This window comes from Paraburkholderia sp. PREW-6R (assembly GCF_039621805.1).
Taxonomy (GTDB): domain Bacteria; phylum Pseudomonadota; class Gammaproteobacteria; order Burkholderiales; family Burkholderiaceae; genus Paraburkholderia.
The window spans coordinates 573234-630904 of record NZ_CP155075.1 but is presented as its reverse complement, the minus strand read 5'-3'; the positions used below and the strand labels follow the sequence as shown (position 1 = coordinate 630904).

Here is a 57671-nt window from a genome sequence, read left to right as displayed (position 1 = left end):
ATTCGGCAGCGTAATCTGCATCGGCGAGCATGGGATTGTGGAACCGCGCACCGTTGGCCGAGGAGCCTCTGACGATTTTGGCGGTCCGCTCCATTCTTAGCGCTTCATAGGTCTCAAGCGCGACGGTCGGTTTGCGAGCACTGGCCTCAAGACAACGCGCCAGGACAACGCCGTCCTCGATCGCCATGACCGCGCCCTGCGCAAGGAAAGGCAATGTGGGATGGCAGGCGTCGCCGAGTAGCGTGACGCGTCCCTGGGTCCACTTACGCATTGGCGCTCGGGAAAGCAAGGCCCATTTGAACGGTTCCTTTATGCCCCGGATGAGCGTCTCGACGTCGGCGTTCCAACCTTTGAAATCGTTCAGGCACTCCTCAGTGGTGCCGCGGGCTGTCCACGACTCTACTTGCCAGTCGTCTCTCTCGACGATGCCGACGAAATTTACGAGCGTGCCCTGGCGCAAGGGGTAGTGAATGACGTGAGCGCCAGGACCGATCCAGTTAGTCGCGGTGCTCGCCCGCAGATGTTCCGGAAGCGCTTCGCTCGGGACGAGCCCGCGCCAAGCCATGCAACCGGTGAATTCCGCCGTACCTTCTCCGAACAGCAGGCGACGCACGGCAGAATGAATTCCGTCCGAGCCGATGAGAATATCGCCGCTAGCGATGGCGCCATTTTCGAGATGGAGGTGGACGGAAGTCTCGTTCTGCGCGAACGCGCTGACCTTCGACCCGCAATGAATCGCGTCGGGCTTTAATGCACGAATGCTCCGCGCGAGCAGGCCGTGCAGGTCAGCGCGGTACATCAGGTAATAAGGGAAACCGTACTTGGCAACGGAGGTCGCCCCGAGATCGAAGAGAGGCCATGTCTGGCCGGAATTCCAAAGCCGAACTTCCTTCCTTTCGGCCTCAGTGGCAAGTTCTCGCAGTTCAGCCTCAAGGCCGAGATCGAACAGGCAGCGCGTGCCGTTCGCGCTCAGTTGAAATCCGGCACCGACCTCCCCCAATTGAGGAGCCTGTTCGTACACGTCGACGTCAAAGCCGCGTCGTAGCAGAGCTAGAGCACAGGTGAGGCCGCCAATACCCCCTCCCGCAATCAGTACATGTGGCTTACCCGCGTCCAATTGATTCTCCCGGAATGTGTTCAGCAGCACGACTGCCATGTCACTTATTGAACACTGGGCCGGCCCATTTTGGAATTGAATATATCAAATCAATTCATTGGAAATGGAAACCAATCGTCTCGTGTGCCTTGCCTAGTCGTGAGTCATCGTTTGAGAGACGGCGTCAGCAAACACAGCGACGAGATCCGAGGGCTCCCGTCCCTTTTTTGTGACCATAAAGAAGTCGATTGGCGCGACGGGGCTGCCGAGCGTTTGGCATGTCACTTCAAACCGTTCGCACATAGGTAGGACGAATGAGGGGACGATTGCAGATCCGTACCCGGCTTCAACGAGTGCGATCGCCGTAAGGAGGTTGTTGCATATATCCCTTTGCTCAATGGGGCGTCCGACGTCCTTTAGACATCCATCGATGACCTGCTGTATGGGATTGTCGGAAGGGAGGCAAATTAGCGGCTCGTCGGGGAGCATCGCCCATGGGATCTCGCTGGGCTTGGCTTCTTCCGCTCCTTTGTGTCCACCGGTGGACGTCGCCGTCAGATAAATAAGGCGGAATCGACCGATGCGCCTCCGGGCTATCCCGGAGGCCGGCTTGAAGAACGCGCCGAGTCCGAGGTCTGCTTCGCCTGACTCGACAAGGGACAGAATTTCCTTGCGACCAACGTCTCTCACGTGCAGACGTACATAGGGATGCTCATTTGAAAAGTCCCTGCAAACCCCTGGGAGGATGCTCGCAGCCATAACGGGCGTCGCGGCTATCGTAAGCTCCCGTCGCGCCTGGTCAGACATCCGGTCAATGCTCGCAACTACTGACTCCAGTTCGGAGATCATACGTTGCGCGACTGGAAGGAGCTTTGCCCCCGCTTCGGTGATGTGAACGGACCGCGTGGTCCTGTCGAAAAGGCGCGCCCCGATCTGCCCCTCCAGCTCTTTGACCATCAAGCTAAAACCCGACTGTGTAACGGCGACCTCCTCTGCCGCTCGGGTAAAACTGCCAAGCCTTGCTGCTGTCAGGAACGCCCTAAGTTGCCTAGCTGTGACATTCATTTTGATCCCGAATTAATTCATTTTACAAAGCAATTTTACAAATGAGCGTCTTAGGAGTCTACTTCGCTTGACTCGGTATGTGTAAGCACCGCTGCACGAAAGAATGGGATGCCAACCCTAGACAAGCCCTAGTCAAAACCTGCTGCTCGCTCCATGTATCGAACCCTAAGCGTCATCCATAGAACAGACATTTCGGGCTACCGCGCCGTTTCGCATGACACAGTACTTGTCGGGCGCCAGGCATTACGAGCGATGGCTTTCTGACCATGTTTCTTTGGCTGGGTAGTTGCGCGGCGCAGGATGACTCAAATGAAACTCAACTTAATCAACATCCAACGTTAGATCGGAGTGACCATGTCCGAAAGCCGCCACGGCTTGACGCTTGCAGCTGGCTTGCCGTATCAGTCCGGCTTTGGCAATGAATTCGCGACTGAAGCGTTGCCCAACGTCCTGCCGGTTGGCCGGAACTCGCCGCAGAAAGTCAAAAGGGGCTTATACGCGGAACAACTGTCAGGCACGGCATTTACTGCGCCGCGCGCACACAACCGGAGGTCGTGGCTCTATCGGGTGCGACCTGCGGCCGTCCATCGTCCGTTTGAGCCTATCGAAAACAACCGGCTCGTCGGCGATTTCTCGACGGTCCCCAAAACTCCTCCGAACCAGCTTCGTTGGGACCCGCCGCCATTTGGCATAGAGCCGGTCGACTTCGTCGATTCGCTGGTGACGATGGCCGGTAACGGCTCCTCCGATTCGATGTCGGGCTGTGCGATTCATCTGTATGCCGCGACGCAATCGATGAAGGATCGTTTCTTCTATTCGGCCGACGGCGAATTGCTGATCGTGCCACAAGAGGGTCGCCTGACGCTTGCGACCGAACTTGGCGTGCTCGACGTGGAACCGTTCGAGATCGCCGTGGTGCCGCGCGGCGTACGTTTCGCGGTTACGCTGCCGGATGGGTCGGCTCGCGGTTACGTCTGCGAAAACTTCGGCGCGCTGCTCGATCTGCCGGAACTTGGCCCGATTGGGTCGAACGGCCTGGCCAATCCGCGGGATTTCCTGACGCCGGTCGCCGCGTTCGAAGATCGCGAAGGCGATTTTGAACTGGTCGCCAAGTTTGGTGGACACTTATGGCGTGCCGATATAGATCATTCCGCGCTTGACGTCGTCGCCTGGCACGGTAACTACGCGCCTTACAAGTACGACTTGCGTCACTTCAACACCATTGGATCGATTAGCTTCGACCATCCTGACCCCTCGATCTTTCTCGTGCTGCAATCGCCAAGTGACACGGAAGGCGTGCATTCGCTCGACTTCGTGATTTTTCCGCCGCGCTGGCTCGTGGCCGAGGACACGTTCCGGCCGCCCTGGTTTCATCGCAATGTCGCGAGCGAATTTATGGGCCTGATTCACGGAACATACGACGCAAAGGAAGAAGGCTTCGTCCCGGGAGGGGCGAGCCTGCATAACTGTATGTCCGGTCACGGTCCAGACGCAGAGACGTTCGAAAAGGCCTCGAACAGCGATACGACGAAACCGCACAAGGTGGACGACACGATGGCCTTCATGTTCGAGACGCCGCGTGTCATTCGACCGACAGAATTCGCGCTCAAGACATCGCAGTTACAAGCTGAATACTTTGAGTGCTGGCAAGGGCTTAAAAACAATTTCGCAAAGGAGAAGACCGCATGAACGCGGCGCAAGGTGGCAACTGGCAGGTGGCCAACGATCCGAAGCTGAGGAGCTGGCTCGAGTCGGCCAACGCCCCGGATTGCGATTTCCCGATTCAGAACCTGCCGTTCGGTGTTTTCAGCGATCGCGCAAACGTGTCGGCGCGGGTCGGCGTAGCGATTGGGGATTCGATTGTCGATCTGGCAGTGCTTACAAAAGAAGGCCTGCTTCCGCACGACGCGGCCCTGTTCGATCGTGCGTCACTGAATGCTTTCATTGCGACGGGGAGAGCACAATGGCGAGCTCTGCGCACGAGACTGTCCGCTTTGCTGCAGCCGGACAACGCGGAATTGCGCGACGACGCGGCGTTGCGCAAGCGTGCATTGATCGCGCAAGCTGACGCGCGGCTGCACCTTCCGGTGGAAATCCCCGGCTACACCGATTTCTATTCGTCGCGAGAGCACGCGACGAACGTTGGATCGATGTTCCGCGATCCAAAGAACGCGCTCCTGCCGAACTGGCTCGAAATCCCGATCGGTTACAACGGACGTGCCTCATCGGTCGTCGTGAGCGGCACGCCGGTCATGCGACCCAACGGGCAGATCAAGCTGCCGGACAGCGAGCGGCCCGTCTTCGCTCCCTGCCGAAAGCTCGACATCGAACTCGAGATGGGTTTTATCGTTGGTGTCGGCAGCACGCTAGGGGATGCGGTCCCTTGCGAAAGCGCGGAAGACTGTATCTTCGGAATGGTGTTGCTTAATGACTGGAGCGCACGCGACATACAGCAATGGGAGTATGTTCCGCTGGGACCGTTCAATTCGAAGGGATTCGCGACAACCATTTCGCCGTGGATTGTGACGCTGGACGCCCTCGAGCCGTTCCGGTGTCAGCAGCCGGAGCAGAATCCGCAGCCGATTTCCTATCTGCGTCACTCGGGCGAGCATGCGTTCGACATCCATCTCGAAGTCGATCTGCGCGCGAGCGGTGATGCGCAAGCGCAGACGGTCTCCCGCACCAACTTCCGCTACATGTACTGGTCGATGGCGCAGCAGCTCGCGCATCACACCAGCGGCGGCTGTAATGTACGCATCGGCGACCTCATGGGCTCCGGCACCATCAGCGGACCGACGCCCGACTCCTGCGGCTCGCTTCTCGAATCGACCTGGAATGGCGAACGCCCGTTGCAATTGGCGTCCGGAAAAACCCGATCATTCATCGAAGATGGCGACGAACTGACCTTTCGGGGCTGGTGCCAGGGCGACGGCTATCGCATCGGTTTTGGCTCATGCACAGGACGGGTACTCCCCGCGCGGGAGGTGGCATGAGTGAGCTGACACTGCACAGCTACTTTCGCAGCTCGGCGTCGTTTCGTGTGCGCATTGCACTCAATCTCAAAGGCTTACCGTGCGTTCAGACGCCGGTGCATTTAGTGCGCGACGGTGGCGAGCAATTGAAGCCCGCATACCGTGCGGTCAACCCGGATGGGCTCGTTCCTTCCCTCACGATCGAAGACGGACCGGCAAGCACGGTGCTCACGCAGTCGCTCGCGATAATCGAGTATCTCGACGAACTCCATCCCACACCCGCGTTGTTGCCCGCATCCGCACCTGACCGTGCTTTCGTGCGCTCCGTTGCACTGCAGATCGCGTGCGACATCCATCCGATCGTTAATCTGCGCGTCCTCAAGTACCTCACGAGCGAAATCGGGGCATCGGAGACTAGGAAACAAGCGTGGTATCGACAGTGGATCGATCTTGGCTTCGCTTCGCTCGAACAGCGCCTATCCTCGGATTCGCGCGTCGGAAGCTTCGTATTTGGAGACGCGCCGACCCTGGCTGACGTATGCCTCGCTCCGCAAGTCTGGAACGCGCGGCGCTTCGATATTCCGCTCGACGGTTACCCGACAATTGTTCGACTTGCCGACTTTGCGATGACCCTACCAGCGTTCGCTTCTGCTGACCCCGTCAGACAGCCGGACGCCAGCGCATAAGTCACGTTTAGGGAAAACCGGAGAAAAAAAACGGAACGCCATGCAGCACTTTGATACGTACGATATACAACGTCAACTGGTTAGGATACCTAACTTCATTTCGTTTTTCGGATCCGAACCGCCGAAAGAACCTACCCATCCCCAGCTCACTCGAGAGGAATTCCCGAAAGATAAATATCAGTTAGATCGAAACTTAAGAAATTTTGGATAACGCGATGATCGTTGGTCGCGGAAAAAATTTTCAATAATATGCGGAGACTTTCAATGAAGAAGATGGTTGCAGTCGCGGCGTGTGGTCTTTTTTCGCAGCTCGCAGCAGCACAAAGCAGCGTAACGCTTTACGGTATCCTCTCGGAGGGTGTCCAATATCTCAGCAACAGCGGCGGCCATTCCCTCGTCCGCCTGGCTTCAGGTACTAATCAGAACACGCGCTGGGGTCTGCGTGGCACTGAAGACCTGGGCGGCGGTCTGTCGGCTATCTTCACCCTCGAAAACGGATTCGATCTCACGTCGGGTGCTTTGCAGCAAGGCGGTCGCCTCTTCGGTCGCCAAGCCTTTGTCGGTCTCCAATCGACGACCTATGGTACTTTCACGATGGGTCGTCAATACGACTTCTTCTGGGACAATCTGCTCCAGTTCCAACAAGCAGCAGTTCTGGGAGACTACGGTGTCCACATCGGCGACAACGACAACATGTTCGGCGGCTTCCGTTACAACAACACGGTCAAGTACGTCAGTCCGACGTGGAACGGCCTTACGCTGGCCGGTATGTACGGCTTCAGCAACAACTCCGATTTTTCGTTCAACCGCATGATGGCGGCCGGGGTTACCTATAACAATGGGAACTTCCGTTTCGGCGCGGCATTCACGAATATCGACCGTCCGGGTACGGCGGCTACGACATCGGCGGTTAATCCGTCGGGCGCGAGCGCAGACGATTACAATGCCTTGCCGTTCATCCCCTTCCACAAGGGTCCGAATAGTATGGGTACCACGGTTATTGGTGTCGATCGTCAACGTAATTTCGGTGCCGGCGCAGCCTATAATTTCGGCGCTCTGACGTGGAGCGGCGTGGTGACGGATGTGCGATACACTTACATCGATCAGACATCGCTGCACCTCGATAACTTTGATACGTCGCTGCGCTATAGAATTAGCCCGGCTTTGTTCGTCGGTGCCGGTTACGTTTACACGACCGGCAACTACGGCGGTGTGAGCAGCAATCGATCAATGCACTGGAATATGGTGGGGGTCAATACCGACTACTTCCTGTCGAAGCGTACCGACGTCTATGTATTCGCCGACGTGGTGACTGCTTCGGGCCCGCGTGCACAGGCGATTACATGGACGGCTTCGCCCTCTACCTCCCGTTCGCAGATCGACGTGACGGCTGGTATTCGTCACAAGTTCTAATCTGAGTTGAGTCCAAATCCAATAAGATCAAGCCGGGTCTACAATTAATAGAGCCCCGGCTTCCAGTTATTTAGGAATATCACTTGTCACGGCAATGAAAAGTCGACATTTGAAACCGCTCAGATGTTCGCGAGGTATGGCCGATGGGAATACCAGTATTGCCCCGTTGACAAGGCCGGCGAAGCTATCGGCCGCCTCGTGCGAAAATCCATCAAGCTTGGGGCTTGGTCAGAGTCGAGTGTGACATCCATCCGATCGCCAATCTGCGCGTTCTCAGATCCAACATTTCAAGTAACTTGAAGATAAGCTGGGCAGATTGAACAGGAGCTTCCACGTAAGCTCGCCTACCAACGAGATCGGACAACGCCTGTTGAGCACCCCCGTGGGTCGGCCCGGTCACCGCAACGGCGTTGGCCGCAGAGATCGGCCACCAAACGCAGTACGGATGCAGACGCGATTTTGCGGCATCGGTTGGGCTCGTTCCCCAGCAAGTCATTACGGGGGCACTAATATTTTTCGAATCAACCGCCGCGCCGAAAAATGTCAACGGTTGCTCGTCCTGGGCGCCCGATCACACATGCAAGCGCGCGAAAAATGAATGGGCCGCCTGGCAGACTTGGGCGGTGCAATGCTCGCTCAACGACCTCACCACGTGCGATGTGTGCGCTCGCCAACAAGCTGGTCCGAACGGCTCGCGCGATTGTTGCGCGCCGCACCACTGTCGACGCCCCCTACACAACTTGCCCAATCTGAACATACACAGCTTCGTCTGTCCTTAACACGAACACCAAACTGTTTTGCGACGACAGCAAATTGATATCGAGAACGGCTCAGCGGCCTGCCTCAGAATCTGATTGGCAAAGAGACTTCGCGAAGCCGATCTACTGATAAGGATCGTCAGGCGCGATCGCATCGTGGCGCGACGAGCGAACCCCAAGTGACGTCGAGAGGTTTTAGCAAGCCCACTCGCCACCGAAGATCAGAGTTGCAAAAGCGGCGGACCATGGAATCCGGCACATTGATGCCACGCAGGTGGACGCGTACTTCCATCAGTCTCGACGATTAATCCGGGCTCAGATCGGGACGTCCCTTTCTTATCATCGATTTGCACCCCGGCCGTCCGGACTGGTTCGAGCAGCTAATCCATGTCCAGGTCCGGACGAATTTCAAGGGGCTGATTTAAAGGCGTTGACGCCAAGTTATTGGCACGAAAAACTGGCCGCGTCCTCGATGCTGCCGCTTCCTTTGTACCTGGCGACCTTGGGATACGGGCATAGTGGACGTGTACGGCCAGGCCATGGTGTACCTGCAGGTGCCGTCGCAAGCACGCTGTCCGGAGCCTGTCCCTTCTCCACCCAATTTTCCAGGGCTTGCAGCATGTCAAAACTCGTCGTGCCGTTTCCGCCCCCGCAATGCCCCATGTTCGGAACTGCGAAAAGCCGCATGAACTGGGATGCCGTACCGCCCGCCATCGAATCCACGTCACGCAGATAAGCGATGGTCTGATCAATTGTGAAGGCGCCATCGCTTTGGCCCTGAAACACAACGATCTTGCCGCCCCGACTGCGGAATGCAGAAAGGTCCGGGTTCGTTGCATATGTTAGGTTCCAAACGGATTCCGGGAAATCGTCGGTTGCGGTAAAAACGCTGAATACGTCCTTGGACAGGTCGAAGTTCAGCATCGAACGGAAGGGCTCCGACCCGTTGTTCGCCACCATATCGATTGCGGGTGGCGGCGTCGTATACGAAGTTACGAACGCCGAGTTGCCCATAGTGGCATTATTCTGCGTTGCGCCGGAGGGTCCGATCCACCAGCTGCGCAATTGGCCGGGAACCATGCCAATGTCCCAATACCACCGCACATCGCCGGGGATACCTGCCATCTGCGTTTTCAGCGCAGTGACTTGGTCCGGCGTCAGACAACCGGATGTTTGGCCGGCAGCGCATTGCAGTTTCGCCGGATCGAACGCGGCGGTACAAGCCTGGAAATCGCTTGAAATGCCGTCGACCGCCCCATCGAGCGCATCACATGCTGCGGTGATTCCCTTGGTGAGTACGGCGAGGTCTGCATCCGTGAAAGTGTTATTGAGGAATGGCAGGCCGTTGCGGTCGTAGTTGCCCTGCTTCTTCGCCAGAGTGGCGTACGTTTGGAGGATGTGCGCAGGGCGCACCAACGACGCAAATGGCGCGGCCAGTTGCGGCGCACCGGCGACCACGCCGTCGAAGTATGTCGGAAAACGTTGCGTCACCATAAGTGCTTCGCGTCCACCTTCGGAGCAGCCTGCGAAGTAGGAATGTTCAGGCGACTGGCCATATGCAGATTTGATAATCTGCTTCGCCACTACGGTTGCGCGGTCATAGGAACGATAGCCATTGTCCACTCGAGCCTGGAAGTCGAAGCCAAAAGTGCGCGTACCGCTCTTTGCTGGCAAATTATCTACTGTGTTGTCGTGCCCAGAGTCCTGGGTGAGGATGGCATAGCCGCGGGAAAGCGGAGATGTGGAAACGCCTTGTGCGCTCAACCCGTCTCCCACTACACCGTTCGAGCCACCACCGCCGATGAACAGGAATTTTTTATTCCAGTCGTTGCCGAGGGGGGCAAGGATCTGGAACTTGATGGCGTACGGCAGGTTGTCCACACCCACACGTTGATCAATAGCTCCGGTAATCTTGCAGTGCGCCGGCAATGCCGGGCTCGTGGCAGAGGATGCCGTAGCGTTGATCACACTGGCACCGGTAATCTGAACACCGGCAATCACCAGCGAGCTCTTCAATGCAGCGCAGCTATCCGCTGAAAGAGCAGCTACTGGCGCCTGAGCGGGTGGCGCAGTCAGGCTGTCATTATTACCGCCGCCACAGGCGGACAGCAGTGCAAAGGCGGCGGTGGTCGTGGGCCAAACCACGGCTTGCCGAAAGCGGGAGCTGGAAGCAGCAGAGTTCACGCAAAGTCTCCTGATAGTGGGTAATTTTCAGTGCTTCGACACACTTCTAACTGAAATTAGACCGCAAATTTTTCAAAACATAATCAGAAATATTTTTTGAACCAATTAGTAAACCTCATGAGTTCCTCTAAACAGCTATCGTAGCTTTTCAGGATTCACTGACTTGATCATTTTCATGCGCACTATTCGCCGACAACTCATGTCTAACGATTCGCATTGTCGGGCGCGTGCAATGGACGCAGAACGAGATTCGCAGCGTGGGCGCCATTCGCTGATAGCTGTGATCGTCGGTATTCTGCTTGTTCACGACCGCCAGCGGAAACCACTAAAGCGAATCTCTTTCGTTGAACTGTGAGCTCAAAAGCTGGATGGAAGCTAGCCTCTTAGACACATCGCCGATTGCGCCGTCGCCTAGGACCACCCTTTGAGCCGAACTGTCGAACGCACAAGTCGCTGCTCCTCCCGCTCGATCTTCGAAAAGCCGTTCCGAACGCTGAGTATATGGTGGCTTGCTGCGCGCCTCGCCTGTTCCGGCAACCACCCCGTAACCGCGTCGTAGAGCCGGGCATGCTGCCCGTTGATCATCCGTGTATGCGGTTCGCGGTTGGGTCAACGGACAGCCCGCAATCCAGTCGAAGAACGCTACATTCCCCTGAGCGGTAACCCGTGTCCCGGTCTGGCGAGTTAATTTCGTAAACAGCCGTCGCTGAAAGCTCGACCCCTTCTGACGGGAAGTATGTGGTGCTGATGTTGGGCTTGAACCCGTATGAATGGGGGCGCTTGAGAAAACGGAAAATAAAGCACGTTAGCGGCGGACGAACGTCGCCAGACGACCCGTTTCCGCTGTTGACGAGCTCCCGCCTCAAACGGCCTGATTAAGGTGTACGTCGGATACACCGAGTGGTATGGAGCAACACGTCTACTTTCCTCACCTTTCCATCTTGGCGATCTGCGCTTCTCGTGCAACCTTCGCCTGTCGCCGGGACTTCTGGTTAAGAATCTGATGATGCCGGTGGTCCGTCATCTTCTTCCAGCCCCGGATCTCTTCGGCCCTTACGGGGCAGACGTCATTGCGCCAACCACGGGAGAATTTCCGCGGCGAACGCGTCATCCGGATGACCTTTTTCCGGGCCTGTTCGCTATCTCGTTGACTGACCAGCACATCCCAGAACGTCACGCCATCAGAACGTCACCACCGTCCGCAGTCCGGCCACGGCCTCGTTGCCGATGCGTGCGCCGTTGTTATTCGGATCGGGGATGCCACCACCCGGATGGAAGATGTACTGGAGTTCGCCCTGCAGTAGCCACCACGGTGTGACCTGATATTGGTACGTCGCCTCGATCACCGTCTCCGCCGAACGTACGGGATAGCCTGGAGTCTTGAAGGTTCCGATGTCACGATCGAGCGCACTCGCACTTGAGCTGACGTTCGCGTAGCTGAGCGCGAGCCCGGCCGAGTCGTTGTCACGGCCCTTGAAGGGAGCTTTGACTACGACCCCCGCATTGATATTGAAGTCGAGCAGGTTGCGATCGCCTGGCGCACCCATCACGCGGGTGAACACGCCGACCGACTGTGGGCTGTCGGCACTCGCTCGCCACACTATCTGGTCGGCGACAGCATAAACACTGAAGTTGCCGCGATGCTCAGCGGGCACGCCATTCGATGCAGAGCTCGCGAGCGAGATGCCGTTTGTGTCGAGGTGCTGGTCCGCGAATCGATTGTTGTTGTACCAGAAGCCCAGCTTGTAGGTCCCCGGGAGCCCGGCCGGCGATGTCGCACCGGAACCGCTTGCCGGCGGCTGATTGATCGCGTACTGGACCTCGCCGATGATCATGGCGCCGTTGTGCAGGTTGAACTGCGTGCCGCTGGCGTTGAGTTGCTGAGGGTCGCCGTTGCCAGGAGCAGGGTTGCCGTCGAAGATGCCGCCGAGAATCGTCATCGAATCAGTTGGCTTGAACCGCAGGCGCACGCCAAGCGATGACAACGGATAGGCGGGACCGCCCGCTGGCAGGTCGGTGGCAGCGAGGACGGGCCAGCCGAACGTCGCGTTTGCGAAAGTGCTGGCGTACTGGCTGATGATAAATTCCTGATCGAGGCTCTGCTGGCCGACCTTGACGTCGAACTTGTCGCTGAATGCCTGCTGGTACCAGAGCTCCCACAAGCGTGTCGATGCTTCGGCCTCGACGCCGCTCACGGCCTGCAGCGAATTCAGGCGTGCCGCCGTGATGCCGTGTCCGTGGATCTGCAAGGCATCGACGAAGAAGGTGCCGCCCTTCAGGCCGAACGCCTTGTCGGTATCGACGCTGAGGCCGAACTGCGTGGCGCCGTTATACGAAGCGCCCTTCGAGAGACCGCCGGAAAAGTTACCGTAGAGTTCGCTCGTCTCCTGAGCGCTGAACGTGACACCGTGGTCGCCCAGCAGCGTGCGCAGCCCGCCCATGTCACCAAGCAGATTCGAGCGCTCCCAGAAGCCGGTCGGCGCGGCCGGGGCCTCGCTGGGTGCGGGTATTGCGTCGGCGTTCCAGGCAGGCGCGGCGTTCTGGTTGTCAGTTGTTGTGGTCGTAGACCCGGACTGTGCGTACGCCGGAGTGGCCGCACTGGCAGCCAGGGCAATCATCAGCGCTGCAGCGGCGCAGGCGGGTTTCAGGCGCGAGGCCGGAGTGGGGAGGCATCGCATGTCAATGCCGTTTTCGTTTTTTCTGCGCGTGCCAAAGGAGATCATTCTGGTTTCTTCTGGTTATCGAATTGATGAATGAGCGATGTCGATGAAGGAAGGCCGTTCGGTGCCAGTTCGCTGCTGTACCGCAGTTTGAGAAAGTCGCGCGCTCAAGGCGAGAGCCAGCTCAGGCGGGCCATGACGAACCCGGAACGTTGCTCCGTGATGTCGTCCAGAGGGACGCGACTGAGGTGCCGCGTTTCGCTGAGTGGCATGCGCGGGCGCTTGTGTACGACCAGAGCTGGCCATGCCCGGGTTCAAGGCGAGGTACGACGGCCGGCGACGCACGCAGATAAGCGCGCGAGACGCGCAGAAAGCGTTCGATATGCATGATTCAACTCCCGTCAAGCCCGGACAGGCCGGGCAACGTTCGATAAGCGACGCGCGTGCAGGCAGGTCAAACGCTGCTGTCCGCGTTCTTACGCAAAAAGGGAGCGAGCTACAGACGGACCGCACGGGCGGTCCGGAAGAAGCGCGCTGACCCGGCAATCGGGGTCAGCGGCGGGAAGGAAAGTCCGGCGTCGCTAACGTGCGATTGCAGTCTGGGTGCCGGCACGGGCCGGCATACAAGATCGACTACTAGAGCTTGCGTCCACGAAGGACTCTCCTGTTGGTAATTCAGGGCGGATTCTATGCGTGCCGTCTGTGAACGCGCAAGCAGAAATTGTCGTGTAGTGCTTAGTAGCTTTCATAGCGATGCTGAGCGCACCGGCCCGTGCGACGTCGATGGCATCCGGGACGACGTACGAGCACGCCCGGCGTCGCGCATGTGCAACATGCATTCGCGGGAAGCAGTCATTGCTGCACGTGTACAAGACGAAGAGGTATGTGAATGATTTGCATCCATCGGAAGTAACGGATTCGAAAGAAAAATCTTCGAAATATTCGTTGACTCGGCTCGCGCGTCATCACTAGAATTCGCCTGTTTCCACGAAAGGGGCATATGCCTTGGACAGTTGCAGTAGTCGACCTTCGAATCGTTTTTTTGCCTGACCGGCAAGACGCCCGCCTAGATTCTTCCTTAGCCGCCGTCCTGCCAGCAGGCAGACGGTGCGCGCCGCAGTAGCTTCCGTAGTGTCCCCCCGCGCATCACTTCGATTGCGCCGTCGTCGTTGACGCGTGCGTTGTTGCGCACATTCGTCTACGCCGACTCGGCGCGTCGAGCCGTTGGCTCGCGACGCCGCTCGTTCACGCCGTTCTCGCGCACGCAATACCGTGCCAGATCCGGCGTGCGGTTGAACACGTCCGTCATACATGAATCGGACCCGAGCAACAGAGGAGTTCACGATGCCCGACCCTGAGCCTTGTTTCTGCACGACTCGCCTTGCGTTCTCGCAGAACGCAGGCCGCTTAGCCTGACATCTGGCTGCGCACGTTCCTCCTTCACGCCCGGGCACTTCGACCCGCGTGAAGTGAAACAAAGGCACGCCTGATCGATGGCGCCACGTTTCAAGTATCTGGAGGAATCACCATGCGCTTCGCTCTGCTCGTTTCGCAACTCCCGCACGTCGAAGAAGCTCGCACGCACTACAACGGCATGCTCGCGCTCGACGCTCGTTCGCACGTATCGGCCCGCGTAGCCGCCGCTATCTGGACGGCGCTCAAAAAGCTCGCTCGCTGACACGGACCGGCGTGGCCGGCTGCCTGCCCACGGCACCAGCACCGGCAGGCAGCAAGGCAGGGCCACGCCTCAATCGTCGATTTCAAGCAGCATTGGTAAGGAATAGCTAAAAATGTCAACTACTCCCGCAAACATCACGCAACGTCGGAGTGCCGCGCTCGACGACGCACACGTGGGCGATATCAAGGGCGCCCTCGGCACGATCGCCCACCACGACACGGCCCCTCGTAGCAGCTGGATGGCGCGCCTGCGCACGCTGCTCGCGATCCTTGGGCCCGGCCTCATCGTCATGGTCGGCGATAACGACGCCGGCGCGTTCGGCACCTATACGCAGGCCGGGCAGAATTACGGCACGTCGCTGCTTTGGACGCTCGCGCTGCTGATGCCGGTTCTCTACGTGAACCAGGAAATGGTCCTGCGCCTGGGCGCCGTGACCGGGGTTGGCCACGCGCGACTCATCTTCGAACGCTTCGGCAAGTTCTGGGGTGCCTTCAGCGTCATCGATCTCTTCCTGCTCAATGCGCTCACGATCGTCACTGAATTCATCGGCATTACATTTGCGCTCGACTTCCTCGGCGTCTCGAAGGTGCTCGGCGTCTGCATTGCAGCGGTGCTGACGATGGCGGCGGTCAGTACGGGCGACTTCCGGCGCTTCGAACGCTTCGCGATCGTGTTGTGCTTGTTGAGTCTCCTGCTGATCCCGGTGCTCGTCTCGATCCACCCGCCGGTCAGCGTCATTGCGCGCGACTTCCTCGTGCCGACCTGGCCGAAGAATTCAAAGCTCTCCGACGTGATGCTGCTTGTGATCGGCATTGTCGGCACGACCGTCGCGCCGTGGCAGCTGTTCTTCCAGCAGAGCTACGTGATCGACAAGCGCATCACGCCGCGCTTCATGAAGTACGAAAAGGCGGACCTCTGGATCGGTATCGCGTTCGTTATTGTCGGCGCCGTGGCGATGATGGCCTTCACGGCTGCGCTGTTCGACGGCAGACCCGAGTTCGGTAACTTCACCGATGCAGGTGGCGTGATCGCCGGCCTGCACAAGTATGTCGGAGAGACGTCGGCCACGATCTTCGCCGTCGCGCTGCTCGACGCGTCGATCATCGGCGCGGCCGCCGTCTCGCTCTCGACGGCCTATGCGATTGGCGATGTCTTCAAGGTCAAGCACTCGCTGCACCGCAGCGTGCTCGACGCGAAGGGCTTCTATCTCGTCTACTTCGGCATCATCGCGCTCGCGGCCGCCCTCGTGCTGATCCCAGGCAGCCCGCTTGGCCTCTTGACGGAGGCGGTGCAGACGCTGGCCGGCGTGCTGCTGCCGAGCGCTACGGTGTTCCTGCTGCTGTTGTGCAATGACAAGGCTGTGCTCGGCCCGTGGGTGAACTCCAGGAAGCTGAACGTATTTACGGGCGCCGTGATCGCCGTCCTCGTCGTGCTCTCGATCATCCTGACGGCCGCCACTGTTTATCCGGATATCAGCGGCGCGGCGATTCTCAAGATTCTCGTGGGCGGATGCGGGCTTGCGGCAGCCGTGTACGCCGCGGTGGAACTCTCGCGCAAGGCGCGCAGTACGGCCGTCGCTGAGGATGCCTCGGCGCTCAACAAACCAGCTCTCAAGGAGTTGCGCAACACGTGGCGCATGGCGCCGCTCGAAGATCTGCCTGCGCCGCAACACCTGACGTTGTCGACACGCGTGTGGATGGGCGTGCTGCGCACCTATCTCGTCGTCGCAGTGGGTCTCGTCATCGTGAAGGTCGTGCAGATAGCCATTCACTGAGGGCTGTCGAACGGATCGGGCAGGCGTACGCGTCGCGTTCTTCCCGCACGGGTTCGGAGTCCGCTCCGAACCCGTTTTGCATTTTGGGCCATTTAAATTGATTGCGGCAGTGTTGTTGCACGGACAATTAATGAAAAAGAGATCGCGAATCGTTGTCGTTCTATTTTATCGAAAAATCAAAGACTTATAAGTATTTTCTGTTAAGTTGTGTGATAATTCGCCGCGTTGATTTTTGTGTCTCCGCATATAGCTGGAGACGTTCTGAGCCAGACTCATGAGCGCTAAAGATACGATCGAAAACGGGCATCACGCAGCGGCGCAACGTAGCACCATGGTGAGCGTTGGCGTGAACCTGCTCCTTTCACTGGCGCAAATCATCATCGGCTTTGTTGCGAGGTCACAAGCGTTGCTATCCGACGGCATCCATTCGCTTTTGGATCTCATTTCGGATTTTGTTGTTCTCTTCGCCGGTCAACAAAGCAGGAAGGGGCCTGATGACGGGCATCCCTACGGACATCGACGCTTCGAGAATGCTGCATCGTTGTTTCTGGGACTGCTTCTGGTTGCCGTCGGCGTTGGGATGCTCTGGAGCGCGGTCTTGAAATTTCGCCATCACGAGGCCATACCGCGCGTCCACGTGGCAGCCTTGTGGACTGCATTAATCGCGCTTGTTGCGAAGGAACTGCTTTTCCGTTACATGCTCGCAGTTGCCAAACGCGTTCGGTCGAGCATGCTGGCCGCGAATGCCTGGCACGCGCGCTCTGATGCCGCATCGTCGCTGATCGCAGCCGTCGGCATTGTCGGCAATCTGCTCGGCTATCCGATTCTCGACCCTGTCGCAGCGCTTGTCGTGGGCGTTATGGTGACCCGCATGGGCTGGCAATTCGCGTGGGCCGCTTTGAACGATCTCATGGATCGCGCGGCCGACGGCGACGAGGTCTCTGCTATTCGAGACACGCTGGCGGCGATGCCCGGCATCGCGGGCTTCCACGACCTTCGAACGCGCAAGATGGGCGACATGATCGTGGTCGACGTTCACCTCGAAGTGGATGCGGGTCTGTCTCTGGTCGAGGCACACGACATCTCGACCGTGATTCAGCGCGAACTCATGGAGAGACATCCCATACTAAACGTCATGACGCATATAGATCCCGTTTGCGAACCGGCGCCAGAAGAGACGAATGCTAATCGTCGTGACCTCGCACTTCGCCTGTCGTAGAGCGAAGTAAATTTGTCACAAAAACGAAGTAAAGTCGTCAACACCCGTTTTTGCGTAGTTCGCACGACAGTTTCGTGACGCAGATTAATGGAAAGCTTCTGATCTATGAGGCGAGCGCCCCTGCCACGAGGCCGCGAGCTACAGGTTGCGTTCATCCTTGCCAAGGCAAAAGCTGCCTGCCATGCGATTGTGGAAATGTCGCGCGATGGCAATACGATGCTCCTTGCGCATCGCTGGTTTCGCTGCAAAGGCAGGAGGAGATTGACGCGCATACAGCTCGCCGCATTGCGCACAGCGATACGGCGATCCCACAAGACTCGCGTTGAGGATGTAGGGTGTTTCCCGCCCGCAACGATGGCATTGCGTCTCGAGCTTTCGTTGGTGAGCGGGACAACGGTTTTCGCTGAACATCTGGTACGTCACGCTGTGATGACCGAGCAATGCGCATTGCCTGCAATACCGGAAAACCGGGTGATGCCGTCCCCGCTGTCCAGCGTCAAGGAGTGAAGCGCGCAACGCCTTGCCGGGCAACAGCAGCATGCGCCTCAGATGTTTAAGATCGACGGCATCACGTAACGGCTCAACGCCTTCGTATGGATCAATGTCCACACCCATCAGCCGGACCAGTGTGTGCCCAGGCAGTCCATTTGCACGCGCGAACTTCCACAGGATCGATACGATCGATTCACCAGGCAACAGCCACCTCGCATCGAATATGAAGCCCAATGCCGGGGTGAGACGACGCTCTTCGAGGCTGAGGATTGGAAAGCGCGGCGCAATGAGCGCGGGCGCCTCCTTACGCATGGACGAGCACACGGCCGGTTGCATGGCGCGACTGGACATAGCCGGAGTGCCGCACAGCGTGGGCCCATAACGAGGCATCCGGACAATACCCCGGAACATCCCTGAGTTCGCTATCCTTGAGCACGATCTCGACGGCCCGCGCAAACGATTCCATAGGTATTTCGAGACGGCCTGGCAGGGTCGCCTTGTGGTGCGCGGCCTCGAAGGCATTCCAGAGTAGGGCCGCATCGCTGACAAGTCGATAACCTGCATCGAACGCCTGAGGCAGGTAAAACCTCGTGAAGCTCCACTGCGTGCCCTCCGGATAGGCAGTCTGGTCGTACCCGTTCAGACACGTGGCGACATCTTCGGCATTGCGGATGCCATGGAAGGCAAGTTCTTCGACCATCAGGCGCGCGACGATCTGCGTCTTGCCGGCGATCTGCAGCGCGCTCTTCTGGGCGAGCAGCTCCTCCTGACCAACGAGGAACGTGAACAGCTTGATCTGCTGGCGGTCGAGTGCATCGTGTACATCCCTCAGCCACTCATATTCGTTTTCGTTGTAGCGCTGCGCCTCATCACAAAAGAGCAGAACCGTCCCGCTGCCAGCGCGAGCAGCCGCTTCCCGGATCCGCAACGATAGTCGCATGCGTTTCGCGGGGTTCGTGCCCGCGTTCGGATCATGATCGCCAACAGCTTCCAGCAGGTTTGAAAAGAATGGCCCTTCAGCGTGCCGCGGCTTGTGCTCGCACCGCGCGTGATAGCTCGTCACTTTGGGATATTCCCTGACAAGCAGCAGCCGCACGTATTCTATCGAACGCGTCTTGCCGATCCTCGGAGCGCCGTAGATGAGCGCGCCCGTCACACGGTAGCGAAGACAGCTTACGACGAGTTCGTAGAATGATTCTATAGCCGGTGTGGCAATCCGATAGTTTCCAGTGACGAGCGGGTGCAGCGACGGATCGACTGGACGCGAGACCTGAAGCGACATGCCTCCCTCCTGTGGGTACCACCTGTCAGTACTACCTGTTAAAAGACCTGCCCCGTTCCGATACCAAGCGTGCGCGGACGAACCGGTTCGACGGGTGCTGTATCGGCGACCACGTCGGTCCCCTTCGCTGTTTCCGCTGACGGTGTTGCTGGAATTGCATCTGATCCTGGCGGCCCTGGCGGTGTTCTAGCCGTTGGTGCGTTTGCGAGAAGGCGCAGCGTCCGCGCTGCATCTGAGGCCGCCCTACGAGACCTGCTTGCTGCGGCGACCTTGGTCCGTACGTAGGCGTCAATCGGATTTTCAGATGGCAAGTGGGCCGAGCCCCTGCCACTTCTAGCCTTCAGTATTTCCCTGCGCAAGGTCAGGTTGTGCGGCATCACACGCCACGCACCTTGTGCATCAAGGACACCGACCTCGCTGCCATCAGCGAGGAACGCACGTACGCAGCGCAGATCGTCAGCATTGATGTAGACGCGGAGCGATTGGCCAATCAGCTGGGCGCTGCTGGCAAGGACCACGTTGGTATAGCGCACGCCGAACAGGTTGATGTGAGGACGGACGCCGAGCGCAAGATAGCCGCGCACCCGGCAGTGCCGCGCGGATTGCATCAGGCATAACGTACGTCTGCGCACCTCGGGCAACCAAGCCAGCAATTGCACTCTTCCACGAACAAAGAATTCCATCGCTTCGAGCGGCGTCGCGCCATTCAGCCCACTGTGAGGCGTGCCGTGGTAGCTTGCAATCGAATAAGTGATCAACTCGTCCAGTTCATCAAGCGACACATACAGGCGGAGGTCACGTTTTGGGTCGGCCAGCGCGCGGCGCAGGTCACGAGGATGGGAGCCCGTGTAGCCTGGGAGGCGTGAGGACAGCCTGCTGGCGATTGTGCCAAAGAAGCGCTCGATATACGGGCGCTCGTCCGGACTGTGTTTCGGTCCTGCACTGACGACGCAACCAACGAACTCACAGAGTGCAGCCAGCGTTTCACCAGCGAGATTCGCCTTCGCATTGTCGAGTCGTATGCACTCCCAGCTGACGTAGGCAAGCTCGGGCAGGCGCTGTGACGCGAAACCGTCCTGCGGTTGGCAGGCAAGTCCGGGGATGGTGAAGGCGCGCACTGGCCGAGGTTCGAGCGCGTTCTCGATCGTCTTGATCACATCGTAACGACTGTATTCGCGGGTCAGCGCCAGGTGATGACCGAGCACCACGCGCGTGCATACGTCGATGATCATTAGCAGCCACACCCGCTCGATTTCAAACTCATGCTCGAATCCGAGCGGATCACGAATGACAACCTTCAGCCGCACATCGAGCCGGTGACCATCGAATTCGACGACCTGATACGGCCGCGTCGCTGCGGGAGCAGGCACATCGTCGGTTCGGGGTAGTCCCTTCAGGTGCGATGCGCCGGCAGCAGCCGCTACCATTCCAAAACCACGCAAAAGCTCCGCCTTCACCCGCGAGGACAGCGACCGGATCGCCCGCCCCGCGGTGTTGAACGGATAATCGGCGGCCGTCAAGCCCAGTTGCCTGCACTCTTGCAGAAATCTTTCGTGCAGGGCTCGCAAACCGTGCAGCCGGATCCGGATGCCGTCGTTCGAAGGTATCTGCTTGAGTGTCACGCGGCGCTGTCTGATCTGCAGCACGAGCCACGCAGCGAGCATGGGATAACACTCAAACAGTAGCGAAAGCGCAGCCACGGCACCGCCCCGTTCGCCGCACTTGGTCACGGGCAGCAGGCGTGTGTATTCCGTCACGCGGGCATGAACGACAAGCGCACGAAAGCCATATATCCGCCCGTCGGCATGCAGCGAGAGTGCCCTGTCGAGAAACCGGTAGAGCTGTTTGCGGTTGACTCCAGTTACGGCCTCAATACTTCCAATAGTCTCATCTTTAGCATAACGCTCAATGGCGTCGATATGCTTCTGGACGCGACTACGCCCGGTGGCGTCGAGTTCTGTCCATGCGATGGTCGGCCACGAGGCGAGATCCAGTGTCTGGAATTCGGGTCTACGGCGGCTCATGATTTGGCCTGGACCGCAACAAAGCGCGTCAGAAACGACAGGCTTTCAGTGTGTAGCTCCAGCGCCTTGATGCGACCGCAGTGCAACAGTTCGAAGACAGCTGCGCGGATGAGCGCGGGGTCGCCAGTCGAGAACTCACGCTCTATCGTCATCAGCGATTGAGATGACACGACGAAGCGCTCGATCGCGCCCCGCAGCGAAGGCATGACGAGGCCGCGCGCGGCGACGAGTACGGGTAGCATACGCTGCCAGTTTCCGGTCCACACACGCGCAGCTGCCCTTTCGGCTGCATCAATGTGCCGCACGGCGAAGGCTTCTGGGTCGAAGTCAAGACGACTCCGCAGGCAATCCGTCGCCGGTGTCGGCTCCGATAGTACTACCAAGCATTCATGGTCATCAGACCTTGCCCAGAAGTCGACGACACAGCGTTGCCCGTCGACTGCCATGAAGCCAGGCCGTTCACAGAATGACTTTGCCGCAGGATCCGCTTCGAGCATCAGCCATGCTTCGAAAGCGCTGCGCCTGTACAGCGTCAGACGTCGCCCTAGTTTCGGACTGAAGACGTCATAACGGTGCGCGCCGCGAGGACGCGGCAGCGTGAGCGGCTCGAAGCTTCGCAAAACGTCGACCATGTGGACCACCTGCCTGAGGATTTCATGGTCTAGGACGAACGTGAGTTGACAATTTTAATTCGCGCTAACGCGAAGTGACGACTTTACTTCGCCAGTTAACGAAGCAATGTCGTCAATTCAATGGCTAAACCTTCGCCCCCGCGAGCACGGTGCAGTGACAACTTTCCTTCGTTTTACGGCAACCGTGAGGCCATGAGTTGTGACGAAACGGAGAAAGCGGCCGAACATCGCGCGATGCTGAACGATGGAGCGCTCAGCAAAGGCGCGCCTGTCCGCACCGGTTGCTTCAATGCGCTGCCATTCGCCGTAGGCCGTCTCGGGATCGGATTGCCAGAGCCCTGCATCCATAAATGTATATACTGAAATGCGCTCCTGCCGATCATAAACGAAGCTGACGCTTCGCAAAACCAGCCAGCAGAGGGACGGCCGCAAGCCGTACCCAAAAATGGGGCATTATTACTTCGGGGGAGCGCGTGATTAAGGGGCAAAGACATACGCGCGATCTTACGCACCGCCGCCAGGCGTCGAGGCGTCGAGGCGTCGATTAATAGCACGGACCACCGCCGACTCCCGTGACTCTGGGTAAAGCTTAACGGCGAGGACGGCTTGATCGCCGGGTTGCAATTGCCCAGGCCTCTACGTCGTCATCGTGAACCCAGCTAGCCGCGAGCTCACACGCGGCCCGCGCGGCCGCTGCAAGTTCATCACCGTTTTCTATCGTTACCTTTACGGTGTCGCCGGCCGCCTCAGCGGCGATGTGAATGTTTGACGGACGTGAAAAAGAGATTCCGGTTGCAAGTAGCAACCGCACCAGATCGTCGCGAGAATTGAGCGGGTCAAAGCGGTCCAGGTTCACCGCGACAACCCTGTCAGCATCGGAAAAAGCCGCCAGTCCCGCTCGCAGGATCAGTTCAGAATCCGTCATTTCCCATCCTTCCGGGTGACCCGTCCTCCTGTGCGCCGTGGGCCGCACAAAACCCTCCTGCTGCTCGCCGTGCCTTCCATTCTTCCGGGCATAGCCAGGTTGCACCGGCGACGGTGTTGCGGCACGGCGCGCCTTCCTTTGTAAGTGCGGAGCAATAAACCGTCCCCTGAGACTCATGCCATTCGAGATACTCGGGCCTGGTCAGCCCCAGCAGGCTTGCGAACGCCGCTGGTCTGTCCGTCGTCAGAAGGTAGGCCTGTTCCGGGGATAAAGTGCGCGAGGACAGGCCGCCCAGCGACGGTACGCCGACGACAAGCCGGCAGCCAGCGTTTTGCAGGGCCGCCACAACCGCCACGAAGTCAGCTTTGTCCATATCCTGCCTTCCTGTCAGTTTGGTTCTGCGTGCTTGCGAAGCAACGCAAGGATGGCGTCGTCTACAGTGGCATGCAGCACATACTCCACCCCATGAGGCAGCAGGGCTGCGAAGGCATCACTCAATGTATACGCAACTTCAGTCACGTCCTTTTCCCGGACGATTACGCGCAGGCCTGCCGTGAGTTCTGCTTCCAGGTCTCGCCCGTTGATGAGAAGTTGGATGCTAACCATGAAAACCTCCAGTGATCATTGCCACAGCACTTGTCCGGCACGATCTGAATGTGCTCGCGCGCCAAGCTATTTTCCTCGTTATGTGTCGCCGGTGGTGCGCCTGGCTTTGGCTATTGCATCTGCGGCGATCTGTTCGAGAGACACTCCAAATATGCCATGTGCCGAGGCGTTCTTTTTTGCCGTATCTGGACGTGACAGATAAAAGGCTCCGGCAGATGATTTGCGAGGTCTTATGAAGATGATTGCTCTTGCCTTTCCCATCTCCTTACTTTATAGTAAGGAGCATTGGAGGTACCACTATGACAGCAGCAACTATCACATCAAAGGGCCAGGTCACGATCCCTGTGGACGTGCGCAATCACCTTGGCCTGGAGTCTGGCGACCGGATCGAATTCAGCTTCAACGAGACGACGGGCCGGTATGAGGTTTATCCCGCCACGCGCTCACTCGCATTGCTCAAGGGAGTTGTGAAGAAACCCGCGAATCCGGTGTCAATTGAGGACATGAACCTAGCCATTGCCGAGCAGGGGGCGTCAGCGCGATGATCGGATTGGATACGAACGTGCTAGCCCGCTATTTCGCCCAAGACGATGCTGTTCAGTCGAAGAAGGCTACCGCGCTGATGGAGTCCCTGTCGGCGGAGCGTCCGGGATACGTTTCACAGGTTGCGCTGATCGAGGTTGTGTGGGTTCTTGGGCGTTGCTACGGCGTGGAGCGCGAGCAGATAAAAGACATTATCGACTCGATGATTGGCACGAAGGAACTGGTTGTTGAAGGGGCTGACACGGTGCGAAAAGCACTCCGCGTTTTCGCAGCCTCGGCAAAGGCGGATTTCGCGGACTGCCTGATTGAGCGTTCGGGGTATGCCGCCGAGTGCGAGTACACGGCGACTTTCGATGTAAACGCGTCGAAGGCCGCAGGGATGCAGTTGATTAAATAACCGGGAAATTGATCGTGACGCCCATCGACCTAGCGAACCGCTGGCGGAAGGTGAATGGTTACGCCGGTCGCGGCGGTGTGGTCGTGGTGTTTAACGGCGAAGTTCAGAGTTGGGTGAACGCCGGACTGAGGCTTTCGAGGCAGCGCAGTACGGAAAATAATCGGATCGAGCTAAGCTACTTCCCTGTCATTCAACCTGGCCGAGAGACTACGGCGGAAACACCGGCGAAATTACAGTGTCAGCGCCGACGCTCCGATATCACAAGAAATCGATATGAATAAAACAAGTCGAGCGGCCCACAGGCCGCTTACGTTTGAAGCGAACCTTGCGAAAAGCTTTTCCCTGAAAGAAGTACCCACGCTGCGCGCCGGCGTGGCGACGGTAGCACCTCCTGTCATGTTCTCAAGGTTGACGAACAATCGCCCTCAGCCAGGTCGCTCAATCGCACCAAAACCAGAAGAAGCGTTCATCTTTCAGGTACCGCTCATCGCTAACCCCGACCCGGAGATTCGCTACTCTGGCAGGCCGACCGGCCGTTCAGCCGACGCCGGCAAGCCTGGCTGGTCCTGTCTGCTGGATTTGCGCGATGGCCCCTCGCGACGGCTCGACACTCCGTTCGATAACATCCGAATTTACATCTCGCAGCGCACGATCGACGAATTCGTGTATCAGAAAGGCAGGCGCCGCATCCCCGGGCTTGTGCAGCAAGGGTTTGGTGAGTGGGACGCCGTGCTATTTCACTTCTCGCAGACATTGGTGGCGCTCCTGGAGCGGCCCTGCGAGGTAAATACGCTTCTGGTCGATGCCCTAGGCGTCGCATTTTGCGAGCATGTGATAGTCCGATACGGTGGAAGAGTCACTCTAGAACCTGTTAAGCGGCCCAAGCTGGCTCCTTGGCAGATGCAGCGCATTACCGATTTTTTCGAGGCGAACCTGAATGGCAATCCGTCCATTCTGGATCTGGCGAGCCAATGCGATCTCTCAGCGAGCTATTTTACGGAAGCCTTCAGACAGACAGCCGGGCTCTCGCCGCATCAATGGCTACTGAGGCGCAGGATTGATCGCGCGAAGTCGCTACTCAGCGGCACGGAAGCGAGCCTTGCCTCCATTGCAGCGGACTGCGGATTCTTTGATCAGAGCCATTTCTCCCGGGTGTTCGTCCGCCTCGTGGGTTGCAGGCCGAAGTATTGGCGGCTACACAACCGCGCCCGCTGACGCATCCACTAACGCGTCGCGTCCCCAAGCCTGGCCGCCTCTATTGCAGGCGCCTATCAGCGTTTTGTCCATCCCACCATAGCTTTATCCAAGACCCAGCCGCCCTGCTCCGCTACGCTTCAACCACATCGAGTTGGGGAGTTAGATCTTGGATCAGCCACTTAAAACCGCGTCGGCCAACATTGTCGGGGCGCGAGCCGGCAAGCGCAACGCGCCGATCGTGCGTTCGTTTTTCGACGAGGGTACGTGCACGGCAAGCTATGTCGTGCACGACCCCGTCACTCTGACCGCGGCAATTATTGACGCCGTGCTGGACTTCGATGCACCCTCGGGCCGCACCTCGAAGCGGTCGGCGCAGGCTATCGTTGCCTATGTCGAGTCGGAGGGGCTGTCGATTGAATGGGTGCTTGAAACACACGCTCACGCCGACCATCTCACCGCTGCGCCCTATCTGCAGGAGCAGGTGGGCGGCACGATCGCAATCGGGCGTGCCATCACCGACGTACAGAAGCTCTTCGGCGACATCTTCAATGCCGAGCCAGAATTCAAGCGAGACGGATCGCAGTTCGATCATCTTTTCGATGACGGCGAATCGTTCACGATCGGGACGCTTGAATGCACCGTGCTAAACGTTCCAGGCCACACGCCAGCTGACGTGGCTTATGTGATCGGCGACGCCGTGTTTTGCGGTGACACGCTGTTCATGCCCGACTACGGGACCGCGCGAGCAGATTTTCCGGGCGGCGATGCAGGCCAGCTCTTTCGCTCAATTCGGAGGCTTCTCAGCTTGCCTGACGATGCGCGCCTCTTTCTCTGTCACGACTACAAGGCTCCGGGCCGTGACACATATGCGTGGGAAACGACGATCGGCGCAGAACGTATGGCCAATGTGCACGCTCGCGACGGCGTGACGGAAGATGAGTTCGTCGCCGCACGTAACGCGCGCGATGCAACATTGGCCGTTCCGAAGCTGATCCTTCCGGCCATCCAGGTAAACATGCGGGCCGGTGCACTGCCGCCCCGGGAAAGCAACGGCCGGCGCTACCTCAGGATTCCACTCGATACGATCTAACAGGTTCGCCGCTCGCACAGGGCCTCGTTGCAGCCCGATCGCAAAGAATGTCGGTTCAGTAGCTCAAAGCGAACGCACGGAGCCGCTCTCACCCCGCCCAGCTGCTCCTATGAACGAACCCTTCAGAAGGATTCTGATGAACCCCAAAGAGCTTGCGCCGAACCTCTCGGTCAGTTCGCAACTGAGCCTCGCCGATATCGGCGAGGCAAAGGCGCGAGGATTTCTCTCCGTCATCGTCAACCGCCCCGACGCCGAGCAACCAGGCCAACCCACTATCGCCGAAATGCGTGAGGCTGCCCGTGCCGTCGGGCTCGGTTTCGCCGCGATTCCCGTTTTACCTGGAAAAGCCACGGCTGACGACGCGTCGAAATTTTCGTCTGCGCTCGAAACATTGAATGGCCCCGTGATCGCGTATTGCCGCACCGGTGTAAGGGCCGCCACGCTGTGGGCGCTATCGGTCGGCGCGTCAATCGAGCCGGGAGAAATCCTGCAACGGATCACCGCCGTCGGCTACGACCTGAACGCGCTACGCCCTCGGCTTGAAGAACTTTTCAGAAGCGATCAGCCAGGCGGCGAACCAGATGCTGGGCAGCGCGGATAGCGTAGCACCGCGCGACTCACTGTTTGCCCAACCCCGACTAGAAAGGAGAAGTTCGAAATGGCAACCACCAATCCCCCCCTACCGCAATTCGTCGAGCACCGGGTCAAGCGTCACAGCGGGAGTGTCTACGTCCGCGACTTCGCCGGCACTGGTCCCACATTCGTCGTGCTGCACGGCTTTCCGGACGACTCGCACATCTACGACCTGCTCATTCCTCGCCTCGTCTCGGCGGGCCGACGAGTGGTCGCTGTCGACTTCCTCGGCTTTGGCGGGTCCGATAAGCCGGTCGGGGCCCAATATAGTTTCCCCCAACAACTGGGTGATCTCGAAGCGGTCGTCGAGGCGCTATCCCTTGAGCAGATCATTCCTGTCGGCCACGACGCCGGTGGACCTGCAGCCATCAACTTCGCGCTGAAGCGCCCCGAGCGTACAAGCGCGGTCGTGGTGATGAACGCCTTCTACGGGGACGCCCCTGGCCTGCGGGTGCCCGAGCTGATCGAGCTTTTCTCGAACAGGGAATTGCGGGCGCTGGCCACGCACTTCCTGCAAAGCCCGCAGCAGTTTGCATGGCTCATCGATTTCCAGCGAAACCTGCTTCAACACGGGCTGAGCGACGAACAGAAAGTGAACTACTTCGAGTTCCTTGGTCCTGTCATTGACAACAACTTCCGCCAACAGCCAAGCGCAGCTACCGCGTTCGCGCAGATGACGTCCCAGTTGCATGAAGAGGTGGCCGCGAACACGGCCCGGATTGTCGATTTCCGGCGGTCCGCGGTTCCGGTTCATTTGATATGGGGTAATGCCGACCCTTACCTTCATCTGGGCGTCGCGCAACACCTTCAGTTGCAGGGGAAGAATGTATCACTCCACGCGCTTGGTGCAGGCCACTGGCCCCAGATAGATGCCACGGACGAAGTTGCACAAATCATGCTGGGCGTGCGCTGACCTCTTTGGCTGTTTGCAGCGAGCGGAGAGCAAAGCAAAGGTCTGAGCTGCCCTGAGACGTACTGGAGAGAATATGAAAGATGAAAGTGCAGTGGTATTGATTACAGGGGCATCCTCCGGTATCGGTGGCGCGACCGCACGAACGCTGGCGGGCGCTGGCTACCGCGTATTTGGCGGCGTTCGCAGACCCGAAGCGGCGGCAACGGCGCCCGGCGTGGAGTACGTCGGGATGGACGTACGAGACGATGCATCTGTCGTGGCCGCCGTGAGCCAGGTGATAAAAAAAGCCGGACGAATCGACATTGTGATTAACAACGCCGGCGTTTCGCTGGTTGGGCCAGTCGAAGCCACCAGCGATACCGAGGCGGCGGCACTGTTCGATGTAAATTTGTTCGGTGTGCTGCGTGTCATGAGGGCCGTCTTGCCGTCCATGCGTGAAAATCGAAGCGGCCTCGTCCTTAATATCAGTTCGGTACTCGGCTTCCTGCCTGCTCCTTACATGGGTCTGTACGCAAGCAGCAAGCACGCTTTGGAGGGTCTCTCGGAGTCGCTCGATCACGAGGTACGGGCGTTTGGCGTGCGAGTCGTGCTCGTTGAGCCAAGCTTCAGTCGAACGAATCTGGATATAAATGCAACGCGGACACAGGCCGTGATCGAAGATTACGCCATCGCTTGCGCCCAATCCGTGAACGCCGTACGACAGCAGATCAATGACGGGCCTCCGCCCGAGGACGTAGCGGGAAAAATCGTTTCGATAATTCGCGGCACGTATCGGCTCAGACAGCCCGCGGACGGCAGGGCGAGGTTGCTCAGTTTCTTGCGACGCTTTGCGCCGTTCGGGCAGGTCGACAAAAGCTTGAGGCGGGCGTTTGGAATCCAGTCTTGAGCAAATAATCGTGCCGCTGCTATCTGCGAAGTTTCAGGTGGTGGCGCCTGCGCGCAGCCAGCCATGACCATGAACAGTATCGTGGGCTCTCAAGCATCATACGCAACTGGCGCGAACAGGCCGCCAGATGCAACGACCTCGCGCGCGAGAAACGAACGGATACAACGATTCCGCGAGCGGCCGCCTTGCGCCTCGGGCGCGCTGGCTGCAAGCGTACAAACCTTCTCGCTGCGTTGCGTCTCGCGGGCGAGCCATAGGATGAGAGATTTCATCCATTCCGTGAATGGACGGTGCTGCCAATCCGTCTCGACATGTGAGGGTACCTGAAATGGTTGACCAGATCTTTTTCGTCGCAGGTGCAACTGGCGATACAGGCGGTGCCACGGCTGACGCACTTCTACGCACACGCGAAAAAGTGCGAACGCTGGTGCGCAAGGAAAGCGAAAAGAGCGAGCGCCTCAGATCACAAGGAGTCGAGGTCATCATCGGTGACCTTGGCGACCTCGACGACGTGGCGGGCGCTCTACATGGAGTTTTTTCTGCGTACTTTGTGTTTCCAATCGAAGCAGACGGTATTCAGGCAAGCGCTTATTTTGCGCAGGCCGCCGAAGAGGCCGACCTGACCGCCATCGTGAACATGTCGCAAATTTCCGCCCGACGGATGGCAAAAAGTCGTGCTGCTCGCGATCACTGGATTTCGGAGCGTGTCCTTAACGGCTTCAGGACCCCGGTGACGCATATCCGTCCAACGTTTTTTGCTCAATGGCTGACATATCCAGGGCAAGTTGCCAGCGTCAAGGAAGATGGCGTGCTCCGGCTCCCATTTGGCGAAGGCCGTCATGCGCCTATCGCGGCTGAAGACCAGGGACGGGTCATCGCGGCCATTCTGAGGGAGCCTGGCGCCCATGCGGGTATGGTCTATCCGCTCTATGGACCGGTCGAAATGAACCACCACGAAATTGCTGCCGCGATGGCACGCGTGCTGGGCCGCGATGTGAAATATGAGCCAATTGACCTTGAGCTTTTTAGAAAACGTCTCGATGGCGATAGCAGATTCAGCGACACCTTCGCGCAGCATCTTTTATCCGTCGCGCTTGACTACCAGAACGGTGTTTTCGCTGGGACCAATGATGTCGTCGCCGATATAACCGGTGAACCACCGATAACCGTCGAAACCTACATCCGAAAACATGCTGCAGTATTCGACGACTAGCAAGCCAGTTATATACGGCAGCAGTCACGCCCCCGGATTGGGAACGCAAAGCGCAGCTGACATCGACGATCGATTTCTATGACCTGGGCGCTCGTTACGTCGGACCGGTGAAACGGTGCCATTGCACCGACCCGACTGCAATAGAGGCCGCTACACGTGGGCCTTTGGTGAACGTGAACGTGAACGAACGGTCTCAGCGGTGACCGCCTGAGTCGTTGCAACGCGGACGTCAACCAACAGACTGCAATTTTTCACAGGATATCGGCGATGCGAATGTCTTCATCGCCGGAATCATCGTCATCAACGAATGAGCGTCCGCCATTATGTCGACTCCTGCCCAACCTCAACATCCCCCGCTTACCGGGGCGACGCTAGCGCTAGGCTCGCTGAGTGTGGGCCTGGCTGGGTTCATGACCGTACTCGACTCGTCGATCGCCAACGTCGCGATCCCGACCATCTCCGGCAACGTGGGCGTATCGGTCGATGAGGGCACCTGGGTCATCACTGTGTTTGCGGCGGCGAACTCTGTCGCAATACCGCTGACGGGCTGGCTTACGCAGCGTCTGGGGCAGGTTCGTCTGTTCGTCGGTTCGATCTTGCTGTTTACGCTCGCCTCCTGGCTATGCGGCATCGCACCGTCGCTGCCAATCCTGCTGGCAGCGCGCGTATTTCAGGGGGCCGTGGCCGGCCCTTTGATTCCAATGTCCCAGGCGCTGCTGCTTAGTTCGTGGCCCAAGGAGAAGTCATCGCTGGCGCTCTCGATCTTCTCGATGATTGTCGTGACCGGACCGATCGTCGGGCCCGCGCTCGGGGGCTGGGTAACCGACAGCTATAGCTGGTCGTGGATCTTCTACGTGAACATTCCGGTCGGACTTTTCGCGGCGGCGATGGTCTGGATGCTGTACCGGCGCCGCGATACGCCCACGAAGGCGATTCCCATCGATATTGTCGGCCTCGCGCTGCTGATTGTTTGGGTCGCCTCGCTGCAGGTGATGCTCGATAAGGGCAAGGATCTTGACTGGTTTTCGTCGAACACAATCGTCGTACTCACCCTTATCGCGGTGGTGGGGCTCGCGTTTTTTATCGTCTGGGAGCTGACTGAGAAGAATCCGGTTGTTGACCTGACGCTTTTCAGGCAGCGCAACTTCCTGGGCGGCACGGTGTCGATCGCCGTCGCATACGCAATTTTCTTCGGCACGCTAGTGTTGTTGCCGCAGTGGATGCAGGAGTACCTTGGCTACCGCGCGGTGGATGCCGGCCTCGCAACTGCGCCGCTCGGCATCTTCGCGGTGATCGGCGCACCCATCATGGGCAAGATCCTGCCGCGCTCAGATGCTCGCATCATCGGCACTTTCGCGTTCATCGGCTTTGCGATCGTCTACTACATGCGCAGCTTCTTCTATACCGATCTGAGCGAGGGCTTCATCATACTGCCGACCCTATTGCAAGGCATCCCAATGGCGCTCTTTTTCGCGCCTCTCACCGTGATCATCTTGTCGGGACAGCCGCCGGAAAAGGTGCCGGCTGCGGCAGGCCTGTCGACGTTCGCCCGCATGTTCTTCGGCGGCATCGGCACGTCGCTTGCTGGCGTACTGTGGAACGACCGCACCATCATGCATCATGAGATCCTTACGCAGCAGTCCAACCTCACCAATCCGCAATTCAACCAACAGATGGATGCTTACCATTCTCTGCTTGGGCTTGGCACCAACGCGTCGTATGCGCTGTTCGATCATGTAGTACAAGCCCAGTCAGCCATGCTAGGGCTGAATGACGTGTTCTACGGAGGGGCGATCATCATGATTATCATCATCCCGCTGATCTGGATTACGAAGCCAGGAAAGGTCGGCGGTACCAGTGACGCCGCCTCGGCGGCGCACTGAGAAGGCATCGGGGATTCGTAGGTCGTATCCCATGTGAAACGTCGTTCTATTCATGCTGCATGCCGCAGATAGTGATCGCGCGCCGCGCGTTGGCTATGGGTTGTGACCGGAAGCATCGGACAAGCACAACCGGCGGATGAACCTCTCCGTAACGTCCCGCTGGGCCAGTCCTCCGTCCAGCCTCCGGTTGCCGGAACGGCCACGTCTGCGCGAGGCCAGTCCCGCTGCACCGGATTGCTGGTAGCGATCACCAGGCGCTCAACCTGACGTACGGTCAAGCCCAACCGTTCGACCGCGCGCCCGGGCTTGACGCCCATGTCGACAACGGCCTGGATGACCTTCAGACGGTCGGGTTCGCGCATGTTCAATGTCGCCAGTGCAGTTGCATGCATGGCGGGCTCCATAGTCCCGCAGGGAACCGGCAAGCATACCGAGACCAGAACACGACGTTTCTGTAAAGCTACTACATCAGTTCAATTGAATGAAACGTATATAGGTTTCCTACGTTTTTCGGGGTTCGCCGATCTCGGCTTGCTCAAGCATTTTCCGCCTTTGCCGTTATACGTGTTGCGCTCTTGCTGAACATTATGGCTTGGGCCACACGGAACAGCTTTGGCTCTTGCGCTTCCTGCTGGCTCCTCTTGCTCTGGGCATGCTGATCGCTTTAGTCAATTCGGTGATTGTTCGAATCAGCCATCACTCGGCGCACCGCAAGCCACGATCGAAATGAGCGTCACGAGCTCAGCGATAGCCCGCAAATTGAGTCGGACGATATACATACCTTGGGCAGCCGCGCACTTCGACGCGCTACAAGATTTGGGCGGCCCGAAACAGGAGAAAATATGGCCAATCGTATGGCGCGCTGGTGGATTCCCTCTTGGAAAACACTCGCTTTCCTGTGCGCGTCGGCGCTCGGATCCTCTATGTTGTTGCTTCTTAATGGATTCGGAAAGCAGCATTATCCCCTCCGCATTCTATATCGCCTGAATGACGCTGCAGTATCCGAATCTCTCGAAGTCAGTGTTGCCGTCACAGTGCTGTTCGTGGCACTGTCGCCTGCCCTCATCGCGTGTGTTCTATCGCTGGGCATACGTACGAGAGCCCTTCAAAAGGTCTGCGCCAAGATCATGATCCAGCCACTCAGGCTGAGCGTTCTCCGAGCCCAGTGGTCTCGCGATAAGCGCATCACTTCGCCAGCCGGCGTCCTCTCGTTTATTTTCCTTCTGGATTTAACGTGCATCAAGGTCGGTGCATCGATTACGTCGACCATCGTCGGCGTCTGCTTTTATCTACTGTTTCAAGGCCAGGCAGCCTACTTACTAACGCTTTTTAGCGTAGCGATAATGTGGGGAATCTGCGTCTTCCCAGCCTTTATTCGCTTCCTCTTCCAGCGCAGCATCGAACACGGGTTCGATACACGGTTGCGTCGCGCCCGACGACTTTTCGTACGCGACCTGCGAGTCCGGAGGGCGCAAAACTTACATTAATATTAGTTCAGCGTCTGAGGGGACTGCATGCCTGCTGAGGAATGCCGTATTGCTTCCGATACCGAGCCACGCGTGCGACGGCCAGCGAAAAGATGGCACTCGCGTCACGCTCCGAATAGCTGCCGCGCCGCGGGAGGCTACCGCCATGCCGGGCGGTCGCCGCTCGGCCTCCTCGACCTACAGCCCACAAGCAAGCGCCTATCGTAGCCTAACGGCGTTAGCGCAATCGCCGTGGAGGTTCACTATGTGGATATGTGATGGCTGCAAGTTGCTCGTGACGCTGGAAGTTGCGGAACCGCAGATTGACGACGACGGCTTCTATTTCACCTGCCCGGTCTGCCACGAGCGCAACGAACTTCGCGCCCTGCCCCGCCTTGATCCAGACGACCCGCTGGATATCGAGCAGATACACAAGGCCAAAAGGCTCTAGGCCGCGCGCCGGTCGAAGGCGAAAACAGAAATTAACGGCCCGGCACCAGCAGGCGCAGCAGATCGTCGCGCAAATCCGAGACGTCCAGCAGATGCCGCGCTCTCGTAAAGGCTACATACAGCAGTCGTAGTTCGTCATCGTCCAACGTCAGCCGGCCGTCGACGTACTTGAAGAGGAAGTCGTTGACCACTTTGACGCGCTTCCATTCGAGACCTTTCGCTCTGTGCACGGTCGAGATCACATAGTCGCTGTTGGCCTCTGAGGACACGCGTTGCGATAGCGCTCGCAGATAGTCGGTTCCGAGCTCGTCAACGATCCTGACGATTGGCAGCAGGTCGGATCCGGCAGCGCTTCTCGCGAAAGACTGTACGTCCTTCCACGACTCGAACAGGGAGAATGCCGCTGGCTTGTAAGCGCGGCGCCCGTCGAGCAGCGCATCTGCACCGTCGGCGTAAGCCACGATCTCCGCGGAGCTCTTACGGATTGACGGCCTATGGCCTGCCTCGATGCCGGCCGCAAGATGCCAGATCGCCGAAACGTTTTTTCGGCACAGGATCGCATCAACGGGAGGAGCCAGCGACGGGTCATCGACGCCTATTGAACCGATCGCGTTTTGTCCGCGGACCGGAGTGCTCTCACCCAGCAAGGCAAGCAGGCGGCTGGCGAGGGTGGCGATAACTGGGCCGAAACGGAACGACTCCGTCAGCGCGTATTCCGGTGCAGAGATCTGCGCCATCGCGTTCACGGCCCCGCGCCATTCGTAGATCTGCTGGTACGGGTCGCCAACGAAAACGGTCTGTGCGTGGGTCTGCTGGTTCAGGAGCCACAGCATCACGCCGTCGCTGTCCTGCGCCTCGTCGAACAGGATAAAGTCAGAGTCAATGCGGGGGACGCTCTGCGCCCACACCTTCAGATAGACGTCGGGAATGATGGCGCTGTGGCCTCGCGGCTGCCTGCTCTCATCCCATAGCCGGGAAACATAGGGGAGAAGACCGTTGCGCAGCCAGTCCGCGGCTCGCGGATCGATCTTTTCGTCGACGGGCACGTGAATGGCGGCCGGGATTTCGTCGGCCGACCGGCAGAACCGGCCTAACCCGTCGACGATCATCCGGCCGATTTCGAACGGCGTGATCTCAACCGCCTTGCCGGTGACAAGTGGCACCTCCAGCGCCGACAGTCCGAATCGGGCTGCAAGATCGTGCGGCGGCTCGGCCGGATACCCTACCCTTGCCGCTAGCTCGGGCGCGACGGACCTGTAGGCAAGCGAGTGCACGGTCGCCGACGAAACGTTCGCGGGGAAGCTGCGGCGCGCATGCTCGGCAATCTCGCGGTTGAAGGCCAGATAGGTGCCACGCTGATGCGACAGACGATCGGCGACCAGGCGAAGCGTTGAAGTCTTGCCCGCGCCGGCATATGCCTTTATCTTTAGCCTGCCGCCCGCCGGTATGGCGTCGAGAATCGCCTGCTGTTCCGTTGTCGGATGGATTGATCGAGCCATTGCGAACAGATGAGCTACTCGTGGAATGGCGGCGGTGGTATGTTGGACACCCGAGTTGTGCCGTCAGGAAGGAATGGGTACGCCACTAGTGCCCCTGCCCGGCGCCAAGCCATAGAAAAGAAAAAAGCGCCACGTCAGTGGCGCTTCTCACGCAATCAAGGTCGGAATCCCGTACGCCCGGCGCCACGGAATCGCTGCCAGCCTACCGATTGGCGGCTGCCTGACTTAGTTGCGATACGAGCGGGCCGATCTGAGGTACCACGCTCACGCCCGCTGCTATAAAACCGGCCAGCAACAGGGCTATTCCGACCGCGAAGATCGGCTCGACGTTACCTTTCTGACGGCGCATATCAATCACCTCACTTTTGCGCTTCATTGAGCGCGACGTTCGCGTGCTCAACGAGCATTAAGACCAATGATAGCAGAGTGAACCCGAGCGTAAATGTGAACGCCTGATAGAACATCAACCGATCCCACAACCGTCGCCCGAACGAAACGCCGTGAGGTGCCGCCGGGAGTGTGCCTCTTACAGGATCGCGCGCCCCCTTTGCCGCAAAGAGGGCTCCGCCGACGATCGCAATGATAAGTCCCATCTGCACGATCCCGGGATTCGGATTCGGCCAGAGCGTGGGGTGCGTGGCGATGTCATATAGCGCAGCGGCACTCCAGCCGACCGCTACGAACCCTAGCTGTCCGTCCCGGTAGGCATCCCATTGCCGCCACTCGGCCGTCCGGTCACTTATGTGGTCAAGCCGCCAGAGGACGAAGTTTGCGATCCATGGCCCCATTGCCGCCACCACGACGTTGACCAGAAACCACCAGAATTCAACATTCCAATCCAAATCACCCCCCGATTACGCGTGTTAGCTGAGCCGTTTCTGTTGGCGGCGCTCGCCCCTCGGCCGAAAGCATTAGGCTAATTTTGACACGCTAGCGCTTCAGTCAAGGAAGCGTTCCCCGGGTGCAGCGGTCGCTCGCGGAAGCATCTTTTCTCTACCGTTGTGCGACGCAGTTTTTTGTCCAAGGGGGCGCCCTGCAACCGCAGAGGACCGCTTTCTTGCCAGTACAGGCTCCGTCGACTTAAAAGCCAGGCGTTAGCTCGTACCAAGACACTGCTCGACATCTCAAACCTGTCGGGGCCTACCTGGCGTCACTCATTGCAACAACGGGGAAAGGCTCCCTCGCAGTCCCGAAAGCGAGCGGCGCCGGCATCAAACGGCGGCGGTGCAGGTTGTGCTCAGGCCCCGTTCACAGCATCCTTAAATGCTTTGCCTGCTGAAAACTTGACCGTCTTCGCCGCCGCGATCTGGATCTCCGCGCCGGTCGACGGATTTCGCCCGACCCGCGCCGCACGCGCGCCCGTCGAAAACGAGCCGAACCCGACCAGCTGGATGGCTTCGCCTTTCGCGACCGTTGTGGTCACCGCCCCCAGTAGCGCATCCAGGATTTCCGCGGTCTTGCCCTTGGCCAGTCCCGTCGTTCCGGCCACCGCGTCGATGAGTTCCTGTTTGTTCATGCTGAGCTTTCCCCTTCTGCTGTTGTGAAAGCCCGCCACCCTATCGCATTCCGCGAGGCTCCGGCAAGGACGCCTTGGTCCTCTGGCCAATGCGCCGTTGCGGTGTCGATTTGTTGTACTACCGGCGCCCGACAGCGGTACCAGCACCATTTTGCGCACGCGCCTCGCTCCCGCAAGCAAATTTGTTACTACCGTTGTGCAACGCACCATTTGTCTCCTTGACACGCGCATAAGGGCGCTGGCGCGTATTCAACGTGAACTAATTTCGTTACCACCGCACAGGCGCGTTGCAACTGAGTTTGTAAAGAAATGCGCGCCAACGGCCGCGAACGGCTGAGAAAGAGCCGAACAGTACGGTAGCTGACTGCTACCGGTCTCCGTCGCGTTGGGCGCTAACCAGCTTGGCCGATGAGGTCGCGTGATCGGCGCAGCCAGCCGCCAGCGGAACGTCGGAGTCGCGAGCCGTCGGTAGGAGTCGCCACCCAATTGGGGTGTCGAACGTTTCGTCCGGCCACGCTCAATGGCCGGTCTTCGGCAAGGAGATCGCAGCCGGCATCGCCTCAACTCGGCCAAGAGGCGACGTCCGATCAACGGCGACCAGTGACTGAAACCCGACGCGTGTCGGACATTCGACTCATTTGTGGTCGGCTGGCAGCGTCGTCCGGCCAGCGGTTTCCGATGCGATTATCGGTTGCGCCCGGTTGACGTCGGGCCACGCTGCCCCCCTGGATTTGCTGCCGCGACCGATACGTTCGACTGCTTGTGATGGGCTTCGATTCGAGCGATGTGTTTCACCAGCATTTCTTGTGCGAAGGACAGTGAACGTTCGATGCGAGACGTCAACGTTCCCCAAGCTTCGTATGGTGGCGGACCCAACTTCTCCAAGTCGAACCGCTGAATACACACTAGCGCGAGAGTAAGGCTCGTATTGCTAAGGTGGAGCATCTGATTGAAGATGTTCACCGGTAATTGCCCTTCCCTCTGCCACCAGTTCGTCACGAAGCTATCTAGCGCATGGAGCGAATCATAAAAGGCAATAAGTGCCGTCGCGTCGTCGCCGGACAATTCGCGGAATTGTGGGGCGCTCGGATACAGTACGGGCATTTCCGGACGGAAATCAGTCTGAAGGTCGTTCGGTTTGGCCGTGTTCTCGACTGAAATATACTCATTTACTGCGGCCATGTAGTTCGGGCACGCTCGTTCGTGAATATACAAAACCCGCTGGACGGTGCGGTTTAGTTCTGTGGCAAAGTATCGCCGCGCGTCGGCTTCTGCCCGGGCTTTTTCTTCGGCTTTCGAACGTCGCGCGTTTAGTTCGTTTATCCATGCCCCTAACAGGGAAGCCCCTGCTCCGAACAAAGCACCTGAAATTATCGCAAGCTTCGTTGGAAGAGCAACGATTCCCACAGTAAAGAGCAGCGCTGCCAACCCCATATGCGGATTCTTTCGAACGAAGTTCAACGTCAATCGCGGAAGCGAGCCAAACTCATCCATCGCTTACTCGGTCGTCAACGATCGTCGGAATATGGAGAGCTTCGCATGCCATTAGTTGCAGTCCTGTTCGAAGACGATTCCGGGTGGGGAACCCAAGCCGCTACTCGTAGCGTACCCCATTTTCTAACCCTAAAAAAATGAACCTTGGGGCAGTTTACTTTCAAAGAACCCTGTTAACCGTTGTTTTGACGACGCAAAGGACATGGCCAAACGCATACTCGACGACGAACTTTGGGCACTCGTCGAACCTTTGCTACAGCCTCCGAAACTCCGGTGGACCCGATTCCCGGGGCGCAAGCCGCTCGACGATCGAGTTGCGCTTACGGGCATTCTCTTCATCTTGCAGACCGGCCTGCGCTGAGACCTGCTGCCACGCGAGATGGGCTGCGGCAGCGGAATGAGCCGCTGGCGCCGCCTGCCGAACTGGCAGGTAGCCGGCGTGTGGGACCGGCTGCGCGAAGTGCTGCTTGCAAGGTTACGTGCAGCCGACCAGATCGACTGGTCTCGCGTCATCGTCGGCTCGCCTTCAATCCGTGCCGTGGGCGCAGGTCAAAAACGGGACCGAATCCCACCGACCGCGCGCGACCTTGTTCAAAGCACCACCTCGTTACAGAAGCGCAGGGTATCCCGCTCGCGGTGATGCTGACCGGCGCCAACCGCCAAGACGTCACCCAGTTGCATGCACTGGTCGACGCCATCCCGCCCATTCGCGGCAAGCCCGGCCGGCCGCTTTCAAAGCCCCGCATCGTTCAGGGTGACCGGGCTACGATCACGACAAGTACCGCCGCTCTCTACACGCAGCCGTTATCGCCACTCAAATCGCCCAACGCGGTGAGCCTCACGGCAGCGGGCTGGGCAAAACCCGCTGGGTCGTCGAACGACCCATCTCGTGGCTTCACAACTTCCGACGACTGCGCATCCGCTTCGAGCGCCTTGCATTTATCCACGAAGCCTTTATGGAACTCACTTGTTGCATCATCTGTTGGCGAAACTAAAGAACTGATTTTGTTAACGCCTCTAAATGGTAAGGAGCTTGGGATAACAGCGCCGTCCGCTGCGCGTTGTCAATCTTGCACCGTACTCTGTAGCGCCTTAATCAAAAGGCACAACGTAGAACTTGGTGCTTCCGTGTGTTGGCGCACAGAGCTGGACTGCCGACGAAAAGAATAATAGGCCGGTCCTTCACGGACACTCTAATAAGCTGGAATTATCTCCGAGCATCTTCGCTTGATTCCGACGGGCCGTTCGAACCTGAAGCGAGATCATTATGAACACTCGAGTCATCGGCAGTTGCGCGATGTCGATCGCGTTTCTTGCTGGCTGCACGGATCTGGTCGTCTCCAGTGCCTCCCCTGACGCCAATGCGGATGGATTTGTGTATTCGCTGCCAATGGGACTTGTTTATATTCAGGCTTCCCGCACCAAGGTGACCCAGGATGATGTCGACAAGGCTAAGAAGGCCGCAGATGACGCGCAAAAGGCAGTCACTCAGGACAATGGCGACATAACCGCCGCAGACGCTGCGAAAGACCCAGACAAGAAAGCCGCGGCGCAAGCCAAACTAAAGCAGGACACCGATACGCAGAAGCAGGCGCAGACTGCACTTACTGCCCTCAAAGTGGGCGATCTGAACGAGACCGTCTCGTTCACATCACTGGGCGTCGTTGCAGACCCGAACGCCCGCTACATCGGCAACCTGAACCATAACTGGACCCGCGACGACAACATGAAGCTGTCGATCGTGAAGGGTCTATTGAACACGTCGACTGTGACGTCCACCGATCAGACGCCCAGTATCATCGTGACGCTCGCGGACACGGCTATTACTCTCGGCACTGGTCTCGTAGGCGCTCCCATCCCGGAGCCAGCTAAAGCGGCCGCAGCCGTGCAGAATTGCGATCCATTTAGCTATGCGTGGGTTTTCGATCCGCGCAACAAGGAGGCCGTCGATCAAGCACGGCAGCAGCTCACCGATGCGGGCGCGAGTTTCAACATTGTAGTGAGTCCCGATCCCGAAGCCCGAAAGATCCCGCCTACACCCGCGTCAACGCAACCGACGCAGATCGCCGGACTTGCCTATCGCGCTGCAATGCCAGTGATAGTCACGATAGTGAAGCCAAAAGCTGATCCGGGCGCACCGGACACACCTTCTAAAGTCGCTCCTACTCCCCCGCATCCGGCAGATCCAGCGGGCGCAAACAATTCCCCGAAGCCCGTTCCGGCACCAGCCCTTGGTGTGGGCGCTATGCCCAATCCAAAGGTACAGCCTGGTGTCAATCCGCACGCACCGGCAAAACCGATTGCGAACAATGACGCAAAGAAGGACGCGAACGCGAAGGCACCGAATGGAGTCGCTGGAACGTGCACACTTGTGTCGTCACCACCTGCACAGGCGTGGCAGATCATCGTGCCTGATTCCACCACGCAATACGTTGCGACGTCGAAAGCGGGAGCGTTCACAACTACAACGCTGACCTACGGCTTTACCGACGGGATGCTGACCGACTACACCATGCAACGGCCAAGTGAAGTCGCGGCAATTGCAGGGATACCTGTGCGGATAGCAAACGACATCATGACAATTCCGACCCAGTTGCTCCAGATGCGCGTCAACTACGACACAGCGTCCGTTGCGCGGATAAATGGTGATGTAGCCGTCAAGTCCGCGCAGATCCAGCAGGCGGCAACGCTCGCCAACGCTGAGACCGCCGTTGTCAATGCACAAACAGCTCTCTCGTCAGCGCGCATTGGGTCGTCCACCTCAATCGCCAATGCCCAGACGGGGCTTGTGAATGCGCTTGAACAGCTTCGCGCGGCTCGAGCGAGTGCGGCCTCAAACACATCTGCAGCGACGTCGCCGTAGCAAGTTCAACGACGAACTCGCGTCGCCAAAGCTGTGCGTACTGAAGGTCGCGGAAATAGGACCGTCTTTTTCCATTCGCTCCTTTTAGCACTACGCGCCCCTCATCGTCTGTCGTTTAACCGGAGGATGCTGCGATGACCGGACTGCCCCTACCCCCGACAACCGCCACCATCCGTGACGACGTTCCCGGCGCGAAAAAACGCGAACTCACTGCCCCCATGGCTGCGAGCCGGCCTAGCGTGGAGTTCCAGAAGGCATTCCTGCGAAGCAAGGAACATATATTGAACACGCATTCAACGCTTGGGGCGCCTCAACGGCAGCGCTACTTATCCCTAATGTCGCACAGTTTCGCGAACTCGCTCGATGGTGCCAGCCCGGGACAGATCCGACCCGTCCCCGGGGGTGTCGGCTATGGCACCTTCTATGATCCGGACTATAAGACGGAATTTGCGACAGGCGCTGAAATCATCTGGAACGCCGTGAGCCCCGCCACGATGGGCGGCGCGTCGACGACTTACCTTTATATCACCGCGACAAATCGATCGTCGTACGGTGTCGAGGCGCTAGTTTTATACGACGGCACCGGGCAGTTCTCGTTTTCAATTTTCGACTGGTCTATTTCGGCCGGAACGGATGCCAACGGCAATGACGTTCGTTGGGTCAAAACCATGAGTTTTGGCGAAGTGGCCGGCAAATTTCAGCTCCAGCAGACCGTGGGTGGAGCGTCTTTGGCAATTCTGCCGATCTGCAACAGCACAAAAAAAATCAGTGATGGCCAGTGGAGAAATGAGGTTTTCCTTTACGACAAGTCCCTAAATAACTGGGCTTCAATGTACTCGCATGATTACGCCGCGACGGATGACGACCAACGGAGTGGCTGGGTGGGTTCATGGGGCCCGATCATCGAGACGTTCGACACGGCTTACCACAATACCAATCCGCTCGGCGCGTGGAACGTGCAGACGCGCTCAGCCGATGCAAATGGCGTGTGGTCCCAGTGGTACAACCTGGGACCAGGGCAGGCTTCGCTGCGGGTTGACGGTGTTGGCTTCCAGGCAACAACGCTCGATCCCTACTACGACTGGATTGTGAGCAGCTAATACACACCATCAGCCCCGCCAGTCTCATAGCCCTATGGTCGCACAACTTAGAAGTTAGCTCGCGCTGCTGCGCGAAAAGCTGCTTGCCATGCGCCTGATGCCTGTCGGAGCACTGATGCACTATCGCAAGGGGCAGCTCGCGCGTGCCAGCGGCCGAAGTCCAGCGATCAACCGCCGTTCTGTGAGATATGCTCGCTGGCCGCTTCGGGTCGGGAGTACTCACTGGCAACTGGCCGCTTCCGGGAAGCGGATTTTCAGTGGCCGCTTTCCGGTGTCGAATCTGGAGAGCGAACTGACGCAACCCGACCCGCAGCCGCCGGTCGAGTCGTCCGAGCTTCAACGGCGCGTATCAGAGTGGTGCGGTCATCCACGCCGACTTCTCGGGGACGCGGCGGCCATAGCCGCCGTTCGCGCGCCCCCCGGCCCGCACCGGCTACGTTCGGCTTTGCTGACGTCGATAGCGCACCTAATTCGAGGAAAGCCCAACGGTCATTAGTCACCTATACCAGATAGAGACGATGTTCGACTCTACATCCGAATGCACGGCCGTCCACCTCCGGTTCGAGCGACTATTTTTGGGCAGCAGCGACTATCGCGGCATAAGCAACACTGCCTCGCAAACATCGACAGGTATGCCGTCGTGACGAGCACTTTCATAGGGACGTCCATAGCTTGGACGACGCCGAATATTCCAAGACGACGCTGCATTGAGCATAGGCCAAGCGTCCGACAATGTTCCCTCGTGTATTGGTACAGCTTGGCGCTCTGTCGCACATACATCATAGTGATCGCGAATCGCTCGGAACGGGTGCTCCCATGCCTGCTCCGCAGGCTGCTGGCGATGCCCCTGTTGAACATACGTTATAGTCGAGTGCGCGTTCGATTTCAGTCTGTCCGGCTATTCGTGACCCACGACACGCGCATGCAAGAGGTGATGTGATTCGCAAACGCTGCCATGAGTTTGTATTGGTTTGCGGGCGGTTGTATCTGTTCTCAGATGCATCGGTTGCCGTCGACGGTAGCAAATTCAAGACGGTCAACAACCGCAACAAGAACTTCACCGTTCGCAAACTCCAAGCACGCACGGAGCAACGCGCCGAATGATTTCTTCTTCAACAGACAGCAACGGACGAAATCGATGACAGGTTGGACCGGCAGCAGGACAGTTCGATATGCATTCGCCATGCGCAGGTGCAATGCGGCCGTCCGGATGTAGCCCCGCCGAGCAGTAAGCATTCTGACCAGAGACGACAGCGCTCACAGTGCCGATCCAAGGTACGCCATGGATTCCGTGGCTATCGACTGTTCGCATCGACTGTTCGCTGCAGCTTGCGCAAAAAGATTCACAACGTCCGATTGCCTGGTGAGAGGTATAGGGGAATATCCAACAGGGATTGGCGATTCCAATAAACCTGAGGGTTGCCGCCTCCTTTTGCTTTGGTGACGAGAGAACATCTCTTGACGAGATTCCGGTTGGGCACAATGTCCATCATGAGCGCTCGCTTGCCGAGGTAACCGGCCCCAAACTCCGAAAAAGGCTTCCACGTCATACGCGATTGTCCAGCATACCGGTCCGGACGGCGCTGTGGCTCTGAAGTTAAAGGCGGCCGTAAGTTTCGGAGTGGCGCTGGACAGTCTGCGACCGTAACAACTTACCTTGATTGCACTTAAATAGACTGCTACAACTACTAGGGTCTTGGGTAGTTCAGCGAAGCTGACCGCGGGTAAGGCGTAAAGGCAAACGCGGTAGACATTAGCGATGTTGCTTTCGATTTCGGTTTGAAGTGCGCTTCGTCCGGGTACCAAACGCTATCGTCTGACTAATTCATGAAAGAGGAAAATTCTCAATTCGTAAAGGCGTCCGTCCACTGCAGCGCATTTGCCATTAACCGTAACCGAGCAAACGGGGAGCAGCCTGTGACGTACTCAAGAATTAAGAACATTGTGATGCTGGGATGCGGAGGCTTCGTCGGCAGCCATCTTCTAGATCGGCTACTCCCGCGAGAAGATGTAGTGGTGGAAGGATGGGATCCTGACGTCCGCAAGATCGAAATGCATCTCCATAATCCGCGCTTCCGGCTACATCGGACCAGTTGCAACGATCCGTGCGACTCGCACATCCTCGAAGCGGCAATCGAAAAGGCCGATGCCGTCTTGAACCTTGCCGCGATCTGCAATCCTTCCGAATACAACACACGGCCTATTGACGTCATTCGTGCCAATCTGTTCGATGTATACCCTACTATCGACCTTTGTGCGAAGCATAATCGATGGCTGATACACTTTTCTACGAGCGAGGTCTACGGCCGAACCGTCAGCAGTTACTTAGATGGAAATCAATACGCTGACCCCGACCTCTATGAACTGCGCGAGGACGAGAGTCCGTTGATAATGGGGCCAATTGCCAGCCAGCGGTGGACTTATGCGTGTGCAAAGCAGCTCATAGAGCGCTTCATCTATGCACATCACCGTGAGCACGGCATGCCATTCACCGTGATTCGGCCATTCAATTTTTTCGGGCCGAGGATGGACTACGTTCCGGGGCGCGATGGCGAAGGAGTACCCCGAGTTCTCGCATGCTTTATGGCGGCCCTTTTGAATCGCACGCCGATGCAATTAGTCGATGGTGGCCAAGCGAGGCGTACGCTTGTCGCCGTCGAAGAGGCCGCCGCCGCTGTGGAGTTGATGCTCGACAGACCGGAGAGGGCCCGCAATCAGATCTTCAATATCGGCAATAGCCGCAACGAAGTAACGATCGCAGAACTCGCTACCCTTATGCGGAGCACTTACGCGGAAATCACTCGTGACGTGTCCTATAACGACCACCCGATCGAAAATGTAAGTGGATTTGAATTCTATGGAGCCGGCTACGAAGATTGCGACCGACGAATGCCTCAGCTGAGCAAGGCAGATGAACTCTTGGGATGGAAACCAAGCAGATCTGTCAAGGAAATACTGCTGCACACGATGCGCGACTATCACGAGCACTACGCATGTACAGAAGTTCATGCGCCACCCCAAGATTGCAGAGCACGGCGTTCAGGTAGTCCCGATAAAGCGGACGCACAATCGGAAGGGCGCGACTTGCCAATCAGTTTGCCAAACGATGGCGATAGCAGCGGTCGCACATATGGAGCGCCTGAACTGGACAATCTGCGTGCAGTGCTTGAGTCCGGCACTTTGACGGTATCGTCTGGACGTTTTGCCAAGGCATTCGAGATTGCCGCGTCTGGGCGGCTAGGCCTTGAGCATGTGATCGCTTGCAATTCCGGCACCGCGGCGGTGCACGTTGCCGTCGCGGCACTCAACCCTGAGCCCGGAAGCGAGTTCATTGTCAGCCCCTTGACGGACTTTGGTGGAATCGCGCCTATCCTCTGGCAGGGTTCAATCCCTGTCTTTGCCGATTTGGACGCGTCAACGTATCAAATGACGGCGCAGACTGTGGCGCAATGCATCAGCGATCGGACTGCTGGAATCATCGTAACTCACATGTTCGGAGCGCCTGCTCCGGTTGATGCGATTGTGAGCCTAGCAAACCGTCATCGAATCCCAGTTATTGAGGATTGCTCACAATCGTATCTTGCAACTCTGCACGGCCGGCTCGTCGGAACCTATGGAGACATCGCTACGTTTAGCATGCAGCAGACGAAGCACATGAGCACTGGCGAAGGGGGCTTCGTCGCGACAGCGGATATGACATTAGCCCGGCGTATGCGCCAATTCATTAATAAAGCACGCGACTATTCCGATCCGGTTCCGGATCATCATTTTCTCGCCATGAACTATCGCATGACCGAACTCGAAGCCGCAGTAGCGTTAGCTCAACTCGATCGCCTAGAGCGTTTCGTTGAAAATAGGAGAATTTCGGCCGCACGTCTTGACCAGGCACTGACTTCTAGCTGCTGCTTCGCGCGCGCGACGGACGTCGATGGAGCGAGACATGCGTTCTGGCGTTATCCGCTCGTGATCCCAACCAATGCGAATGGGCTCAGTGTCAACGAGGTAGCTCGGGGACTTGTCCTCAAGGGGATTCCAAGTTCTCCGCATTACAAACCGCCCGCTTACGAGTGGTCGATGATGCGCGAGCGTCGCACCTTTGGTTCCAGTCAATATCCCTTTGGCCTCGCTAGAGCTGAAGCACTGGTATATAGTCCCGACAGATTCCCGGGCGTAGTTACTGGCTTGTCACGCGTGCTCGTGTTGCCATGGAATGAGCGGCTTGAGGCAGACCATGTTGACAGAATTATTGGAGCCTTGTTTGAACTAGAGGCGGGTGCACGCCGTGTCTAGTTCATCAAGCTCGATCGTTAGAACCCATTCCGTCGCGCTCCGGTTCAAATCGTGTCCGCTTCGTATGGAAATTGTACACACCTGCGTTACGTCTTCACTATGACGATCCGCAGGCTTTGCTGCAACTTCGCTAAGCCAAGGGATTTCTATATTTGCTTGTCATGGCAGTTACGCCGTTGGTGACAGGAGAGACGGAGGTTGAGCCATCATGCAGCAAACCGCATTCGAGACGACTACTAGACCGTTACCCGAGACGTTGATCGTTGAAACACGTCTCGATCTCCCAGACGTCGCCGTCGCTCACACACTCATGAAGCGTGGTTCCGATCTGAATTCACCGGACGGACGCGCTGCGCTGCGTTGGCACTTGCAAGAGGCGCTCCCACGATGGGCGCAGTGCGCTGAAGCAATCCTGCGTCGCCTAGCGAAGCCACCGCATTTCTGTGTTGTCCGCTCGTTCCCCTGGGTTGATCTTTCGCCTGGACAATACCATGCGACCATCACCGCACTCGTATCGTTGCTAGGCGACATTTCCAACGACAACGCCTACGGCAGCAAAACCGTGGCCGACGATGTAAGACCGATAGACCCACTGAGTTCGGATGTTACATACAGCTTTGACTGCGAAGTGCACGCAGACGAAAGCTCCAAACCTAAACCGGAGGACATCGTCACGCTCTGGTGTGTCCGACAGGCCAATAGGGGCGGGACAAGCTTTGTCTGGAGCGTGGCAGAGGTACTCGGACAATTGCGGTCTATGCCAGATGGTCTCAATACCGAGCAGATGCTTCGTGACCACCTGTTTCCATTTGGCGGCAAGCTTCGGCGGCCTGTACGCGTCCTGCTGGCCCCTATCGTTTTCGGGCGGGCAGGGATTAGATTTCGGCTAGGCGCTATCCTTGATGCTTTCGACGTACTGAGTCGCTCGCCAAGCATCGAAGAGGAGTCTGCGATAGCGGGTCTGCTGGAGGCGATCCGGCGGACGCCGGCCTATGAATTCAATCTCGAACGAGGCGAAGTCTCCTGCATGATGAACCGTATGACCCTGCATTCCAGGGCAACATTTTCTGACGAGAGTCGCTGGCTTATCAGGTGTCGTCTGAACAATGCAGCCTACTCGAACACTTGTGAGGACCGTGATGCACGTTGGATTGAACTGCCCTGAAGAGAGTAATAGGCGATCGTTGATGCCGGGCGCGCTTTTGCTCGACTTCGACGGCGTTCTAGTCCAGACACAAGAGGCGTGGCTGAATACGATGAATGCAGTCGCCCAGCAACGGGGGACGCCGCCCATTGATCGCGCGCACTTCCTTGAAACGTGGGGGCAATCGGTCGAAGCGGACGCGGCCCTTTTCTTTCAAGGTGCCAATCCCGCCGAGATCGGTCGACAATATACGGATGTTTTTGCTGAATTCGTTGGTCTGGTGAGGATCGAACCACACGCGAAGCATCTGTTCGACTCATGCCGGCAATCGGGTCTACCAACAGCCATAGTTACCAATGCTCCCCTAGAGCTTGTCGACACTCTTGCCCATCATTTTGGTCTCAAGCCGATTGCGATGTGCGCACCTTCCAAAGGTGTCGGTCCGAAACCTGCTCCAGATCTTCTTATAAAAGCCTGTGACAAAACGGGCGTTGACTGCTGCAAAGCATGGTTTGTGGGCGATACCTCCAACGACAGGGCCGCGGCGAAGGCCGCGTGTACACATTTCGTCGGGTACGGCACGCCGGGCGATAGTCGCATATCTACGCTTGCCGAACTTATCGATCAACTTTTTCATGGACAGTAAGGCCTAAACACGATGGACGGTAACATGACACTTCACAGTTTGACTGTCCCAAAACCATCTGGCTCAATGAAAAGGTTTGTGTGACAGCCATGTATTTTATTTTGGCGGGGCGTGCGTCCATATAGCGACCGCTCTGATGAGGGTTCCATGCTGAAGATCCCCTGCTGAAGAAGTGCTGATAGGTTCAGGGGGAAATCAGCGTGGTTGTGTCCAGCGCGGGATGATTCGTTGCTACCTGCGCTGATTCATTTTTGCAGTGAAACAGGAGGCATTCAATGATTCCGGCGACAGTTAGAGAATTCGATGGCGAGCATACCAAGGGGCAGTTTGAAGATCTGGTCAACAAGATGTCGGTGGCGGAACTGGAGTCTATTAGTGTTCAAGATATCAGCAGTCTGGAGAGCAACGTTTTGAAAGATGTCTTGAACGACGCCGTGAGCAGCTGTTTGCGCAGGCATCACGGAGGCACCTATACGTCGCCCGCAAAAATTTCTGTCGGTGAGTTGAACAAGACTTGACGCCGGGATCAATCGATCAGATCAGTGGCGTGTTCCCCGGCACTTATTACTGCGGCCGGGGAAACAGGGGGCGGTTTAACCAGTGTACGACCACCCGACTCGGTCGCATCAACAGCGCAGGTCGCGGGTCAACGTGACGCAATATCGCTGCGAAGCTAAGAAGCCCAATCTATGTCCATCACAACTTACGTCTGGAAGATCGCGAGCCGCTGCAATCTGAATTGCCGCTATTGTTACGTTTACCATGCCGCCGATACCTCGTGGCGGGGCCAACCTGGCTACATGACCTTGGGCGTTGCCGAAGCTGCAGCGAGGAAAATCAGGCTGCACTGTGAATCGCGCGGGATTCGATCAATTAACATTAACTTTCACGGGGGTGAACCACTACTTGCCGGCATGTCGAGGCTACAACTATACATTGAAGCGATCCGTAAAGCGTTTAACGAAAGCAGCATCGAAGTGAACTCCTCGATTCAATCCAATGGGCTGCTACTTGATAACGCGACATGCAAATGGCTAGCAACCAATGCTATTGGGCTCTACTTGAGCGTAGATGGACCGCCGCAACTCAACGATCGGTGGCGCCTCGATCAACTGGGACGACCTACAGGTCAGAAACTCGAGGAGCGCATACGAGCGCTGATTGCGTCGGAGTATCGCAGCATATTCCAGGGATTTCTTGTTGTAGTTGATCCATCTTTTTCAGCACGCGCGGTGTTTGACTATATTGCGCAGTTCAATCCCCCCGCTGTTGATTTTCTTTTTCCACTTCTCAATCATGACACGTGGGACGGCCGCGAATACGGACAATGGCTCATCGAATGCTTTGACTACTGGTTTGATGGCAACTCCGGAATTCGAGCGCGAACTTTCGAGCAATACATCGTTCGGTTACTGTTGCCTGACAATTCCGATGAGGCGGCCCCGATTGACGCCTTGGTGATTGAAACGGACGGCTCATATGAGCTCGATGATACATTGAAGACTGCCTACAGCGGCGCGACCAAGCTCGGCCTTAATGTTGTCGATCATTCAGTGAAGGAGGTAATTGAAAGTGCCGTGTTCCGGGACTCCTGTGAGCGCTTTCGGCCGGCCAAGCAATGTGAGGCGTGCCAGTTTTTCACGGCTTGCCGGGGGGGGCATATTTCCCAGCGCTATTCCTGCGATCGCGGATTCGACAACGTGAATGTCTACTGCGAAGAATTCAAAACCCTCATTTCTCACATTTCGAAGCGGCTTAATCGGCAGCTTGCGACTTTCTCGCGCACGAAGCATGCGGAACAGCCTCGGATTGACGCCTGAATGTCAGGTGATTCCCCTTTGGGGAAGCCTTAAGGGTTCGCTGCCCTTCGGCACAGGACGGTTGGAACTTTTTGCTCCGACGACACCCCGCGCAGCGAGGAACCCCGCTGTCATTGTGGTGCCTGGCGGTGGCTACAAAGTCGTCGCCCCGCAAGAATGCACACCGGTTGCACTTGTACTCAGAGAGCATGGTTTCCACGTAGGCATCCTGTATTACCGGACAACTCCTCACGCTTTTCCTCACGCGTTCAACGATCTCACGCGAGCAGTTCGTCTTTTACGCAATAATGCCGACGGGTTCGGAATTGATGGTGCCCGAATCGGTCTCATTGGGTTTAGCGCGGGCGGACATTTGGCCGGCCTCGTATCATTCGCCCCCAATCTCCACACCGATCTCGATGATGATCTCGTCGACGCAGTGTCGGCGCGCCCGAACAGGCTCATGTTGGTCTACGCGCTAGTTCGCCTGAGTCCGCCGACGCACGAAGAATCGGTGCGGAATTTTCTCGGCGCCAGCCAGGCCGACCTGCGTACTAGGCGTCAGTTTGACCTCGAACGTTTGCTTGATTCGCAATCGCCGCCCTTTCATCTGACTCACGCAATCGACGACGACGTTATACCGATTTCTGGGGCGCTCGCACTTGCCGATAGGGCGCGCGACCTCGGCGTTCCTTTCGATTGGAACATCATGCACCACGGAGGGCACGGCTTTACATTACGTGCAGGCTTGACAAGTACTGATTGGCCAAAATCGCTGCTCGATTTTCTCGGCGCGCTATAAAACTTTTCAGCTGAAATAGCGGCTAAAGCGGTACAGCCAAGATATGGTTTTTGCGACCTGTAATAATTTATAGAAAGTTATGCACCCTCTACATTTGAGACGGCACCTAAGTGAACGTCCTCTTAGAACGCGTTCTTCGTGAAGATGCATCCTTACGGCTCGATGGATCGTTGGGCCAATGAAGTAGTATTTTTTAAATGTGGAACTAAGGGCGGCAATCGATGATCAAGTGGTATAAAGTGCTACAAGGCACGGGCCGCCTTACCCGCCTCACCCTCTCACGGAGTCGTCATCATGAAATTTGGAGCGGGACTAGCTCTCATGAACGGAGGCGGCCGACCCGATTACGAAGTCTATCGCAGCGCGTTGGAGTTGGGCCTCGAAGTTGAAACTCTGGGTTTCGATTCTATTTGGACAGTAGAACATCATTTTACAGGGCATTCTCCCGTTCCCAACGCACTGCAGATGTTGAGTTATATCGCAGCTAAAACCGACAAACTTCTTCTAGGAACTGCCGTAATCGTACTTCCATGGCACCACCCGGTTCGGGTTGCGGAGGAAATTGCCGCGCTTGATGTTCTTTCTGGCGGGCGCACGCTGCTTGGATTTGGGCGCGGTACTAGCGCAGGCGAATACAACGGGTTCCAGATTCCAATGGAACAATCGCGGGAGCGCTTTGCTGAAGCCGTTCGGATTATCAGACTGGGACTCTCGCAGCCGCGTTTTTCTTACAATGGAACTTTTTTTCAAATCCCGGAAATCGCTGTGCGTCCCCGGCCGATATCAAATCCGGAGCAAAGGATGTATGGTGCAGCGACGAGTCCCGAGTCGACCGACCTAATGGCGGAGCTTGGGCTAGGGCTTTTGATTTCGCCGGACAGAGATCTCGAACAAGGGCGCAAGCAAATACGCGGATACCACGAAATACTTCATCGTTCGTCGAAACCACTTGTCACCCCCCCCCCGGCGTGTCACCTTTACGTATCGGTGGCGACAACACTGGAGAATGCACGGGCCAGAGCCGAGCGTCACATGCGTCCGATGATCGCGATGCTTGATCGGCATTACGGTGTTTCCAAGCGAAGTCTTGCGGGCGTGAAAAGCTATGAACGTTATGCCGCTGACGGTTCGTCGGGATCGTTGTGGGAAGTGTCCCAACGAGATACGCTCGTGCGCGCTTTCATGGACCGTCATTTAGTCGGTACGCCGCATCAATGCATTGTTCGCCTTCGAGAGATGCAAGAGGAGCTTGGGGTAGAACATTTCATTGGAGAGTTCAGCTATGGGGACATGCCGCAGGCAGAATGCTGGGAAAACATGAAACTATTCGCGAATACAGTCCTGCCGGCCCTAAACGGGCCATGAGTCGATCGATAGGTCACCTGAAATGGATTTATCTTGATGAAGATGCCTACGTGCCCCGCCGAGGGAAAGTGAGGGCGGGAAAGTCGGCGCACTGGACGAAGTATTCCATCGCCCATAGTCTCACGGGAGCGTAAACTTTTGCTTGCTTGCCGAGTCGAGATATCGCAGTCGATGAAGCAGCAACCGACATTCATGGCCTGTTCCGGGCGAACGTCCGTTTAGCCGGTCTCTATCCGCCGCGCCTATGTCAACTTGCAATGACCGCTTAGCTGAATTTTGCAAGTAGCTCGTCCGTCAGGTTCCGGAGTGATGCAGCCGTTCCAACGGCAGGTTTCCCTGTTCGCTGAACGGCAGGTTGTGGCCGAACTCGGAAGCTCGAGGGCACCCTCCAGCGGCCCGCCCGATCTCGACGCTAACTTCCTTAGTGGACCCGCAGCAGTCACTCAACTTTTCCGAATGCGGGCTTGTAAATCAATTCTCAGTCGAATTGGATAATGATGGCATTCCGAATGGAACGATCAACGCCGCAAGCAGCCAGATAACCGGCCCGCTTACCGTTGGAAAATTCAGGGCTATGATTCCTGAAGTCATTTGCAGGAAGGTAAAGCTGACGTCAGCAATGCCCACCAGAACCACGCCCATGAAGTAAGCCAGCCAGGATGCTCGCTTAAAAAGTAGCCATGAAACGAAAATACCCAGAACTCCGTAGCCTGCAACGTCGATGCAGAAGTTCAGGATCAGGTTTGTGTGCACGTGAGCCGTCGTAGGATCGGTCGGAAATACAAAGGCGCTGAATGGCGCGTTGCTTCCACCGATAAACATTTTCCATTGACCATGCGCGGGGCTGACGAGGTATTGATGGAATCCCTCAAATCCTACCCACAGGTGCAGGATGCCCCAGAGTGCGAAGAGTCCGGCGCCGATTTTCGCGGGGAGTCTCAATTCAAGCTTTCCCTCAGCTTGCCCAGCATGTAGTTCCTCAGTAGCCATAGTCAAAATTCCATTTAGTGAGTATTCCTGGCGGTTTGCCGCACGACCCGTTTGATTTCAGTCCAAGGAAAGTGGCTTGATCAGCTGCGCCACTGAGCGATGGCTTCCGCTGCGAACTCGGCGTATGAACGTGGTGGCCGACCAAGAAGGCGAGCCATTTCCGCGACATCGCTGGACGTTGCGCGCATGCCGTCCTGGACGAAGCGATCGAGCATCAAGCGCAGATCCATGGCCATCCAGCCCGGAGCGTGCTGCCCAATCTGCTTTTCTAAGGGCGATGTATCGTCACCAGCATACTTCACCGTTTTCCCTAGGAGTTCTGACCAAATCGCTGCGATGCTGGTGCCTGTAAGCGCTTGCGGACCGACAACATTAATGATCTGGTGCGGCAGCGGGTCTGTCGCCCGTTCGCGATCAACCAGTGCGCGGGCGGCAACTTGGGCAACGTCGCGCGCATCGACCATCGATACACCTTTCTCGCCGATGGGAAATGGGTAGATGCCGGCTCCGAGAAGCGCATCTTTGAAGAACAACGCGTCGTTCTGCATGAAGCAGTTGGGCCGCAGTATCGTTGCCGGTATGTCGTACTGCTCGATCATTTGCTCGACCGAATACTTTGCGGCGAAGTGCGGAACACTGGTGAACGACTGGCCATTGAAGACGGAAAAGTAGACTACCCGCTGAATCCCGGCTTCCCGCGCCAGGTTCAGCGTCAGTAGCGCTTCAGACAGCTCTTGGGGCGTGACAGCGTTGAGCAGGAAAAGTGTGGTCACCTCCGACAGCGCGTTGCGCATCGCCTCCACGTCAAGCATGTCGCCGCGGACCGGCACAACGCCGTCCGGGAATTTCGCTTTATTAGGATCGCGGGTGAGCGCATGGATTGCGACGCCTTCGCCAGCAAGATGATTGATAAGGTGGGTCCCGATCGTGCCCGTACTGCCTGTGACTAGAATAGTCATACGAACTCCTGTGTTTTTAGTTGCGGCTCGCATAATTACTTGCCTTTTCCTATTATGGGCGTTGTTTTTGTCAGCGATAGAGGCTAGATTTGAGACCGTTCGTCCCAAATATGGAACGGTTGTGGATCTCGATTCTTTGTCCGACTTTGTGCTGGTGGCCACGCATGGCGGCATCGCTCAAGCAAGCCGGGTGAGCGGGCGGCCGAAGGCAAGCTTGTCCCGCAAGGTGATGGAGCTTGAGGCTAGCCTAGGTGTGCGACTGTTTGAGCGCGGTTCGCGGTCGATCCAGCTGACCGATGAAGGGGAAGTGCTTTACACCCGAGCCACTGGTCCGCTTAGCGAAATATCGGAGGTGACGGAATTGCTCCGTGATGGCCGAGCAAAACCACGTGGCCGATTGCGCATCAATGTTCCCCAGGTGTTCGGGCAACTATTGGTCGGCCGGCTCGCTGCTGACTTCACAATCGCTTACCCCGAGGTGGCGCTTGAGATCACGATGGAGGATCGTGAGGTCGATCTCGTAGCGGAGGGTTACGACGTTGTAATACGCATCAATCCCAAACCCGACGTGACTTTAGTGGGGCGCTGCTTCGTTAGGGACCAAGTCCTCATCGTCGCGGCTCCATCTCTTCCTGCTCCCTCGATGACATCCATCACGCAAGAAGAAAAGCCCCTTCCTGTGATCCTCCGGACTTCGGTACGAAACGCAGCTTCCGCCATCTGGAGGATCCCTGCCCCTGACGGTCCGGAAGTGCGAACGCGATCTGTACTTCAGCTTCCCTCGCTTCCAATAATCCGTGATGCGGCGCTTACTGGGATCGGAGCAGCGCGGCTGCCACGAATCCTGGTGGCGGAGGACCTGAAGACCGGGAGGCTTGTTAGCTGGGGACGTGCAGTTGATCATCCGTCTGAACTGTGGGCTCTCCATACGTCAAGCAGACTCGTGAACGCTAAGGTCAAGGCATTTATGCGATTCCTTGAAGTTGCGTTCCCAAACGACTGGCTGTGACCGTCTGTTAAACAACTGGTCCGTGTTGTCCACTGTCCGACGAACTTCATCGATGCACAGCCCAGGTCAACGGACCAGGGGAAGGGGTCACGCAAAGGCCTGCACATCGGTGGTAACGCGCTGCCCTACCCGGCCTTGGCGCCGGTGGTCAAACCCAGCCCGATGTCCACGACCGTCGCTGCCGACTATCGTCTCTTCATTGACTGCGTGAAAGCCCGCCGCGGCTTCTGCAGCGAAGCCGGGAAACTGGCCAGAACGGCCGGCTGGTATCGTCACGCGCTCGCGGTTGCGGACCAGACGCGGCGCAGCCCAGGAACAGACGAATCGGGCGATAAATTTGATCGAAGGGCCGCACGGGGCCGTAGTGGTAACAGAATTACTTGTGTGAGCGCGTGAGCCGCGCTCGCGCAAGCAAATTTGTTACTACCTTGGTGCAACGCACCATTTCTCTCGTTGACGCGCCCGCGAAGGCGCCGGCGCGTATTCAACGTCAACTAATTTCGTTACCACTGCACATTCGCGTTGCAACTAATTTTGTAACGCAATGCGCGCCAACGGCCGCGACGCGGCTGCGAAACAGCCGAACGGCACGGTAGCGCTGCTACTGGTCTCTGTCGGGTCGGGCGCAAACCAGCCGGGCGCCTGCCGATGAGGTCGCGTGATCGGCGGAGCCAGCCGCCAGCGCAACGTCAGAGCCGCGCCGTCGGTACGAATCGCCACTCATTTCGTATGTCCAATGTTTCGTCCGCCCACGCTCAATGGCCGGTCTTCGGCGGGGAGACCGCAGACGGCATTGCCTCTACCCGGCCACTTTGAAACATTCGACAGGGCTGCCCGGATCGTCGACAATCCCTTTCACTGCACTCGAGGAAGAGGGGTAAGAGTGAATCGATTGGGACGTGATGAGCCGCTGCCACCGCAAATCCAGGGTCGCTGGTTGGGTGCTGATGATCCGCTTTCAGAGCTAGTTGTGGATGGAGGCGTAATTACCTGTTTCGGATCGGTTGTGAAGTATGACCACAAGGTCATAATCGAGAAAGACGGGGCTTTGACAGTCAGCCTTGGCGTCAATGATGATTCGCGTATAGACGACTTTCAGCGGGAGAATATCACTGGCCTCGTCATAACGCCCGAAGGTCGCTTCGTTGTCTATAACGTGAAATTCGGGCTGGAATTTGTGCGTCCGACTCCTTGATTGGCCAACGTCCGCGGCGGGTCACTCCGGTACGCAGAGGGGCTGCCGCATCAGGCGCCGGTCGGCCAAGAAGAGTCGTTCGACGACGAAGGGATGCTGGTGGACAATAATTGGATTTCCGGCTCACGAAACTCGGCAAATGATGGCCAATCTGCAATACACCCTTCCGTATGGGATAAACATTTCCATTCAAAACGGGGTGGCAAATATTGAAACTGACCTTCCTCAAATGATCCCGGCCAGGCCAGCGCCAATCGAGGTTGGAAGGTTGGTCGGCGTTGTGGAAGGAATTGAGCAACTCCTGCTATCCCTTGCGCGAGTCGGAGTTGATCTGTCGGCGCCCGAGTTTGCTGAGGCGATTCACGATTGCGTAGCGAACCTGCAATGAACGTCTGCTTTTCAGAAAACTAAGTGTCCGCTTCGGGTCGAAAGTGCGGATTGACGACTGGCCGTTCACGGGTGGTGAAAAACGAATGACCGCTTTCCGGAGATGCCTTCGCAGAGCCCATTGCCGCTTGCCGACCCAATCCGGTCCTCCGTAGCACGTGTGACCGAGCGGCGGCTATGGAGCCCTGAGCGGTCCGTAAGACAAACTCTTACGTCGTGCACCGAGGCAAACGTAGAATGATCGTTTTCTCGTGGAACAGGAAACTGACATGTTTCCGAAACCAATTTTTGGCGTCGATTTCAATGAGATGATCGGCGACTGTACCGTCCTGCTGTCTGCCGGTGATACGAGACTCGATGTGTCAGGAATCGAAGTTCGCTTGTATGAGGGTCTGCCTGTTTGCGTCTGCATGGAAGACTTGGACGCCAGTGGATTCAGGGACGATCTGGTGGCAAACGGAATTGCCTCGCGCAAC

The 57671-nt window shown here is 57.7% G+C and carries 49 protein-coding genes and 4 pseudogenes (1 of these 53 only partly in view); 32 read left to right on the top strand and 21 right to left on the bottom strand.

What is annotated here, in order from left to right:
* Together AAGS40_RS27425 and AAGS40_RS27420 are read right to left on the bottom strand one after the other, a co-directional pair.
* A protein-coding gene (locus AAGS40_RS27425; protein ID WP_345816706.1) for an FAD-dependent oxidoreductase crosses the window boundary here: on the bottom strand, positions 1–1156 show its 5' portion. Its footprint begins 104 nt before the window's first position; only the first 1156 of its 1260 coding nucleotides appear in the window; its start codon is at positions 1154–1156; its stop codon lies beyond the left edge, outside the window.
* A 93-nt stretch (positions 1157–1249) separates the two neighbouring features.
* Positions 1250–2161 (bottom strand): LysR family transcriptional regulator, encoded by a 912-nt coding sequence (locus tag AAGS40_RS27420; protein ID WP_345816705.1) that lies wholly within the window; start codon positions 2159–2161, stop codon positions 1250–1252.
* A gap of 354 nt (positions 2162–2515) precedes the next feature.
* Between AAGS40_RS27420 and hmgA the strand changes: the two genes are divergently transcribed.
* The 4 genes from hmgA to AAGS40_RS27400 all read left to right on the top strand — a co-directional run bounded on the left by hmgA (position 2516) and on the right by AAGS40_RS27400 (position 7232).
* Positions 2516–3850 (top strand): homogentisate 1,2-dioxygenase, encoded by a 1335-nt coding sequence (gene hmgA, locus AAGS40_RS27415; protein ID WP_345816704.1) that lies wholly within the window; start codon positions 2516–2518, stop codon positions 3848–3850.
* On the top strand, positions 3847–5154 hold the full coding sequence (fahA, locus tag AAGS40_RS27410) for a fumarylacetoacetase (protein ID WP_345816703.1): 1308 nt from the start codon (positions 3847–3849) through the stop codon (positions 5152–5154). Before hmgA ends, fahA begins: the two co-directional genes overlap by 4 nt.
* Positions 5151–5819 (top strand): maleylacetoacetate isomerase, encoded by a 669-nt coding sequence (gene maiA / locus AAGS40_RS27405; protein ID WP_345816702.1) that lies wholly within the window; start codon positions 5151–5153, stop codon positions 5817–5819. Before fahA ends, maiA begins: the two co-directional genes overlap by 4 nt.
* 264 nt (positions 5820–6083) lie before the next feature.
* Positions 6084–7232: a porin gene (locus AAGS40_RS27400; RefSeq protein WP_345816701.1), complete on the top strand. Its 1149-nt coding sequence runs from the start codon at positions 6084–6086 to the stop codon at positions 7230–7232.
* A 1199-nt stretch (positions 7233–8431) separates the two neighbouring features.
* Here the strand turns inward: AAGS40_RS27400 and AAGS40_RS27395 are convergent.
* The 4 genes and pseudogenes from AAGS40_RS27395 to AAGS40_RS27380 form a co-directional block, all read right to left on the bottom strand.
* A complete protein-coding gene (locus tag AAGS40_RS27395; protein WP_345816700.1) occupies positions 8432–10174 on the bottom strand; it encodes a tannase/feruloyl esterase family alpha/beta hydrolase in 1743 nt (580 codons plus the stop codon).
* Positions 10175–10585: 411 nt separating this feature from the next.
* Positions 10586–10780, bottom strand: a pseudogene (locus tag AAGS40_RS27390) (transcriptional regulator GlcC); the annotation flags it as partial.
* Positions 10781–11102: 322 nt separating this feature from the next.
* Positions 11103–11222: pseudogene (locus AAGS40_RS27385) on the bottom strand (DUF1289 domain-containing protein); the annotation flags it as partial.
* Positions 11223–11355: 133 nt separating this feature from the next.
* Positions 11356–12792: a carbohydrate porin gene (locus AAGS40_RS27380; RefSeq protein WP_345817608.1), complete on the bottom strand. Its 1437-nt coding sequence runs from the start codon at positions 12790–12792 to the stop codon at positions 11356–11358.
* Between the two features lie 1570 nt (positions 12793–14362).
* Here AAGS40_RS27380 and AAGS40_RS27375 point away from each other — a divergent pair.
* From AAGS40_RS27375 to AAGS40_RS27365, 3 genes are all read left to right on the top strand, one after another.
* On the top strand, positions 14363–14512 hold the full coding sequence (locus AAGS40_RS27375) for a hypothetical protein (RefSeq protein WP_176290464.1): 150 nt from the start codon (positions 14363–14365) through the stop codon (positions 14510–14512).
* A gap of 112 nt (positions 14513–14624) precedes the next feature.
* Positions 14625–16286: an NRAMP family divalent metal transporter gene (locus AAGS40_RS27370; RefSeq protein WP_345816699.1), complete on the top strand. Its 1662-nt coding sequence runs from the start codon at positions 14625–14627 to the stop codon at positions 16284–16286.
* Between the two features lie 274 nt (positions 16287–16560).
* On the top strand, positions 16561–17505 hold the full coding sequence (locus AAGS40_RS27365; protein ID WP_345816698.1) for a cation diffusion facilitator family transporter: 945 nt from the start codon (positions 16561–16563) through the stop codon (positions 17503–17505).
* 138 nt (positions 17506–17643) lie between these two features.
* On the opposite strand, the gene AAGS40_RS27360 is transcribed toward AAGS40_RS27365, so the two are convergent.
* The 7 genes from AAGS40_RS27360 to AAGS40_RS27330 form a co-directional block, all read right to left on the bottom strand.
* Positions 17644–18333: a hypothetical protein gene (locus AAGS40_RS27360; RefSeq protein WP_345816697.1), complete on the bottom strand. Its 690-nt coding sequence runs from the start codon at positions 18331–18333 to the stop codon at positions 17644–17646.
* Positions 18302–19279, bottom strand: coding sequence for an ATP-binding protein (locus AAGS40_RS27355; RefSeq protein ID WP_345816696.1), 978 nt, complete (start codon positions 19277–19279; stop codon positions 18302–18304). Before AAGS40_RS27355 ends, AAGS40_RS27360 begins: the two co-directional genes overlap by 32 nt.
* A gap of 38 nt (positions 19280–19317) precedes the next feature.
* The gene (locus tag AAGS40_RS27350; protein WP_345816695.1) at positions 19318–21303 is read right to left on the bottom strand and encodes an integrase; all 1986 of its coding nucleotides are present in this window, start codon (positions 21301–21303) and stop codon (positions 19318–19320) included.
* Complete coding sequence (locus AAGS40_RS27345; protein ID WP_345816694.1) at positions 21300–21935, bottom strand: hypothetical protein; 636 nt, start codon at positions 21933–21935, stop codon at positions 21300–21302. Before AAGS40_RS27345 ends, AAGS40_RS27350 begins: the two co-directional genes overlap by 4 nt.
* A gap of 589 nt (positions 21936–22524) precedes the next feature.
* Positions 22525–22860 carry a hypothetical protein gene (locus AAGS40_RS27340; RefSeq protein WP_345816693.1) on the bottom strand — a complete coding sequence of 112 codons (336 nt, stop codon included), beginning with the start codon at positions 22858–22860 and terminating at the stop codon, positions 22525–22527.
* The gene (locus AAGS40_RS27335) at positions 22847–23233 is read right to left on the bottom strand and encodes a hypothetical protein (protein ID WP_345816692.1); all 387 of its coding nucleotides are present in this window, start codon (positions 23231–23233) and stop codon (positions 22847–22849) included. The genes AAGS40_RS27340 and AAGS40_RS27335 overlap by 14 nt, the downstream gene beginning before the upstream one ends.
* 14 nt (positions 23234–23247) lie before the next feature.
* On the bottom strand, positions 23248–23466 hold the full coding sequence (locus AAGS40_RS27330; protein ID WP_345816691.1) for a hypothetical protein: 219 nt from the start codon (positions 23464–23466) through the stop codon (positions 23248–23250).
* Between the two features lie 299 nt (positions 23467–23765).
* On the opposite strand from AAGS40_RS27330, the gene AAGS40_RS27325 reads away from it, so the two are divergent.
* The 7 genes from AAGS40_RS27325 (at position 23766) to AAGS40_RS27295 (ending at position 29125) form a co-directional block, all read left to right on the top strand.
* A complete protein-coding gene (locus AAGS40_RS27325; protein ID WP_345816690.1) occupies positions 23766–24011 on the top strand; it encodes an AbrB/MazE/SpoVT family DNA-binding domain-containing protein in 246 nt (81 codons plus the stop codon).
* The gene (locus AAGS40_RS27320; RefSeq protein ID WP_345816689.1) at positions 24008–24406 is read left to right on the top strand and encodes a type II toxin-antitoxin system VapC family toxin; all 399 of its coding nucleotides are present in this window, start codon (positions 24008–24010) and stop codon (positions 24404–24406) included. The genes AAGS40_RS27325 and AAGS40_RS27320 overlap by 4 nt, the downstream gene beginning before the upstream one ends.
* Before the next feature lie 273 nt (positions 24407–24679).
* Positions 24680–25621, top strand: coding sequence for an AraC family transcriptional regulator (locus tag AAGS40_RS27315; RefSeq protein WP_345816688.1), 942 nt, complete (start codon positions 24680–24682; stop codon positions 25619–25621).
* A gap of 181 nt (positions 25622–25802) precedes the next feature.
* Positions 25803–26693 (top strand): MBL fold metallo-hydrolase, encoded by an 891-nt coding sequence (locus tag AAGS40_RS27310; protein ID WP_345817607.1) that lies wholly within the window; start codon positions 25803–25805, stop codon positions 26691–26693.
* 136 nt (positions 26694–26829) lie between these two features.
* Positions 26830–27294: a TIGR01244 family sulfur transferase gene (locus AAGS40_RS27305; protein ID WP_345816687.1), complete on the top strand. Its 465-nt coding sequence runs from the start codon at positions 26830–26832 to the stop codon at positions 27292–27294.
* A 57-nt stretch (positions 27295–27351) separates the two neighbouring features.
* Positions 27352–28239, top strand: coding sequence for an alpha/beta hydrolase (locus AAGS40_RS27300; RefSeq protein ID WP_345816686.1), 888 nt, complete (start codon positions 27352–27354; stop codon positions 28237–28239).
* 73 nt (positions 28240–28312) lie between these two features.
* Positions 28313–29125, top strand: a complete 813-nt coding sequence (locus AAGS40_RS27295) for an oxidoreductase (protein ID WP_345816685.1) — start codon at positions 28313–28315, stop codon at positions 29123–29125.
* Positions 29126–29214: 89 nt separating this feature from the next.
* Here AAGS40_RS27295 and AAGS40_RS27290 read toward each other — a convergent pair whose 3' ends face one another.
* The gene (locus AAGS40_RS27290) at positions 29215–29397 is read right to left on the bottom strand and encodes a hypothetical protein (RefSeq protein ID WP_345816684.1); all 183 of its coding nucleotides are present in this window, start codon (positions 29395–29397) and stop codon (positions 29215–29217) included.
* A 56-nt stretch (positions 29398–29453) separates the two neighbouring features.
* Between AAGS40_RS27290 and AAGS40_RS27285 the strand changes: the two genes are divergently transcribed.
* Both AAGS40_RS27285 and AAGS40_RS27280 read left to right on the top strand, forming a co-directional pair.
* Positions 29454–30338 carry an NmrA family NAD(P)-binding protein gene (locus AAGS40_RS27285; protein WP_345816683.1) on the top strand — a complete coding sequence of 295 codons (885 nt, stop codon included), beginning with the start codon at positions 29454–29456 and terminating at the stop codon, positions 30336–30338.
* A 323-nt stretch (positions 30339–30661) separates the two neighbouring features.
* Positions 30662–32221 (top strand): DHA2 family efflux MFS transporter permease subunit, encoded by a 1560-nt coding sequence (locus AAGS40_RS27280; RefSeq protein ID WP_345816682.1) that lies wholly within the window; start codon positions 30662–30664, stop codon positions 32219–32221.
* Between the two features lie 50 nt (positions 32222–32271).
* Here AAGS40_RS27280 and AAGS40_RS27275 read toward each other — a convergent pair whose 3' ends face one another.
* Positions 32272–32613 carry a hypothetical protein gene (locus AAGS40_RS27275; RefSeq protein ID WP_345816681.1) on the bottom strand — a complete coding sequence of 114 codons (342 nt, stop codon included), beginning with the start codon at positions 32611–32613 and terminating at the stop codon, positions 32272–32274.
* 450 nt (positions 32614–33063) lie between these two features.
* Here AAGS40_RS27275 and AAGS40_RS27270 point away from each other — a divergent pair, with 450 nt between their 5' ends.
* Complete coding sequence (locus tag AAGS40_RS27270) at positions 33064–33708, top strand: hypothetical protein (RefSeq protein ID WP_345816680.1); 645 nt, start codon at positions 33064–33066, stop codon at positions 33706–33708.
* Between the two features lie 274 nt (positions 33709–33982).
* A complete protein-coding gene (locus tag AAGS40_RS27265) occupies positions 33983–34138 on the top strand; it encodes a hypothetical protein (protein ID WP_345816679.1) in 156 nt (51 codons plus the stop codon).
* Between the two features lie 31 nt (positions 34139–34169).
* Here AAGS40_RS27265 and AAGS40_RS27260 read toward each other — a convergent pair whose 3' ends face one another.
* The 4 genes from AAGS40_RS27260 to AAGS40_RS27245 all read right to left on the bottom strand — a co-directional run bounded on the left by AAGS40_RS27260 (position 34170) and on the right by AAGS40_RS27245 (position 38646).
* On the bottom strand, positions 34170–35636 hold the full coding sequence (locus AAGS40_RS27260; protein ID WP_345816678.1) for an ATP-binding domain-containing protein: 1467 nt from the start codon (positions 35634–35636) through the stop codon (positions 34170–34172).
* Positions 35637–35995: 359 nt separating this feature from the next.
* Positions 35996–36478, bottom strand: a complete 483-nt coding sequence (locus AAGS40_RS27255) for a hypothetical protein (protein ID WP_345816677.1) — start codon at positions 36476–36478, stop codon at positions 35996–35998.
* A 395-nt stretch (positions 36479–36873) separates the two neighbouring features.
* A complete protein-coding gene (locus tag AAGS40_RS27250) occupies positions 36874–37152 on the bottom strand; it encodes an HU family DNA-binding protein (protein WP_345816676.1) in 279 nt (92 codons plus the stop codon).
* A 684-nt stretch (positions 37153–37836) separates the two neighbouring features.
* Positions 37837–38646, bottom strand: coding sequence for a hypothetical protein (locus AAGS40_RS27245; protein ID WP_345816675.1), 810 nt, complete (start codon positions 38644–38646; stop codon positions 37837–37839).
* Between the two features lie 202 nt (positions 38647–38848).
* On the opposite strand from AAGS40_RS27245, the pseudogene AAGS40_RS27240 reads away from it, so the two are divergent.
* The 11 genes and pseudogenes from AAGS40_RS27240 to AAGS40_RS27190 all read left to right on the top strand — a co-directional run bounded on the left by AAGS40_RS27240 (position 38849) and on the right by AAGS40_RS27190 (position 52655).
* Positions 38849–39641, top strand: a pseudogene (locus AAGS40_RS27240) (IS5 family transposase).
* Positions 39642–39913: 272 nt separating this feature from the next.
* Positions 39914–41509, top strand: a complete 1596-nt coding sequence (locus AAGS40_RS27235) for a hypothetical protein (RefSeq protein WP_345816674.1) — start codon at positions 39914–39916, stop codon at positions 41507–41509.
* Positions 41510–41643: 134 nt separating this feature from the next.
* Positions 41644–42609: a hypothetical protein gene (locus AAGS40_RS27230; RefSeq protein ID WP_345816673.1), complete on the top strand. Its 966-nt coding sequence runs from the start codon at positions 41644–41646 to the stop codon at positions 42607–42609.
* Between the two features lie 939 nt (positions 42610–43548).
* Positions 43549–43692, top strand: a pseudogene (locus tag AAGS40_RS27225) (IS5/IS1182 family transposase); the annotation flags it as partial.
* 744 nt (positions 43693–44436) lie between these two features.
* Complete coding sequence (locus AAGS40_RS27220) at positions 44437–46899, top strand: DegT/DnrJ/EryC1/StrS family aminotransferase (RefSeq protein ID WP_345816672.1); 2463 nt, start codon at positions 44437–44439, stop codon at positions 46897–46899.
* A gap of 208 nt (positions 46900–47107) precedes the next feature.
* Positions 47108–48064: a TauD/TfdA family dioxygenase gene (locus AAGS40_RS27215; RefSeq protein WP_345816671.1), complete on the top strand. Its 957-nt coding sequence runs from the start codon at positions 47108–47110 to the stop codon at positions 48062–48064.
* A 22-nt stretch (positions 48065–48086) separates the two neighbouring features.
* Entirely contained in the window at positions 48087–48689 is a 603-nt protein-coding gene (locus AAGS40_RS27210; RefSeq protein WP_345816670.1) for an HAD family hydrolase, read from the top strand.
* Between the two features lie 275 nt (positions 48690–48964).
* Complete coding sequence (locus AAGS40_RS27205; protein WP_345816669.1) at positions 48965–49207, top strand: hypothetical protein; 243 nt, start codon at positions 48965–48967, stop codon at positions 49205–49207.
* Between the two features lie 171 nt (positions 49208–49378).
* Positions 49379–50509 carry a radical SAM protein gene (locus AAGS40_RS27200; RefSeq protein WP_345816668.1) on the top strand — a complete coding sequence of 377 codons (1131 nt, stop codon included), beginning with the start codon at positions 49379–49381 and terminating at the stop codon, positions 50507–50509.
* Positions 50481–51290, top strand: coding sequence for an alpha/beta hydrolase (locus AAGS40_RS27195; protein WP_345816667.1), 810 nt, complete (start codon positions 50481–50483; stop codon positions 51288–51290). Before AAGS40_RS27200 ends, AAGS40_RS27195 begins: the two co-directional genes overlap by 29 nt.
* 294 nt (positions 51291–51584) lie before the next feature.
* A complete protein-coding gene (locus AAGS40_RS27190; protein ID WP_345816666.1) occupies positions 51585–52655 on the top strand; it encodes an LLM class flavin-dependent oxidoreductase in 1071 nt (356 codons plus the stop codon).
* Positions 52656–53126: 471 nt separating this feature from the next.
* Here AAGS40_RS27190 and AAGS40_RS27185 read toward each other — a convergent pair whose 3' ends face one another.
* A complete protein-coding gene (locus AAGS40_RS27185; protein ID WP_345816665.1) occupies positions 53127–53645 on the bottom strand; it encodes a hypothetical protein in 519 nt (172 codons plus the stop codon).
* Between the two features lie 80 nt (positions 53646–53725).
* Positions 53726–54604, bottom strand: a complete 879-nt coding sequence (locus AAGS40_RS27180; RefSeq protein ID WP_345816664.1) for an NmrA/HSCARG family protein — start codon at positions 54602–54604, stop codon at positions 53726–53728.
* 121 nt (positions 54605–54725) lie between these two features.
* Here AAGS40_RS27180 and AAGS40_RS27175 point away from each other — a divergent pair, with 121 nt between their 5' ends.
* From AAGS40_RS27175 to AAGS40_RS27165, 3 genes are all read left to right on the top strand, one after another.
* Positions 54726–55613: a LysR family transcriptional regulator gene (locus AAGS40_RS27175; RefSeq protein WP_345816663.1), complete on the top strand. Its 888-nt coding sequence runs from the start codon at positions 54726–54728 to the stop codon at positions 55611–55613.
* A gap of 883 nt (positions 55614–56496) precedes the next feature.
* On the top strand, positions 56497–56808 hold the full coding sequence (locus AAGS40_RS27170) for a hypothetical protein (RefSeq protein WP_345816662.1): 312 nt from the start codon (positions 56497–56499) through the stop codon (positions 56806–56808).
* Positions 56809–56947: 139 nt separating this feature from the next.
* Entirely contained in the window at positions 56948–57196 is a 249-nt protein-coding gene (locus AAGS40_RS27165) for a hypothetical protein (protein WP_345816661.1), read from the top strand.
* The last annotated feature ends 475 nt before the right edge of the window (positions 57197–57671 follow it).

Coding starts and splice junctions, on each gene's coding strand:
- AAGS40_RS27275 (WP_345816681.1), bottom strand. CDS start 32,613: ATGCATGCAACTGCACTGGCGACATTGAACATGCGCGAACCCGACCGT.
- AAGS40_RS27190 (WP_345816666.1), top strand. CDS start 51,585: ATGAAATTTGGAGCGGGACTAGCTCTCATGAACGGAGGCGGCCGACCC.
- AAGS40_RS27325 (WP_345816690.1), top strand. CDS start 23,766: ATGACAGCAGCAACTATCACATCAAAGGGCCAGGTCACGATCCCTGTG.
- AAGS40_RS27270 (WP_345816680.1), top strand. CDS start 33,064: ATGGCCAATCGTATGGCGCGCTGGTGGATTCCCTCTTGGAAAACACTC.
- AAGS40_RS27235 (WP_345816674.1), top strand. CDS start 39,914: ATGAACACTCGAGTCATCGGCAGTTGCGCGATGTCGATCGCGTTTCTT.
- maiA (WP_345816702.1), top strand. CDS start 5,151: ATGAGTGAGCTGACACTGCACAGCTACTTTCGCAGCTCGGCGTCGTTT.
- AAGS40_RS27205 (WP_345816669.1), top strand. CDS start 48,965: ATGATTCCGGCGACAGTTAGAGAATTCGATGGCGAGCATACCAAGGGG.
- AAGS40_RS27250 (WP_345816676.1), bottom strand. CDS start 37,152: ATGAACAAACAGGAACTCATCGACGCGGTGGCCGGAACGACGGGACTG.
- AAGS40_RS27305 (WP_345816687.1), top strand. CDS start 26,830: ATGAACCCCAAAGAGCTTGCGCCGAACCTCTCGGTCAGTTCGCAACTG.
- AAGS40_RS27245 (WP_345816675.1), bottom strand. CDS start 38,646: ATGGATGAGTTTGGCTCGCTTCCGCGATTGACGTTGAACTTCGTTCGA.
- AAGS40_RS27420 (WP_345816705.1), bottom strand. CDS start 2,161: ATGAATGTCACAGCTAGGCAACTTAGGGCGTTCCTGACAGCAGCAAGG.
- AAGS40_RS27200 (WP_345816668.1), top strand. CDS start 49,379: ATGTCCATCACAACTTACGTCTGGAAGATCGCGAGCCGCTGCAATCTG.
- AAGS40_RS27380 (WP_345817608.1), bottom strand. CDS start 12,792: ATGATTGCCCTGGCTGCCAGTGCGGCCACTCCGGCGTACGCACAGTCC.
- AAGS40_RS27230 (WP_345816673.1), top strand. CDS start 41,644: ATGACCGGACTGCCCCTACCCCCGACAACCGCCACCATCCGTGACGAC.
- AAGS40_RS27340 (WP_345816693.1), bottom strand. CDS start 22,860: ATGACGGATTCTGAACTGATCCTGCGAGCGGGACTGGCGGCTTTTTCC.
- AAGS40_RS27355 (WP_345816696.1), bottom strand. CDS start 19,279: ATGTCGCTTCAGGTCTCGCGTCCAGTCGATCCGTCGCTGCACCCGCTC.
- AAGS40_RS27335 (WP_345816692.1), bottom strand. CDS start 23,233: ATGGACAAAGCTGACTTCGTGGCGGTTGTGGCGGCCCTGCAAAACGCT.
- AAGS40_RS27400 (WP_345816701.1), top strand. CDS start 6,084: ATGAAGAAGATGGTTGCAGTCGCGGCGTGTGGTCTTTTTTCGCAGCTC.
- AAGS40_RS27375 (WP_176290464.1), top strand. CDS start 14,363: ATGCGCTTCGCTCTGCTCGTTTCGCAACTCCCGCACGTCGAAGAAGCT.
- AAGS40_RS27370 (WP_345816699.1), top strand. CDS start 14,625: ATGTCAACTACTCCCGCAAACATCACGCAACGTCGGAGTGCCGCGCTC.
- AAGS40_RS27165 (WP_345816661.1), top strand. CDS start 56,948: ATGATGGCCAATCTGCAATACACCCTTCCGTATGGGATAAACATTTCC.
- AAGS40_RS27195 (WP_345816667.1), top strand. CDS start 50,481: ATGCGGAACAGCCTCGGATTGACGCCTGAATGTCAGGTGATTCCCCTT.
- AAGS40_RS27180 (WP_345816664.1), bottom strand. CDS start 54,604: ATGACTATTCTAGTCACAGGCAGTACGGGCACGATCGGGACCCACCTT.
- AAGS40_RS27315 (WP_345816688.1), top strand. CDS start 24,680: ATGAATAAAACAAGTCGAGCGGCCCACAGGCCGCTTACGTTTGAAGCG.
- AAGS40_RS27350 (WP_345816695.1), bottom strand. CDS start 21,303: ATGAGCCGCCGTAGACCCGAATTCCAGACACTGGATCTCGCCTCGTGG.
- AAGS40_RS27330 (WP_345816691.1), bottom strand. CDS start 23,466: ATGGTTAGCATCCAACTTCTCATCAACGGGCGAGACCTGGAAGCAGAA.
- AAGS40_RS27365 (WP_345816698.1), top strand. CDS start 16,561: ATGAGCGCTAAAGATACGATCGAAAACGGGCATCACGCAGCGGCGCAA.
- fahA (WP_345816703.1), top strand. CDS start 3,847: ATGAACGCGGCGCAAGGTGGCAACTGGCAGGTGGCCAACGATCCGAAG.
- AAGS40_RS27320 (WP_345816689.1), top strand. CDS start 24,008: ATGATCGGATTGGATACGAACGTGCTAGCCCGCTATTTCGCCCAAGAC.
- AAGS40_RS27210 (WP_345816670.1), top strand. CDS start 48,087: ATGCCGGGCGCGCTTTTGCTCGACTTCGACGGCGTTCTAGTCCAGACA.
- AAGS40_RS27360 (WP_345816697.1), bottom strand. CDS start 18,333: ATGCAACCGGCCGTGTGCTCGTCCATGCGTAAGGAGGCGCCCGCGCTC.
- AAGS40_RS27260 (WP_345816678.1), bottom strand. CDS start 35,636: ATGGCTCGATCAATCCATCCGACAACGGAACAGCAGGCGATTCTCGAC.
- AAGS40_RS27295 (WP_345816685.1), top strand. CDS start 28,313: ATGAAAGATGAAAGTGCAGTGGTATTGATTACAGGGGCATCCTCCGGT.
- AAGS40_RS27345 (WP_345816694.1), bottom strand. CDS start 21,935: ATGGTCGACGTTTTGCGAAGCTTCGAGCCGCTCACGCTGCCGCGTCCT.
- AAGS40_RS27220 (WP_345816672.1), top strand. CDS start 44,437: ATGAAAGAGGAAAATTCTCAATTCGTAAAGGCGTCCGTCCACTGCAGC.
- AAGS40_RS27185 (WP_345816665.1), bottom strand. CDS start 53,645: ATGGCTACTGAGGAACTACATGCTGGGCAAGCTGAGGGAAAGCTTGAA.
- AAGS40_RS27285 (WP_345816683.1), top strand. CDS start 29,454: ATGGTTGACCAGATCTTTTTCGTCGCAGGTGCAACTGGCGATACAGGC.
- AAGS40_RS27215 (WP_345816671.1), top strand. CDS start 47,108: ATGCAGCAAACCGCATTCGAGACGACTACTAGACCGTTACCCGAGACG.
- AAGS40_RS27280 (WP_345816682.1), top strand. CDS start 30,662: ATGTCGACTCCTGCCCAACCTCAACATCCCCCGCTTACCGGGGCGACG.
- AAGS40_RS27300 (WP_345816686.1), top strand. CDS start 27,352: ATGGCAACCACCAATCCCCCCCTACCGCAATTCGTCGAGCACCGGGTC.
- AAGS40_RS27290 (WP_345816684.1), bottom strand. CDS start 29,397: ATGAAATCTCTCATCCTATGGCTCGCCCGCGAGACGCAACGCAGCGAG.
- hmgA (WP_345816704.1), top strand. CDS start 2,516: ATGTCCGAAAGCCGCCACGGCTTGACGCTTGCAGCTGGCTTGCCGTAT.